The following is a 54,653-nucleotide window of genomic DNA, read 5'->3' on the forward strand; positions in this document are numbered from 1 at the left end:
GCTTGGCCTGGACCTGCCCAGGATCGCAAACGCTGTGGGCCAGGCCCAGAGCGCGTCGCTGACTGACGCTCTGCGAAAGTTACCGTGGAGCCAGCTGAAAGGGCACTACCCCAGGCCGACCGCTGCTGCTGATGCGGCGGAACCGGCAGACCCCTGCGTAGGCGTCAATGGAGCAGAGTCATGAGCAAGGCCTCGCCCTGCTTGCTGAGCGCCGAGCTACTGAGCTGCGAGCGCGGAGGCCGCACCCTGTTCCAAGAGCTCAGCGTGCGGCTGAACGCGGGCGACATCGTCTGGCTCCAGGGCAGCAATGGCAGCGGCAAGAGCACCTTGCTGCGCACGCTTGCGGGCCTGCGGCCGGCTGAGCGGGGCAGCATCCAGCATTCGGCGGCCTTGCGCTTTCTCGGCCACAGCAATGGCTTGAAGCCGGACCTGACCGTGCTGGAGGGCTTGCGCTTTCAGGCCCGCTGGCAAGGCCTGGCCGACGATGAGGCCAGCCTGCTGAAGGCGCTGAAGCATTTCGGGCTGGCGGCCCTGCGCAGCCGCCGCAGCGCTCAGCTCAGCCAAGGCCAGCAACGCCGCGCTGCATTGGCATCGCTGGCCCTGCCGCAGGCGGGTGCTTGCTGGCTGCTGGACGAACCCTTCGATGCGCTGGACGACGACAGCGTGCAGCAGTTGTGCGCTCTGTTGAGCAGCCATGCGGCCGCAGGCGGCGCGGTGCTGTTCACCAGCCACCAGCATTTGCCTGGGCTGGCCAGCCGCCAGCTGCCACTGAGCGGAGGCCGCCCATGACGCCCACGAGCTGGCTGCTGCTGCAGCGCGAGCTGCGCCTGGCGATGCGCCGGCCCGTCGACGCTGGCCTGCCGGTGGCCTTTTTGCTGATGGCGGCCTGCCTGTTTCCCCTCGGCCTGGGGCCCGAACCCGAGCAGCTGCGTCGCATGGCGCCGGGCGTGCTGTGGGTGCTGGCCTTGCTGGCCAGTCTCTTGTCCCTGCACAGCCTGTATGCCGCCGATGCCCAGGACGGCAGCCTGGACCAGTTGCTGCTGCCGCCGCACTCGGCCTGGCGCCTGGCCGCCGTCAAGGCCCTGGCGCACTGGCTGAGCCATGGCCTGCCCCTGCTGCTGGCCACGCCGCTGCTGGGCCTGATGTACGGCATGCACAGCGACAGCCTCGGTCTCTTGATGCTGAGCCTGCTGCTGGGCACGCCGAGCTTGAGCTTGCTGGGCAATCTGGCCGCCGCCCTGACCCTGGGCCTGCGCAATGGCGCCTTGCTCAATCTGCTGATCGTGCTACCGCTGGCTGTGCCGGTTCTGATCTTCGGCAGCGGAGCGGTCGGCGCGCTGGAGGCCGGCCTGCCTGTTGACGGCCATCTGTCCCTGCTGGCCGCCCTGCTGATCGGCGCCCTGCTGGCCCTGCCGGCGGCCACCGCCGCGGCCCTGCGCATTGCCCTGATCTGATGGACATGCTGAGCTCGCCCCCACATCCCATGACACGCACGCACCGCTTCTACACCTATGCCGCGCCCTCGCGTTTCTACGCGCTGGCCGGCCGCCTGTTGCCGGGCCTGTGGCTGCTGGCCGCGGGGCTGGCGGCCCTGGGCCTGTACCTGGCCTTCTTCAAAGCGCCGACCGACGCCACCCAGGGCCAGGCCTATCGCATCCTCTTCATCCACGTGCCGGCGGCCTGGCTGTCCATGCTGCTCTATCTGGCCCTGGCTTTCTGGGCCGCCATCGGCTGGGCCTTCAAGGCCCGCATGGCCTCGCTGCTGGCGCGAGCGATCGCGCCGACCGGCGCCGGCTTCACCGTGATCGCCCTGCTCAGCGGTGCGCTGTGGGGCCAGCCGAGCTGGGGCAGCTGGTGGGTCTGGGACGCGCGCCTGACCTCGGAGCTGATCCTGCTGTTTCTCTATCTCGGCTATCTGGCCTTGTTGCACGCCATCGAGGACCCGCAGCGGGCCGACCCGGCCGGCGCCCTGCTGGCCCTGGTCGGCGTGGTCAATGTGCCCATCATCTATTTCAGCGTGCGCTGGTGGAACACCTTGCACCAGGGCGCCAGCATCAGCCTGACGGCCGCACCGCGCATGGCCGAGACCATGTTGCAGGCCCTGGCCGTGATGAGCCTGGCCTGCTGGGCCTATGCCTTCGCTGTCATCTTCACCCGCGCCCGCGGCCTGATCCTGGAGCGCGAACGCGACAAGGCCTGGGTGCAGGCCCTGAGCAAGAAAGGACAAGCCACATGAACTGGCACAGCGCCGCCGATTTCTTCCATATGGACGGCTACGGCTTTTTTGTCTGGGGCAGCTACGGCTCGGCCCTGCTCTGGATGCTGGTCGAGGTGGGCCTGGCCCGGCGCCGCCACAGCCAAGCCTTGCTGCAGCTGTCCGAGGAGGACGTCGCATGATGATGAAAAAAACCCGCCACCGCCGCCTGCTGCTGATCGCCGCCGGCCTGCTGGCCCTGGGCGCCATCGCGGCCCTGGTCATGAATGCCTTCCGCAGCAATCTGGTCTTCTTCTACACGCCCAGCCAGGTGGCCGCGCAAGAGGCGCCGCAAGGCCGCAGCTTCCGCATCGGCGGCCTGGTGCAGCCGGGCAGCGTCCGGCGCGAAGGCGTGCAGGTGCAGTTCGTGATCAGCGACGGCAGCGAGCACGTACCCGTCAGCTTCAGCGGTGCCCTGCCCGACTTGTTCAAAGAGGGCAAGGGCGTGGTCGCACAAGGCCAGTTGCAGGGCCGGCAGTTCCTGGCCCGCGAGGTGCTGGCCAAGCATGACGAGAACTACATGCCGCCCGAGGCCGCCGACGCGCTGCAGCGCAGCCAGCAGGCCCGCGAGCGCGCCGCCCGGACCCTGAAAGGCAGCACGCCGTGATCCCCGAACTCGGACATCTCGCCCTCTGGCTGGCCCTGGGCGTGGCCCTGCTGCTGGCCGGCCTGCCGGTGCTGGGCGCACAGCGCCAACGCGCCGACTGGATGGCGCTGGACCGGCCCTTGACCCTGGCCTTGGCCGCCCTGGTGGGCCTGGGCTATCTGGCCTTGACCCAGGCTTTTGTGGCCAGCGATTTCTCGGTCGCCTATGTGGCCCAGCACTCCAACCGCGAGCTGCCCCTGGCCTACCGCATCGCCGCGGTCTGGGGCGGGCATGAGGGCTCGATGTTGCTGTGGGTGGCGCTGCTGGTGGCCTGGGCCCTGGCCGTCGCGGCCGCCGGCCGGCGGCTGCCGGCGCCGCTGCGCGCACGGGTGCTGGGCGTGCTGGGCGCGCTGGCGGCCGGCTTCCTGGTCTTTCTGCTCGTCACCTCCAATCCTTTTGCCCGCCTGGTGCCTGGCCTGCCCGAGGGCCGCGACCTGAACCCGCTGCTGCAGGACCCCGGCATGGTGCTGCACCCACCCATGCTGTATATGGGTTATGTCGGCTTCGCCGTGGCCTTCGCCTTCGCCATCGCGGCCTTGGCCGGCGGTGAACTCAACGCCGCCTGGGCGCGCTTCGCCCGGCCCTGGACCAGCGCCGCCTGGGCCTTTCTGACCCTGGGCATTGCCCTGGGCAGCTGGTGGGCTTACTACGAGCTCGGTTGGGGCGGCTGGTGGTTCTGGGACCCGGTCGAGAACGCCAGCTTCATGCCCTGGCTGGCCGGCACCGCCTTGCTGCACTCGCTGACAGTCAGCGAAAAGCGCGGCGTCTTCAAGGCCTGGACGGTGCTGCTGGCCATCGTCACCTTCTCGCTGTCCCTGCTGGGCACCTTTCTGGTCCGCTCGGGCGTGCTCAGCTCGGTCCATGCATTCGCCACCGACCCGCAGCGCGGCCTGGCCATCCTGGTCTTTCTGGTGCTGGTGGTGGGCGGCTCGCTGAGCTTGTATGCGGCACGCGCCGGCGCGGTCGGCCTGGGGGCGCGCTTCCACTGGCGCAGCCGCGAAACCACGCTGCTGGCCAACAATGTGATGCTTCTGGCCGCCTGCGGCGCGGTGCTGCTGGGCACGCTCTATCCGATGGCGCTGGATGCTGTGAGCGGGCAGAAGATCTCGGTCGGCCCGCCCTATTTCGAGGCGGTGTTCGTGCCGCTGATGGCGCCGGTGATCCTGTTGATGGGCCTGGGCCCGCTGCTGCGCTGGAAGGGCATGGACAGCGCCGAGCTGCTGCGCCGCCTGCGTTGGCCGCTGCTGCTGAGCCCGCTGGCCGCCGGCGCCCATGGCTGGGCCACGGCGCAGCTGAGCCTGGCCGCCTGGGGCGGCCTCTTGCTGGCCTGGTGGGTGCTGGTGTCGGTGGCGCTGGAACTGGGCGAACGCCTGTGGCCGAGGACAGGCCAGGGCTGGTGGGCGCGCGCGCGCGCCTTGCCGCGCTCGGCGGCCGCCATGCTGCTGGCTCATGCCGGCGTCGGCGTCTTCATCATCGGCGTCACCCTGGTCGGCAGCCTGGCCCTGAGCCAGGACCTGCCGCTGCAGCGCGGCGAGAGCGCCCGCCTGGGCGAGCACAGCTTCCGCCTGAGTGAGCTGCGGGCCGTGGACGGCCCCAACTACCGCGCCATGCGCGGCACGGTGGAGGTGACACGCGAAGGCCGGCCTGTGGCCACCCTGTACCCCGAGAAGCGGCTCTACCGCAGCCAGGAGATGCCCATGACCGAAGCCGGCATCGCCAGCGGCCTGCTGCGCGACCTTTACGTCTCGCTGAGCGAGCCGATCAATGAGCAGGCCGATGCCTGGATCGTCCACATCACCATCAAGCCCTACGTCAACTGGATCTGGGGCGGCTGCCTGCTGATGGGCCTGGGCGGCCTGCTGGCCGCCAGCGACCGGCGCTACCGCAGCAACAGCCAACGAGCGAGCGCACGCCCATGAAGCTCAAAGCGCTGATCCCCTTGCTGGGCTTTGCCGTGCTGGCCCTGTTCCTGGCGCGCGGCCTGCAGCTGAAGCCGCGCGAGATCCCCTCGCCGCTGATCGGCAAGCCGGTGCCGGCCTTTGTGCTGCCACCCTTGCTGGACGGCGACGCGCCGCTGCGCCAGGCCGACATGACGGGCAAAATCAGCGTGCTCAATGTCTGGGCCTCCTGGTGCGGCCCCTGCCGCGAGGAACACCCGCTGCTGCTGGACCTGGCGCGGCGTCGGCCGGAGTTGCAGCTGCTGGGCCTGAACTACAAGGACGAGCCCGCCCAGGCCACGCGCTGGCTGAAAGAGCTGGGCAACCCCTACCGCGCCATCGGCTCGGACACGCGCGGCCAGGTCGGCATCGACCTGGGCGTCTACGGCGTGCCTGAGACCTTTGTGATCGACCGCCAGGGCCTGATTCGCTACAAGCATGTCGGCCCGCTGACGGCCGAGCTGCTGCGCGACACCCTGGAACCCTTGCTGGACCGACTATGAGACGCCTGCCTGCGTGTCTGCTTGCTTGCCTCATGCTGCTGAGCCTCGGCGCCATGTCCTGCGCCCAGGCCGAGACCAGCGCCGCCGAGCTGGACCGCCGCGCCCAGGCCCTGGCCCAGCAGCTGCGCTGCCTGGTCTGCCAGAACCAGACCATCGCCGACTCCCATGCGCCGCTGGCCATGGACTTGAAGGCCCAGCTGCGCGAGCAGCTGCAGGCCGGCCGCCGGGACGAAGAAATCATCCACTACATGACCGAGCGCTACGGCGACTTTGTGCTTTACAAACCGCCGCTGCAAGCCAACACCTGGCTGCTCTGGGCCGGCCCGGCCCTGCTGATGGCCGCCGCCCTGGCCGGCCTGGTGCTGAACCTGCGCCGCCGGGCACGCGAGCCCGATGAGGCCTTTGAGGCGGCGCCCGAAGAGGAGGGAGACATCCGATGAACTGGCCCACGCAAGAACAGCAGCAGGATCTGCAAGCGCTGCGCCGCCAAGGCCTGGCTCTGCAAGCCCAGCTGAGCGGCAGCGCCACGGCCGGTGAATCTGCAGGCCAGGCCGCGTTGCAAGCCCGCCTGGACCGCCTGCGCCAGGAGATCGCCGACCAGGTGCTGGCGCCGCCGCCCGCGCCGCTGCCGCGTCCTTCCCATCGCCTGATCGCTGCTTGCATGAGCCTGGTGCTGCTGGTCGGCGCGGGTGGCTATGCCTGGAAGGGTCAGCCCGAGGCCATCTCGCCCGAGGCAGCACCGGACCGCACCGAGGCCATGGTCGCGGGCCTGGCTCGACGGCTGCAGCAGCAGCCCGAGGACGCCGCCGGCTGGGCCATGCTGGGCCGCTCCTACCTGGTGCTGGGCCGCAGCGAACCCTCGATCGCCGCCTACCGCCGCGCCCTGGCCCTGCGGCCCGAGGATGCCGACCTGATGGCCGATCTGGCCGATGTCATGGCCAGCGGCCAGCAGGGCTCGCTGGAAGGCGAACCGGCGGCCCTGCTGCAGCGCGCGCTGCAGATCGCGCCAGATCACTTGAAGGCCCTGGCCCTGTCCGGCACCCGCGCCATGCGCCAGGGTGACGCAGCCGGCGCCATCCGCCATTGGCAGCGCCTGCAAGACCTGGCCCCGGCCGAGCACCCCTTGCGCGAGCTGGCGGTGCAAGGCCTGGTCGCCGCACGCGCGCAGGGGCCTCGCGCCCCGGCTGCGCCCAAATCAACCCCGGCCGGTGCAGCTTCGGCGCGCCAGCCATGAACAGGAGTTCCCCATGAGTGTTCTCGGCGTGGTGCTGCGCATGCGGCCCGAGCATGTATCCGATGTGAGCTCTCGGCTCGCGAGCCTGCCAGGCGTGGAACTGACACAAAACCCCGGTGACGGCCGATTGGTCCTGGTGATGGAGGACTGCGAGCAGATCTCCGCCGCGGCCCAGCTCGGCGCCATCGCGCTCTGGCCCGATGTGCTGGGCACCTCCCTGGTGTTCGAGTACAGCGGCCCGGACGCCCCCGCGCCGGCCGGCCACGAGGAGCCGGCACAGGGCTGGCGGACCCGTCTCAGCGAGCTGGACAGCGCAAAAACTTGAAGCAGTTCAAGGCGTAAACGCGCCAATTCCAGGACCATGCTTTTCATCTACATCTTCATTTCACGGGCGCCAGCCAAGACGGCGGGCGGCCACGGGAGCACCTCATGCAAGTCGATCGTCGCGACATCCTGAAACTGCAGGCCGCTGCTGCCGCCGCTGCCGCCGCCGGCATCCCCATCACCGTCCACGGCGCGGCCGCCAAGGCGCCGACCAGCAACAGCGCCGTACGCTGGGACAAAGCACCCTGCCGCTTCTGCGGCACGGGCTGCTCCGTCGTCGTGGGCGTGCAGGACAACAAGGTGGTGGCCACCCAGGGCGATATCGAAAGCCCGGTGAACCGAGGCCTGAATTGCATCAAGGGCTACTTCCTGTCCAAGATCATGTACGGCAAGGACCGCCTGACCACGCCGCTGCTGCGCAAGAAGAACGGCGTCTACGACAAGGAAGGCGAGTTCACGCCGGTCAGCTGGGACGAAGCCCTGGACCTGATGGCCAGCAAGTGGAAAGAGGCGCTGAAGACCGACGGACCGACCGGCATCGCCATGTTCGGCTCCGGCCAGTGGACGATCTGGGAAGGCTATGCCGCCGCCAAGCTCTGGAAGGCGGGCTTCCGCTCCAACAATCTGGACCCCAATGCTCGCCACTGCATGGCCAGCGCGGTCACCGGCTTCATGCGCACCTTCGGCATCGACGAGCCCATGGGCTGCTACGACGACATCGAGCAGGCCGATGCCTTTGTGCTCTGGGGCAGCAATATGGCGGAGATGCACCCCATCCTGTGGAGCCGCATCACCGACCGACGCCTCAGCCACCCGGACACCAAGGTGGCCGTGCTCTCGACCTATGAGCACCGCAGCTTCGACCTGGCCGACCAGCCCATCATCTTCAAGCCGCAGACCGATCTGGCGATCCTGAACTACATCGCCCACTACCTGATCAAGAACAACAAGGTCAACAAAGAGTTCATCAAGAACCACGTCAACTTCAAGAAGGGCGCCGATGACATCGGCTACGGCCTGCGCCCGGCCCATGCGCTGGAAAAAGACGCCAAGAGCAATGGCTACCCGGACGCCGAGGGCAAGCCCAAGGGCAACCCCAACGACGCCACGCCGATCAGCTTCGAGGAGTTCGGCAAGTTCGTCGCCGACTACACGGCCGAAAAAGTCAGCGCGCTGTCGGGCGTGCCGGTCAAGCAGCTGGAAGACCTGGCCAAGCTCTATGCCGACCCCAAGGTCAAGGTGGTGTCCTTCTGGACCATGGGCTTCAACCAGCACACCCGTGGCACCTGGGCCAACAATATGGTCTACAACATCCACTTGCTGACCGGCAAGATCAGCCAGCCCGGCAACAGCCCCTTCAGCCTGACCGGCCAGCCCAGCGCCTGCGGCACGGCGCGCGAGGTCGGCACCTTTGCCCACCGTCTGCCGGCGGACATGGTGGTCACCAACCCCGAGCACCGCAAGCACACAGAGGAAATCTGGCAGCTGCCCGACGGCACCATCCCTGACAAGGTGGGCCTGCACGCGGTGGCGCAGAGCCGCGCGCTCAAGGACGGCAAGCTCAAGTGCTACTGGGTCACGACCAACAACAATATGCAGGCCGGGCCGAACATCAACGGCGAGATCCTGCCCGGCTGGCGCAACCCCAAGGCTTTCGTGGTGGTCAGCGACCCCTACCCCACCGTCAGCGCCATGGCGGCCGACCTGATCCTGCCCGCCGCCATGTGGGTCGAGAAGGAAGGCGCTTTCGGCAACGCCGAGCGACGCACCCAGGTCTGGCGCCAGCAGGTCAGCGCACCGGGCGAGGCCAAGAGCGACCTCTGGCAGTTCATCGAGTTCAGCAAGCGCTTCAAGATGGAAGAGGTCTGGCCGGCCGAGCTGCTGGCCAAGAAGCCCGAGTACAAGGGCAAGACGATGTTCGACGTGCTCTACAAGAACGGCAAGGTCAACAAGTTCCCGCTCGCGGATGTCGGCCGCATCAACGGCAAGTACATCCCCGACTACATGAACAGCGAGTCCAAGGAGCTGGGCTTCTACCTGCAGAAGGGCCTGTTCGAGGAGTACGCCGAATTCGGCCGCGGCCACGGTCATGACCTGGCCCCCTTCGACACCTATCACGAGGTCCGCGGCCTGCGCTGGCCCGTGGTCGACGGCAAGGAAACGCTGTGGCGCTTCCGCGAGGGCTACGACCCCTATGTCAAGAAGGGCGAGGGCGTGAAGTTCTACGGCCACAAGGATGGCAAGGCGGTGATCTTCGCCTTGCCTTACCAGCCGCCGGCCGAGAGCCCGGACAAGGAGTTCGACCTCTGGCTGTGCACCGGCCGGGTGCTCGAGCACTGGCACACCGGCAGCATGACGCGGCGCGTGCCCGAGCTGCACCGTGCCGTGCCCGAGGCCCTGCTCTACATCCACCCCGACGATGCCAAGGACCGCGGCCTGCAGCGCGGCATGAAGGTCAAGGTGGCCTCGCGCCGCGGCGAGATCACTTGCGCCGTCGAGACCAAGGGCCGCAACAAGGTGCCGCGCGGCTTGGTCTTTGTGCCCTTCTTCGACGAGGGCCGCTTGGTCAACAAGCTGACCCTGGACGCCACCTGCCCGATCTCCAAGGAAACCGACTTCAAGAAGTGCGCGGTCAAGGTCGTCAAGGCCTGAACCCGAGCTGAGCCGAGTCGGAGTGGGCACATGAACCTGAGCCGCCGTGCGCTGCTGCAAGGCGCCAGCACCACCGCCAGCGCCGGCCTTCTGGCCGGGGCGGCGGCCGTGCTCTCGCGCCCGACGCAAGCGCACCCGGCCCAGGCCCTGCGGCCGCCGGGCGCGCTGGCTGAGCCCGACTTCCTGGCCGCCTGCGTGCGCTGCGGCCTGTGCGTGCGCGCCTGCCCGCCGCACAACCTCAAGCTCAGCGAATGGGGCGCCGGCCTGGCCGCCGAGGTGGCGATCGGCACGCCTTTCTTCGAAGCGCGCGAGATCCCCTGCGAGATGTGCGAGGACATCCCCTGCGTCAAGGCCTGCCCGACCGGCGCGCTCGACCCCGGCCTGCAGGACATCGCCGAAGCCCGCATGGGCCTGGCCGTGCTGATCGACCATGAGAGCTGCCTGAACTTCCTCGGCCTGCGCTGCGATGTCTGCTACCGCGTCTGCCCGCTGATCGACAGCGCCATTTCGCTGGAGAAACAAAGCAACCCACGCAGCGACCGCCACGCCATGCTGCTGCCCACGGTGCACGCCGATGCTTGCACCGGCTGCGGCAAGTGCGAACGCGCCTGCGTGCTGGAGCAGCCGGCCATCAAGGTGCTGCCGCGCGACTTAGCCCAGGGCGAGCTGGGCCCGCATTACCGCAAGGGCTGGGAAGACCAGAACCGCCAGGGCAAGCCCCGCTTCGCCCAGCCCGAGCAGCGACTGCCCGAAGGCGGCAGCGACATCGGCCCGCTGCGCAGCGGCGTCCAGCCCTATGCCCCAGCCTCATCGGAGCCGCAGCGATGAGCGCGCCGAAGCACGCCACTGGACCGAGCGCTCGCAGCCCCTGGGCCGCCCAGCGCTGGCTGATCCTGCGCCGCAGCAGCCAGCTGGGCGTGATCGGCCTCTTCCTGCTCGGCCCGCTGTTCGGCCTGTGGTGGGTCAAGGGCAATCTGGCCTCCAGCCTGACCCTCGATGTGCTGCCGCTGAGCGACCCCTTTGTGCTGGCCCAGAGCCTGCTTGCGGGCCTGCGGCACGGGCTCTGGCCCGCCGCCAGCGCCCTGATCGGCGCGGCCATCGTCCTGGCTTTCTACGGCTTGTTGGCGGGACGGGCCTACTGCGCTTGGGTTTGCCCGGTCAACGCGGTGACCGATGCCGCCGCCTGGCTGCGCCGGCGCCTGAAGATCAGCAGCGGCCGTGCGCCGAGCCGCCAGCTGCGCCACGCCTTGCTGGCCTGCGTGCTGCTGGCCGCCGCAGTCTTGGGCAGCCCGGTTTGGGAGCAAGTCAACCCGGTCACGCTGACCCAGCGTGCCCTGATCTTCGGCGGCAGCCTGGCCTGGGGCGCGCTGGCCGCCGTCTTCCTGTTCGACCTGCTGGTGGCGCCGCGCGGCTGGTGTGGCCATGTCTGCCCCATGGGCGCGGCCTACGCGCTGATCGGCGCCAAACCGCTGCTGCGCGTCTCGGCCGCCCACAGCAGCCGCTGCAATGACTGCGGCGATTGCTTCGCCGTCTGCCCCGAGCCGCAGATCATCGTCGGCCCACTGAAGGCCAAGCAGGACGCCGGCCCCTTGATCCTGGCGCCCGACTGCACGGCCTGCGGCCGCTGCATCGATGTGTGCGACAGCTCCGTTTTCCGATTCACCCACCGCTTTGACACCCGAAGGGACTGACCATGAAGATCCCCCCCCTGCTTCGCCCCGCCCTGAGCCTGCTGCTGGCGTTTTCCGTGTTTGCCGCCGGGCCGGCGGGAGCTGCCGACAAGGCCGCGCCCGTGAAACTGGAAGGGCTGCGCCAAGGCACACCCCTGAACCAGGACAACCCGCCCGCCAACAACCGCCAGGAGCGCGACCACCCTGTCGGTGAGCGTGACTTCGTGCAGATGCCACCGCTGATTCCACACACCATCAGCGGCTATCAGATCACCAAGAACTTCAACAAATGCATGGACTGCCACGCCTGGCAGAAGACCAAGGAGAGTGGTGCCACCAAGATCAGCGTCACCCACTTCAAGACCCGTGACGGCATTGAGCTCGACTCCGTCAGCCCACGCCGTTACTTCTGCACCCAATGCCATGTGCCGCAGAGTGATGCCAAGCCTTTGGTGGCCAACACCTATGAGCGTGCCAAGGGCATGAAGTGAGGAGCCCGCTGTGAAGAACCTGATCCGACGTGCCTGGGCTTTTGCCCACACCAAGCTGTTCTGGCTGTTGGCGCTCGCCTTCGCCGGCGGCATCATCTTCTGGGGTGGCTTCAACACCGCCATGGAGTGGACCAACCGCGAGGCCTTCTGCATCTCCTGCCATGAGATGGAGAAGAACGTCTACGTGGAGTACCGCAACACCATCCATTACCAGAACCGCACCGGCGTGCGCGCCACCTGCCCGGACTGCCATGTGCCCAAGGAATGGGGGCCCAAGATGATCCGCAAGATCCAGGCCTCCAACGAAGTGCTGCACAAGATCCTGGGTTCCATCGACACACCGGAAAAGTTCAATGCCAAGCGCCCCATCCTGGCCCAGCATGAATGGGACCGCATGAAGGCCAATGACTCGCAGGAGTGCCGCAACTGCCACAACTTCAGCTATATGGACTATGCGGAGCAGAACAGCCGCGCCGCGACCCGGCACCAAGTGGCCTTCTCGGCGGGTCAGACCTGCATCGACTGCCACAAGGGCATCGCGCACACCTTGCCGCCGATTGCCCAGCCGATTGGCGCTCACAAGACCGGTGAAATCACCCTGCCGCCGGCCAGCGCTGCGTCAGGCTCGGCGCATTGAAACCGCGCCCGAGGGGCAGACCCCGACGCAGGCGCCGCAAGCGGTGCAGGCGCTCGGGCTGATCTCGGGCTGGGCCACGCCACCCAGGCGTGGCCTGAAGCGAATCGCAGCGGCGTCACAGGCCTCACCGCAGACCCGGCACTCCACCCCTTGTTGGGCCAGGCATTGCGCGCCGATCTGGGCCTGCCAGTCGCGAAACAGCAGCGGCAGGCGCAGTACTGACGCGGTGCAGGCCGGTATGCAGGCCCCGCAGGCATCGCAGCCGGCGCTCCTGAAGTCCATTTCAGGAAAACCTCCATCGCCGCGCCGGATGACGCCGGCCGGGCAGGCCTTGATGCAGGCGTCGCAGCGTGTACAGCTGGCAAGAAAAGCCGGCTCGGCGACGGCGCCGGGCGGCCTTTGCACGGCGGCGCGTGCCATGGAGGGACGGAACAAAAAACGGCGACCAGGATCCATGCGCGCATTGTGCTGCGCACGCGCTCCCGCCGCCTTATTTGAGATCAAGGCGAGCACATTCCCATGACTCTTTGCAGCGAGCATCTCCCATGAAAGTTTTCGGCATCGCCGGCCGCTCCGGCATGGGCAAGACCACCTTGCTGGAACGCCTGATTCCAGCGCTGCGCGACCGCGGCCTGCGTATTTCGCTGATCAAACACAGCCACAAGGACATCGAAGTCGACCGCCCGGGCAAGGACAGCTATCGCCTGCGCGAGGCCGGCTGCCAAGAGGTGCTGCTGCTCGGCCGCACGCGCTGGGCGCTGATGCATGAGCTGCGAGGCGATGCCGAGCCGGATCTGGACTACCTCCTCAGCCGCATTCAGGACTGCGACCTGGTTCTGGTCGAGGGCTTCAAGGGCGGCGACTTCCCCAAGCTGGAGGTCTGGCGGGCGGCCGTGGGCAAGCCCATGCTCTGGCCCGAGTGGCCGGGCATCGTGGCGATGGTGGGCGATGCGCCAGACCTCGCCGACGCGCCGCCCCACTTCAGCGCGGCTGAGCTGGCGCCTCTGGTGGAGCTGGTCTTGCAAGAGGCGCGGGAGGTCGGCGCCTGAGCCGGCTGGAACCACGAAGAAAAAGGGCGCCCATAGCTGACCATGGGCGCCCATCTGGCTGGCTGAGGTCTTGGTCAGCTCATTGCTTGAGGATCCATCCCACCCCCTCCTTGAGATCAGCATCGCTGATTTTCTCGGGCGGATTGGGCGGCATGGGGATGGGGCCGAAAACGCCCTTGCCGCCGCTGCGCACCTTCTGCGCCAGCGCGGCTGCGGCGTCCTGACCCTTGTACTTGGCGGCAATGTCCTTGAAGGACGGGCCGACCAGCTTCTTGTCCTTGGCATGGCAGGCCATGCAGCCGGCCTTGCTGAGCGTGGCTTCGTCGGCCTGCACGGCCGAGGCACTCAAGAGGACGGCACCTGCCATGGCGATGATGGATGCGATTCGCATGATTCATAACTCCTTGCTTCATGGGCCCCAGCGCCATCAGGCAGCGGGGCCACTTGAGATCAATAGACGTCGTGCTGGGTGTTGTAGACGTTGAACTTGCCGGTCGGCGTGATCAGGCGCGGGTCCTTGATCACGGCCTTGAGCTTGAGCGTCTTGTCGTCCACCACAACGATGGCGCTTTGCTTGTCCTTGGCCGACCAGACCGAGAACCAGACCTCATCACCGGCCTTGTTGTACTCAGGCTGGACCACGCGCTTGGCGCCGTCGTCCTTGATACCCGCCCACTCGGCGATCGGCAGCACCTTGAAGCCCTTGTCGAGCGCATTGATGTCGAACACCGCCACCGACTGCGAGATCGCGGCGTCGGGGTTCAGCGGCGTGTCCGAGTACAGATGCTTGGACTTCGGGTGCGTCTTGATGAACAGCGCGCCGCCGCCCTGACCCTTGATCTGCGCCACCTCCTTGAAGGCGTACTGCTTGTGCTTGACCGGATCGGTGGCGACCAGGGAGATGGCCTCGTCACCCAGGTGGCCGGTGCTCCAGACCGGGCCGAACTTGGGGTGAATGAAGTTGGCGCCGCGGCCCGGGTGCGGGATCTTGCTGACCTCAACCAGCTTCACCAGCTTGTCTTCCTTGGCGTCCACCACGGCGATCTTGTTGCTCTGGTTGGCGGCCACCATGAAGTAGCGCTTGGTGCTGTCCCAACCACCGTCATGCAAGAAGCGAGCAGTGCCGACCTCGATGGTCTTGAGTGCATTCAGATCGGTGTAGTCCACCATCAAGGTCTTGCCGGTTTCCTTGACGTTGACGATGAACTCGGGCCGGTAGTGGCTGGCCACGATGGAGGCCACGCGCGGCTCGGGGTGGTACTCCTGCTTGTCCACGGTGTTGCCGCGGGTGGAGACGATCTTCAGCGGCTCCAGGGTGTCGCCCTTCATGATCACGTACTGGGGCGGCCAGTAGGCACCGGCAATCACCAGCTTGTCCTCATAGCCCTTGTACTTGCTGGCCTCCACCGAACGGGCTTCCAGGCCCATGCGGATCTCGGCCACGTTGTCGGGCTTCTCCATCCACAGATCGATCATATTGATCTTGGCGTCACGGCCGATCACGAACAGATAGCGGCCCGAGGCGGAGGTGCGCGAGATGTGGACCGCGTAGCCGGTCTTGACGATGTTGATGATCTGCTTGCTGTCGCCGTCGATCAGGGCCACTTCGCCGGTGTCGCGCAGCGTGGTCGAGAAGATGTTCTCGATGTTGTAGCTGTTCATCTTCTTGGTCGGCCGCTTCTCGGGCGGCACCACCACCTTCCACGTGGCCTTCATATCGGCCATGCCGAACTCGGGCGGCGTCGGCGCGTCGTGCTGGATGTAGCGCGCCATCAGGTCCACCTGCTGCTCGCTCATCTCGCCCGAGGTCTGCCAGTTCGGCATGCCGGCGGGCGAGCCATAGGCGATGAAGACCTTCAGATAGTCCGTGCCCTTGCCCAGGGTGATGTCGGGCGTCAAGGGCTTGCCGGTGGCGCCCTTGCGCAGGACACCGTGGCAGCCGGCGCAGCGCTCGAAATAGATCTTGCGCGCGACATCGAACTCGGCCTGAGTCATGGGCGGCGCCTTGGGGTTGCTGCTCTGCACCATGGGCACATCGCTGAGTGCCGAGGGCGCAGCGTGGTACTTCACATCGCCCGGGCTGATGTCTTTCTTGCCCTCTTGAGCCTGCACGCCCAGGCTCAGCGGCAAGCAGACCAGCAAGGCCAGCTGACCCAATAGGCTCAGGTGGCTCGGATAGCGTACAGGCCGTGGCATATGGGTTCGGTTCAGCTTCATGTCATACCTCTCTTCTTCGGGATGGAACTTCAGCAAGCCCTGCGCCATGCAGGGGTTTGCCGGCATGGTCACGCCGCGCCCGGCCGCCGTCCTTGAACTGGTTCAAGGTCCGGCGATGAAGCCGCGGGCCAGCGTGGCGCCGCCGCCTCAGCCAAGCGCAAACCCGAACTGGGTCAAGGCGCGCCAGCGCCGCTGCACGCAAGCTGAGCTCATCGCACACCGAGTCACCTTGATATGAAGACCCTCCACGCCCACCCTGCCCGCCCCCGCTTCGCCCCTCTTCTGCCTCCAGCTGGCCCACGAGTACACGGCCGCGCCCTCGCGGCCGCAGCCCTGTGCACCCTGGTCAGCGGCCTGGCCTGCGCCGACACCCCTCCAGGCCCGGCTGGCGGTCTGGAACAACTGCCCCTGGTGGTGGTGTCGGCCACCCGCCATGCCATGGCCTTGGTGGACGCACCGGCCGCCATCAGCGTCGTCACGCAGGAGCAGATCGAGCAGCGCGGCGCCGGCAATGTGCTGGAGGCCCTGCGCGGCGAGCCCGGCGTGGCCGTGTTCGGGCGCACCATCAGCGGCCGCAAAACCCTCAGCCTGCGCGGCATGGACGCACGCCACACCCTGTTCCTGGTCGACGGCCGCCGCATCGGCGCCAGCGACGGCGTGATCGGCCATTCGGACTTCCAGATCGACTGGCTGTCGACCGACGACATCGAGCGCATCGAGGTGGTACGCGGCCCGCTCTCGGTCCTCTACGGCGCCGAAGCCCTGGGTGGGGTGGTCAACATCATCACCCGCGCCCCGGGCCTGGCCTGGCAAGGCGCTGTGCGCCTGGAAGGCAGCCAGGCCGAGGGCGGCCGCGGCGGCGACGGCCACCGCGTCTCGGCACGCCTCAGCGGCGCCCTGGCGCCCGAGCTCAGCGCACGGCTCAGCCTGGCCGACAGTCGCCGTGACGATGTGGCCGCCGCCAGCGATGCGCGCATCTCGGACATCGAAGGCCGGCATCGCCGCGATGCCGCCCTCGCCCTGCGCTGGACACCGCTCGCAGGCCATCAATTCGACCTGGACCTGCGCAGCGGCGACGAAGACCGCCACGGCCTTGCCGTCGAGCGCAGCGGCAAGAAACGCGTCTACGCTTCGGACACCGCGCTGCAACGCCGTCACCGCAGCCTGAGCTGGGAGGCCGACTGGGCTGCTGGCTTAGGTGAAGGGGCAGGAGCAAGCGTGGACGCAGGGCTGCACAGCTTGCTGCGCCTCTACGACAGCCGCATCGCCATGGAAAACACGCGCAGCAACGGGGTCGCCAGCCTGCGCCCGAACACCTTGAAGGACCAGGTGCTCGAAGGACAACTGAGCGGCCGTGTCGGGGCTCAACAGCTGAGTGGCGGCTTCGAGGCCCGCCAGGAGCGGCTGGACAACGAGGGCCTGCCCGGGGGTAGGGCTTCAGCCCGCCACCACGCGCTCTACGTGCAGGACGAGCTCGAGTTCGGCCGTCAGTTCAGTCTGACCGCGGGCCTGCGCCAGGACCAGCACCAGCGCTTCGGCACCGCCTGGAGTCCGCGCCTCTACGGCGTCTGGCATCTCGCACCCGAGTGGACGCTCAAGGGCGGGGCCAGCACCGGCTTCAAGCCGCCCACGATCAAGCAGATCAGCCCCGGCTACCAGGAAGACGAGGGCCCTTACACCTACGTCTCTAACATCGCGCTCAAGCCCGAGAAGAACCGCGGCCTGGAGCTGGGCCTGGGCTGGGACCGCCAGGATGCCGGACTGCAAGCCATGCTGTTCGACAACCGCCTGCGCGACCTGATCGTGCCCGTGCTGGTCAGCAGCAGCGGCCCACGCAGCACCTTCCGCTTCCAGAATGTGGACCGTGCCCGCCTGCGCGGCCTGGAACTCAGCGCCCGCGCACGCCTCGGCAGCGGCTTCAGCGCCGGCCTCAACTACCAATACCTCGATGCCCGTGACGGCCAGGATCAGCGGCTTGAAAAACGCCCGCGCCACACCGTGGCAGCCGAACTGGCTTGGGCGCAAGGGCCCTGGCGTGCCCAGATTCGAACGGAGCGCAGCAGCGGTCAGCTGATGGCGTCCGCCGTTGTTGGCCAGCCCTTGCAGGCCGTGCCGACCCTGACCCTGAGCGGCGCCAGCCTGGGCCGCAGCCTGGGCCCCCAGCTCGACCTGGACCTGGGCGTCAGCAATCTGGGCAACAGCGTGCTGTCGCAGCGCTCACCGCTGTTCACCTGGGCCGAAGCGCCGCGCACCTGGCGCCTGAGCCTGCGCGGGCGCTGGTGAACGATGATGGCGGGCCATGAATCTGCTTGAACAACTGCCAGCCCTGCTGCAGCCCCATTACCCGGTCATCAAGTTGGCCCACATCAGCCTGCTCGCCTGCAGCGCCAGCCTGTTCACAGCGCGTGGCTTGGCCGTGTTGGCCGGTGCAGCCTGGCCCATGCAGAGGGTGGCGCGCCGGCTCAGCGTGCTGGTCGATGTGGCCTTGCTGGCCGCCGGCCTCAGCCTCTGGACCCTGCTGGGCCTGAACCCCGGCCGGGATCCCTGGCTCGCCAGCAAGCTGAGTCTGCTGCTGCTCTACATCGTGCTGGGCAGCATCGCCCTCAAGCGCGGCCGCAGCCGCGGCCAGCGCGCGGCGGGCTTGCTGGCCGCACTGCTGGTGCTGGGCTTGATGGTGACCGTGGCGCGTACGCACCACCCGCTGGGCCTGCTCCACTGATGCAGGCGCTGCGGCCGCTCAGGTCGGCGGAGCAGCGCGCAGCAGGCTGCCGGACAGGGCGGCCACCACATCCGACTGGGTGACCATGCCGAGCGGTCGATGCTGCGCATCGATCACGGGCAGGTGATGGTGGCCGCTGCTGGCGAAGACCGGGATCAGCTCGGCCAGATGGCGATCGGCCGAGACCACCCGCACCGAACGCGTCATGATCTGGCCCACCTGCAGGCCTCCGGGCGCCAGAGCCGCCGCGGCGTCGAAGCCCGGGCTGCGCAGAAAATCGGCCGGCGTGACGATGCCCACGAGCTCGCCTTGGGCGTCCACCACGGGCATGGCCTTGATCTTGTGCTGGCGGAACAGGGGCCAGGCCTGAGCCAGCGGCCAGCTGCGCGCCACGGTGATGATGTGCGTGGACATGATGTCGCGGGCGCGCAGATCGGCCAGGCGCCGCTGATAGCCCTGCAGCTGGGTGTCTTCAATCAGCGCCCGCAACTCGTCGCGGCTGATGTCCAGGACCTGGTTGTAGCGCGCCAGCACCTGGTCGAGATCCAGATCGGCCGCCGGCACGGCCGCGGCCGCACGGTGCGGATAAGGCCGCTTTGTGGCCTGGTTGTAGACCATGCCGCAGAGCACCAGCAAGACCGAGTTGAGCAACACCGGCTGCAAGGCAAAAGCGGGGTCGCTGATGCCGTTCAAAACCACCAGCAAAGCGCAAGCCCCGCCCGGCGGATGCAGGCAGCGCAGCGCCATCATGGCCGCGATAGCCGCCCCCAGCGCAAGCGCTGCGGTCCACACCGGCCCGACTTGGAGCTGCATGCAGAGCACGGCCACCAGGGCTGACACCGTGTTGCCGCCGATCACGGCCCAGGGCTGGGCCAACGGACTGCCAGGCACGGCGAACACCAGCACCGCGCTGGCCCCCAGGGGCGCCACCAGCCAAGGGCTGGGCTGAGCGCCGGCCAGCGCGTGGCACAGCCAGGCCGTCAAGCCAATACCCAGACTGGCCCCAGCCACCACGCGCAAGCGCTCGCGGCCGTCGATGGCCAAGGGGGCCGGCAGGAAGGCGCTCAGCCAGGCCAGGCACGCGGTGCGCCAGCCGGCAAGCCCGGCCGACCCAGGGCCTGGGCGCGGTGAATTGGAGCGATGGGGCACAGCGGCTCCCTCAGACAAGATGGCTAGGGGCGCGGCTCAAAGGCCGCGCTGGCTGGCGAACACCGCCACCTGCACACGCGAGCTCAGGCCGAGCTTGCGCAGGATGTGCTGCACATGGATCTTCACCGTGGTCTCGGCAATGCCCAGGGCGCGCGCGATCTCTTTGTTGCTGGCGCCCTTGGCGATATGGGCCAGGATTTCCTGCTCGCGCGGCGAGACGGCAGGTACGGCCTGGGCCTCGGGCACGACCGGCTCGGCAGCAGCCGGCGCGCCTGCGGCCGCAGCAAGAGGCTGCCGGCCCAGGTTTTGGAACGCGCTGACCAGCTTGCTGGTCATCTCAGGGCTGACGGCCGACTGCCCGGACAGCACCTGCAGCAAGGACTGAATCAGCACATCACTGTCCGTGGTCTTGAGCAGGTAGCCGCAAGCGCCCTGGCGCAAGGCCTGGGCCAGGTCGGCCTCGTCTTCGCTGACGGTCAACATCAAGACCCGTGCAGCCGGCGCCACTTCCAGCAGGCCAGCCACAGCATCGGCGCCGAGCACGCCGGGCAAATGCTGGTCGAGCAGGATGACGTCGGGCTGGCACTCGGCCGCCCGACGCTGCGCTTCTGCCGCGTCACCGGCCTCGGCCACCACCTCAAAGCGGCCGTCACCGGCCAGCAAGGCAATCAGGCCACGGCGAAACAGGCTGTGGTCGTCGACCACCAAGACCCGTGCCTTGGGGCTTTCAGAGTTCATGCATTTCCTTTTTGTATACCGGCGTCAGCCGCCACCATGGGCTCCAGGCTCAGCACCACGCGGCTGCCCTGCCCCGGCACGGAGCTGACCTCGACCCGGCCGCCGATGCGGGCAGCTCGCTCCTGCATGATGCGCAAGCCGACATGGGTCTCGTCCCAGGCCGCCGCATCGGGCTGGAAGCCACAGCCGTCGTCACGCACCTCAACACGCCAGAAGGGCCGCTGCTGCACGCTGACCCAGACCCGCCGCGCCTGCGCATGTTTGCGCACATTGGACAGCGCTTCCTGCACCACATGCAGGACCTGCACCTGCACATCGGCCGCCAGCGGCAGGCCGTCATTGGCCATGGAGAGCTCGCTCTGCAAGCCCGACTGCTGCTCGAACTTGCGCAGGGTGCTCTGCAAAGCGGGAAGGATGTCCTCCCCGTTGGTGCGGGTGCGGAAATGCAGCAACAAGGCGCGCACATCGGCCAGGCTCTCGCGCACGCCGGCGTCGAGCTCGGCCACGGCTTGCGCCGCCGCCTCCGGCTGCTGGCGCTCCTGGGCCTGGCGCAAGAGGCTGACCTGGATCTTCAAGAAGGACAGGCTTTGGGCGATGGAGTCGTGCAGCTCGCGTGCCAGCAGGCCGCGCTCCTCGGCCACAGCAGCCTCGCGCTCCATCGCCGACGCACGCAAGCCCTCGATGGCGCCGGCCAGATGGCTGGCCAAGGTTTCCAGCAGCGCACGTTCGTCCGCCGCCAACTCCTTGGGCTGGCGGTAAAAGAGATTGAGCTCGCCCAGCATGCGCTCATGCAGGCGCACAGGCACGGTGATGACGGCTTGAAAACCGGCGCGCTCGCAATGGCCGAGCATGGCTCGCTCGCCGGCGTCGGGCCCGTCCTGCAGCGGCAGTATGGGAATCACCCGGGTTTCGGCGCTGTCCAGTGTCTGACCACAAAAACAAGTGCCCGTCGGCACACACTGCTCTTCATCCACCAGGGCTTGCGGCAGGCCGTCCGAGGCCAGCAGCAAGTAACGTCGATTGCCCTCGTCAGACCAGCGCACGGCCGAAGCATCGGCCTGAGCCACGGCCCGGAGCTGGGTGGCGAAGCCTTGGGCCAGCATGGGCAGGCTGTCGGCCTTGGACACCCAGTCGGCAGCCCGGTAAAGCGCCGCCAGCCGGGTGTTCTGCAGTGCCAGATCCTGGGTCTTGGCGCTCACCTGGGCCTCCAGGTTTTGATACAGGCCCTGGAGGGTGGCGGCCATGGCGTTGAAGCCTTCCGAAAGCGCGCCGAACTCGTCGTGCGAACTGACCGACACCCGCGCCTCCAGATCGCCGCGGCCGACCTGAGCCAGGCCTGTCTGCAAACGATTCAAAGGCCGCAGGATCAGGCGGTAGCCGGCGTGCAGCAAGGCAGCCGCCGCCGTCAAGGCCAGGCCGACCATGGCGAACTGCAGCCAGTTGAGAAGCGCAGTCAGGCTCGCCAGCTGCGACTCAATCGCCGACACAAAGTCATCGATATGGGCGACAAACTGCGTGGCTCGTTCCGCGACTTGTTCGGCTTGAGGCGCCGGGCCCGAGGTCCAATCTGAGCGCAAGCGCAGCCACTCGTCCTGCACCACGACAAATGCAGCGCGAGTGGCCGGGTCCTTGGGCAGGACCAGCGGCCGCGTGGGGTCGCCGCGACGGAGCAAGAGCAAGCTCTGCTCAAACTGCGCAAGCTGGCCCCCAATCAGCGCTGAGTTGCCGCCCTCCAAAGATTGGGCCAAGCGCCAGGTTTGCATGCGCATGCGGCCGGCTTCGTTGACCGCCGCAGCCCCCCCGTCCAACTGCCGGGTGAAAGACATCATCAAACCAATGCCACTGAGGGCGAGCAAGAGCAGGCAAGCGCCAATCAGATTCAGCTTGGCCCCCAATGACCAGGGCAAACGCGGCGAGGAGAGATTCATGAGCTGTGGCGATGGACTTCGAGTCAGACGGCAGGGTCTAGGTACTTGGGTGTCCGTCGAGGCAGCGGCCCATGCCTGAACGGCGAGGCAGCGGGTCCAAGCAGGATCGCATGAAGGAAAGGTGCTGGAAAGCGCTGCATTCTTGCACCAGTTCAAGGTCGAGCGGGGGCCATCGGTGTTCGACTAGAGCCCTTCACACGCAGGCCCTCACGCAGGCACTCACACAGGCACTCAAGCAGGCCCGCACGCCGCCCCCGTATTGCCCTGCTTTGCCAAAAAGGCCATCATCATGACACCCAGCAGCCATGCATCGCACCCAAGTCAGCCTCGGTCAGGCCCGGTGCTGCTCCCGCCGACAGCGACGGGCACAAGCCTCATGCCAAGCGCGAAGTCAGGATCGGCCCGCCCGTCCCCTGCCCTGCTCCTGGCATTGCAGCAAGCATGGCCGGAACTGGCCGGCCACGATGAAATTCTGATCAGGCTGGCCTCACTGGGATGCGGGCACCGCGCGCGGCAAGGCGCGCGCCTTCTGAGCAATGGCGTGCGCAACCAGGCGGGCGGCTTGTGGCTGCTGGTCCGCGGCAAGCTCAGCCTGGGCAGACAGGACAACAAAGGGGTTTGGCGACAGAGCCGGGCCTTGCACGGGGGGCAATGGGTGGACCTGGTCACAGCCTGGACCCAGGCGCCCTTCCCCGAGTCCGCCCTGGCCCTCAGCCCTGTGGTGGCCCATGAGTTTCCGGCACTGCCTGTGCTGGATCTCTGCCGCCAGCATCCGGCGCTCCTGGCCACCTTGCTGGACAGCCTGAGTCGAAGCGCATGCGACGCCCTGGAGTCTCGCCAGGCCCTGGCCACTCAAGACTTCCCGTCCCGGCTCGCCGAATGGCTGCTTCATGAGTTCATGCTGAAGGGCCAAGGCGACTGCTTAACCCTGAGCCAGTTCAAACGCGACTTGGCTGCGCAACTGGGCGTGACGCCGGAAACCCTGTCCCGCACCCTGCGTCAGTTCCATGAGCAAGGCCTGATCGTGATGAAGCACAGCCAGCTGCGCTTCCCGGATCCCGCGCGCCTCGCCGCCTTGAGCCAGCGTCCCCATGAGCTGAGGTCCGGCCTTTGAGAAGTACTGGGGCACAAGCTCGGGGCAGCCGCATTGCGCTTCATCGTTCACGACCTCTTCCTCTCCCGCTTTGTAGCAGCCACGGCCCATAGCGCAAGCTCCAGGCCAGCGCCAGAACGAGGTAAGCCAGAGCAACAGCAGGCAGCAGGTCTATAAGGCCCGGCCAGACAGGATCCAGCGTGGCAGCCAAACGGCCAGCAGTCAGCAACTGCAGCAGGGCTTGCATCAAGCTCAGGCCTCGGTCGACAGCCACGCTTCGGCCCTGTTGAACGGCGCTGACCCGGCTGGCCATGGCCAGCAAGGTCGTACCCATAAACCCGAGCGTCAGCGCATGCAAGGCCGCCATGGCCAGCGCACGCTGCAGATCCGGGCGGCCCAGTCCGGCGCCCCCTTGCGCCAGCGCGTCCAAGGCCAGGCTCAGACCCAGCCACATATAGCCGGCATGAAGCTGGGCGACCAGAGGCGTGCGCCGGGCGGCGCGCAGCTCACGCCGCTGCGCGTCACGCAAAACGAACACCGCCAGGCACAGCAGGACCGCGGCAGCCGACAGGTGAATCGGGGCCGGCAGTGGCCAGGCCCAGAGCGCGGCCAGGTCCAGGCCAGCGCGCAGCAGCAGGCTGAGCAGCAGACCGATCAAGAGGCCTGGCGCGCGTCGGCCTTGCTGGTGCACAAACGGCGTCAAGCGCTGCAAGGCCAGCACGAAGATGCTGCCAACGCCCAGCCACAAAGCCAGGCGCTGTGCCGCCTGCAACAGCGTCGCCTGCTCGACCAGCACGGCCAGCGCAGCACACAGCTGGCACAGGCCGACCCAGAGCAAGCCGGCGGCGATGCCCCAGGCATGCGCTGAAAAGCGTGCACCGTGCCGGGCGCAGCGGCGCAGCAGGACCACTGCGATGCCGAGCATGAACAGGCCCGGCAGGGCTGCGAACCCGGCGGCCAGGCCGCGCCGCCCCGCAGCATCGGCGAGCAGCAAACCCACCCATGCCAGCCAGGCGGCCACAGCGGGCAGCAGGAGCCGGCTGCCGTCGAGCGGCTCTTGGTCCAGCCAGCGCGGAAAGCTGGTGCCAGCAAAGCCGGCGATGAACAGCGGCATCATGCCCAGACTCATCAGCCAGCCATGCAGGACCGACACCGGCAGCACACCGGCAGGAAGCAGCCCCAACAAGCACGCGCTCCACCAGAGTGCGCTGCTCAGCCACAGCGCAGCGGCAGCCGCGAACAAAGGACGGTGGGGCGACAGCATGTGCAGGCGCCGGCAGAGATCAGCGCGGCAGGTAGAACACGGCCTTGCTGCGGAAGCGGCTGCCGGGGTGGTCGCGATCTTCGGCGACGAAGTAGACGGTATGGGTGCCTGCTGCGAGGCCGGCCTGCTGAGGCAAGCGCAGCTGAACCGGCAAGGCGCCGATGGCGGCCGGCTCCAACAGAAACTGGCGACCCCCTTGGGCTTGCAACTGCAGCCCGAGCAAACCCTCGGCGCTCAGATTCAGGCGCAAAGGCCGCTCGGTGCGGTTGATCAGTTGCAGGCGGTAGGCGTTCTCGACCACGCCGTCCCCGACCTCGCGCGCCATGGTGCTGCGGTCCTTGACCACATCGATCAACAGGTCCTGGCGCTGCTGCAGGCTGAAGGCGAAGGCGCCGCTCAGCAAGAACAGGCCCGCCCCATAAATCAAGACTCGCGGCCGCAGCACGCGGGCCAGCATTTGCGAGCGCGTCCAGTGATTCTTGATGCCGTTCTCAGTGGCATAGCGGATCAGGCCGCGCGGCGCTCCGACCTTGTCCATCACCTGGTCACAGACGTCAATGCAGGCGGCGCAGCCTATGCATTCGTTCTGCAAGCCATTGCGGATGTCAATGCCGGTGGGGCAAACCTGCACGCACAGGGTGCAGTCCACGCAATCGGCGGTCTGGCCAAGCGCGAGCTCTCGCCCTTTGCGCGAACGCGCGCCACGCGGCTCGCCGCGGGCGGCGTCGTAGCTGATGATCAGCGAATCGGCATCGATCAGGGCACTTTGGAAGCGCGCATAGGGGCAGATGTACTTGCACATCTGTTCTCGCAAAAACCCGGCGTTGCCATAGGTGGCGCCCGCGTAGAACAGCACCCAGAAACTCGGCCAGGCCGCGAGCTGCAGGTGCAAGAGCTGCTGGCTGAGCTCGCGGATCGGCACGAAGTAGCCGACGAAGCTGAAGCCGGTCAGCAAGGACAGGGCCAACCAGCCTCCGTGTTTGGCAGTCTTGCGTGCCAGCTTCTCAGCCGACCAGGGCGAGCGGTCCAGGCGCATGCGCGCCTGGCGGTCGCCCTCGGTATGGCGTTCGATCCACAGAAACATCTCGGTGTAGACGGTCTGCGGGCAGCTGTAGCCGCACCAGAGGCGGCCGGCCACGGCGGTGAAGAAGAACAAGGCCAGGGCGCTGAGCACCAGCAAGGCTGCGAGGTAGATGAAGTCCTGCGGCACGAACATCAGGCCCAAGACATAGAAACGCCCGGCCTCCAGATCGAACAACAGGGCCTGGCGTTCATTCCACTGCAGCCAGGGCACGCCGTAGAAGAAGAGCTGGGTCAGGGCGACCATCAGCCAGCGCCAGTTGGCAAAGCGGCCACTGACCGAACGCGGGTAGACCTTGGCCTCGGCCACATACAGCGGAATCACCCGGGGCGACGTCGAACCCAGCGGTGAGCGCGGGGGGTCAGATTGGCTCATGGGGCTTTCGGCTGCGCCGTTTGATGGGGACGGGCTGAATGCTCAAACCGGACAAGCCCACAGGCACGCCGCGCGACGTGGCGCTGGCGGGAGTCTGGGCGGGGCTCAAGAGATCAGCCAGGCTGTGGCGATCCAGCTGCTCCAGGAAGGCTGCGAGCGCCTCGTTGAAGATCCCGGTCAGGCGGCAGCGGCCGGTCAGGCTGCAGGCATTGCCATTGCCGAGACACTCCACCAGGTAGAAGTCGGGCTCCACGGCACGCACCAATTCGCCGAGCATGATGTCTTCCGGCGCCAAAGCCAAGCTCATGCCCCCGCCTTTGCCACGCACCGTACGAATCCAGCCGCCCAGGCCGAGCTGGTGGGTGATCTTGGTCAGATGGGCTTCCGAGATGTCATAGGCCTGAGCGATCTCAGCCGTGGTGCAGAGCCGATCGGGATGCTGACCCAGATAGATCAGCATGCGCAAGGCGTAGTCGGTCATGGTGGTCAAGCGCATGGCTGATCCTTGTTGGTTTTCATGAACGGGGCCATGTTCTCATCCGGGCAGCCCATCAACCCTGGGCCGCAGCAACATGGGACCATAACGCCACAAATACAGGGCGAATGCCAAGGTCCAGCACAGGGCTGACAGCCAGACCGCCCATCGCAAGGCCGCCGGCAGCAGCAGTGGCAGAAACACCCGCAGCACAGCGGCCGCGAGCAAGGCCAGGTAGGCCGCCGTCTCCACCGGCCCAGCTTTCAGCGGCCGACCCGTGTGCCCGAGGGCGGTGCGCGTGATCATGCCCAGGGTCATCAGTCCGATCAGGCCCACCGTCAGGGCATGGGTCGCAGAAGCCGCGGGCAGCCAGTCCAGGGTCGCCGCTGCTCGCAGAGCCAGGTGCAGCAAGAGCCAAGCGTAGGCCGCGTGCAGCACCCAGACCAAAGGGTTGCCCAGGGTCTTCCAAGGCTGCCAGAGCGCGAAGCGCAGGCTGTGCGCCAGCAAAGCCGGCAGCAGCGCCAGAAGCATCACCGGGCCGCTCAAGCCCAGTGCGTCGCAGGCGGCCAGCAGCAGCAGCGCCGCCAATGCGACGCGCTCCAGGCGAGGCTCACGGCGGGCGTTCATGCCGGGCACACCATTGTTGGAGAACATGGGCAGCACACGGCCGGCCATGACGGCAATCATGAACAAGAGCAGATCAAGCGCCAAGGGCAAGCCCAGGCCTTGAAACGGTGCCACCGGCAGCTGAAGCTCGGCCCACAGGACCAACTGCCCGAGATGCAAAGCAGCGGTGGCCAAGCCCAGGGCCAGCAGCAGGCCGACAAAGAAGTAATTCCGCCGGTTGCCGCCTGCGTGCAGGGCGCGCCACAAACCCCAAGCCGCCAGCCAAGGCACGGCCACATTGACCGCCAGCGAGGCCCACAGCCAAGGTGTCAGCACCAGCACGCGGGCGAGCACCCACAGCGCCGCCAGCGCCATCAAGGGGCGGCCCGTCGGCGTGGCGCGCCCCGACCAGTTTCGACCGGCCGTGAACAAAAAACCGATCACGATGGCCAAGGCATAGCCGAACACCATCTCATGGGCATGCCAGGCTGAACCGCGCAGACCTCCACTGGCCAGCAAGCCGCTGAATTGCAGCGCCCACAATGGCACGGACAGCATGGCGAGCAAGGCGGCCAACAGATAAAACGGCCGAAAGCCCAGATCCCAGAGCGCCAACCCCTGGCCGGACCGGTGCCGCCGGGGCGGCTCCTGCAACTGAACGAACACAGTGCCCATCCTGCTCTCCTCCTGCCGCTTCGCTCAGCGGGCGCCGCTGCAGCAGCCGCAGCAACTTTGAGCCGCCGGGCGCCGACCGATACGCAGACGCCATTGCGTCGGACCGGCCTCCAAAACCTCCCAATCGAACTGACCGGGCCACAAGGACAGGAACTGCTGCTTCAAGGGCAGAGGTTCATGGTCGGCGTGCAATTCGAACCAAGCCCCGATCGGCAAGCTTTCGAAGTGCTGAACGATCAGGCCATGGCGCTGCGCGGGGGGAATCAGACGCACATCAATGACGGGGGGCACGGCCGGCACGGCACAGTGGGTGGAGTCGATGTTCATACGGGACCTCCGATAAGTTGCATTCAAAATGGATCTATTGTCCCGCCATCCGCGCTTCAAAGCAATATTTAAAATGCATCTTATAAGCTACCTGCTCTGCCACCGAAGCACCCGACCCAGCAAGCGGCGACGCAGGGTGCCCTGCTTACTCCTGCTTTTGACCGTCCGGCGCGGCACGGCTTGAAGCGCGGCATGCGCGCTGTGTCGGAAGCCCACAGACCCAAAGCCTCAGGACCGAAGGAGATAACTCGGTGCTGCGGCAGCCGCGTCTTCGTAAACCGTTAGTTGGGCGGCAACCCGCAGCCGCAAGGTGGCCGGGCTTTATTGCCCCCATCAAAGCCCGCAGCCATGGCGAGCCCACAAAGCAAAAACCCCTGATCAGCTTTCGCTCATCAGGGGTTTCGCATTTTTGCAGCGTCTGTTTTCGACTTTTCAGTCTGCCAACTTCAGCTGGCGGAGTCGGAGAGATTCGAACTCTCGATGCAGGTTTTGCCCACATACTCCCTTAGCAGGGGAGCACCTTCGGCCACTCGGTCACGACTCCAGCGTAGCCTTGCATTCTATACGAAGAATTTCAGGCTTCGCAAGAACTTCTTCAAGATTTTTCGTCTTGGTCCAGATCGAAAGCCTTGTGCAGCGCGCGCACGGCCAGCTCCATGTACTTCTCGTCGATCACGACCGAAGTCTTGATCTCGCTGGTCGAAATCATCTGGATGTTGATGCCCTCTTCACTCAGCGCGCGGAACATCTTGGACGCCACGCCGACATGCGAACGCATGCCGATGCCGACGATGCTGACCTTGCAAATGCGCGGATCGCCAACCACCTTGGAGGCATTGGTGGCGGGGCCGACCTTGGTCTCCAGCAGTTCCAGCGTGCGGGCGTAATCGTTGCGCGGCACGGTGAAGCTGAAGTCGGTCTTGCCGTCATGCGAGACGTTCTGGATGATGACGTCGATGTCGATATTGGCATCGGCCACCGGGCCCAGGATCTGGAAGGCGATGCCTGGCTTGTCCGGCACGCCCAGCAGGGTCACCTTGGCTTCGTCACGGTTGAAGGCAATGCCCGACACGACGGCTTGTTCCATTTTCTCGTCCTCTTCAAAACTGATCAGGGTGCCGGACTTGGCTTCCTCGTTGATATCGATGTCCCAGGGCGTGAAGCTGGACAGCACGCGCAGCGGCACGCGGTACTTGCCCGCAAACTCGACCGAGCGGATTTGCAAGATCTTGGAGCCCAGCGAGGCCATCTCCAGCATCTCTTCGAAACTGATGGTGTGCAGGCGGCGGGCCTCCGGCACGATGCGCGGGTCGGTGGTGTAGACGCCGTCCACATCGGTGTAGATCAGGCATTCATCGGCCTTCATGGCCGCGGCAATCGCCACCGCCGAAGTGTCCGAACCACCGCGACCCAGGGTCGTGATGTTCTTGTGCTCGTCGATGCCCTGGAAGCCAGCGATCACGACCACCTTGCCGGCGGCCAGGTCGGCGCGCACGCGAGTGTCGTCAATGCTCTCGATGCGGGCCTTGGTGTAGGACGAATCGGTGGCCACGGGCACTTGCCAGCCGGTGTAGCTGACCGACTCCAGGCCTTCGGCCTGCAAGGCGATGGCCAGGAGGCCCACCGAGACTTGTTCGCCGGTCGAGGCAATCATGTCCAGTTCACGGTTCAGCGCGGCGCTGCTGCCGACCGGGGCCAGCTCTTTGGCCAGGCCCAGAAGACGGTTGGTTTCACCGCTCATCGCCGAGGGCACGACCACCATTTGATGCCCGGCGCGGGCCCATTTGGCGACTCGTTTGGCGACATTGCGGATGCGCTCGGTCGACCCCATCGAGGTGCCGCCGTACTTGTGAACAATCAAGGCCATAAGGGTTCGTTCGTCACGCGCGGAAAAGGGAGGTTCCCGGTCGGGTGGGTGCGCCGCGGTCGCAGCCAAAGATTCTAGCTGCTGCATTGCAGCAATATGACGCCCTCCCCCGGGCCTGCGGGAGCCGGCTTACGCATCCGGCGCAGGCTCACTCTCACCCAGACGAAGCCAGCGAACTGCCAGCTGCGTTGCGCCCGGCGGCGCCCAGCTGCGGGCATCCAAACCCAAGCCCGGCGCGAACAGCAATTGCTGGTTTGCAGCTTGCAGCAACAAGGGCCCCTCGCGATGCCAGGCCGGCAGCGCCGCGCTCTGATAAGCCTTCTTGAGGCTGCGCGCCACTGCGCGCGGCTGACGCTGAAACTGCTCGCCGCCCTGCCGGGCCCGCATGCAGACAGCGGCGAGACTTTCCGGCAGCACGCCACCCTCACTCACGGCTACGACCTCCCAGGCGCCGCCCCAATCGGGCTGAGGGTAGACGCCTGGCCGGCTCAAGTCGAGCAGCCGCGCCTCACCATTTGGTGCACCCGCCTCAAGGGCCGCCTGCCAGCTCAGATGCTGGCGGTAGAGATGCAAGACGCCGGAGCCGCAAGGCCAGCTGAGTGTGGATCCCCAGTCCTCGCGCGCCAAGACCTCGGTGACCAGGTGCGCTGAAGCGGCCTGCCCGGTCTGCTGAAGCAGCCAGGCACGCAGGGCATTGCTGGCGCGCGCGGGGCTCAAAGCCTGCAAAGCCGGCAGATGCAGGCCTTGCTGACTCAGCAAAGCCGGCAAGTCTTGTTCGGCCATTTCGCGCTGCAGGGCCAGCGCTTGCTGGGCCCACTGCGCACCCAGGGCCAAGCTGCGCTCCGCCGCCGGGAATGCTTCGGCCAGCGCCGGCCAGACCTGCAAACGCAGGCGGTTGCGGCTGTAGCGCGGATCGCTATTGCTGTCGTCCTCGACATGGGGCAAGCCATAAGCCTCCACATAAGCCTCGATGGCCTCTCGGCCCAACTGCAACCAGGGCCGCGCCCAAACCAGGCCGCTGTGCCCCGCTCGCTGCTGCAAGCGCGGCATGCCAGCCAGCCCGGCCACGCCGCCACCGCGTAGAGCTTGCAGCAGCAGGGTTTCGGCCTGATCACGCCGATGGTGGGCCAAGAGGATGAGCGTCGCGCCTGCCTCGAACGCCATCTCGGCCAAGGCGGCGTAGCGCCCTTCGCGCGCCCAGGCTTCGATGCTCTGCCCCACAGCAGGCTCGCCTGCCAAGCGTCGATGACGAAACTCGACCGGCAGACCTTGAGCTGCCCAAACTCGGCACAGCGTTTGCCCGTGCTGCAGCCAGGCATCGGCTTGTGAGCTCAGGCCGTGGTGGACGTGAAGGGCCAGCACCTGCACAGGCGCATCCACTGTGCGATTCAGCACCTGGGCCTGGCGCGCCACGCAATGGAGCAAGGCGGTCGAATCACGGCCGCCGCTGAAAGCCACGGCCACGCGCCGGGGCTGGCCCAGATCGGCATTCAGCTCGGGATTCAGCACAACCACAGATCGCCCATGAAAAACGGGCCCCTCGGGGCCCGGTATTTGAGATCCGCCGACGAATCAGCGGCTCTTGGTGTCGCCAAAGCGGCCATAGGCCTGCAGACGATCGTAGCGACGATCCAGCAGCTCCTTGGGCTTGAGGTCGCTGACCTGGCGCAGAGCGTCGCTGAGGGCCCGCTTGAGGTTGGACGCCATCTGCTTGTTGTCGCGATGGGCGCCACCGACCGGCTCATTGACGATCTTGTCGATCAAGCCCATGGCCTTGAGGCGGTGAGCGGTGATGCCCAGGGCACTGGCAGCCTCCGGAGCGCGCTCCGAAGACTTCCACAAGATAGAGGCGCAACCTTCCGGCGAGATCACCGAGTAGGCCGAAAACTGCAGCATCAGCACCTGGTCGGCCACGCCGATGGCCAGGGCGCCGCCCGAGCCACCTTCACCGATCACGGTGGCGATGATGGGCACTTCCAGCTGGGCCATCTCGAAGATGTTGCGGCCAATCGCTTCCGATTGACCACGCTCCTCGGCACCGATGCCGGGGTAGGCACCCATGGTGTCGATCATGGTGAAGACCGGCAGGCCGAACTTCTCGGCCAGCTTCATCAGGCGCAAGGCCTTGCGATAGCCCTCGGGGCGCGGCATGCCGAAGTTGCGCAGGGCGCGCTCTTTCGAATCGGCGCCACGCTGATGGCCGATGACCATGCAGGCTTGACCATTGAAGCGGGCCAAGCCGCCGACGATGGCGGCGTCATCGGCGAAATGACGGTCGCCGTGCAGTTCTTGGAACTCGGTGAAGACCTCGGCGCAGTAGTCCAGGGTCTGGGGGCGCTGCGGATGCCGGGCGATCTGGTAGACCTGCCAGGGTTCGACGCTGGCGTAGACGTCCTTGGTCAGCTGCTGACTTTTCTTGGAGAGCCGATCAATCTCTTCGGAGATGTCCACCGCCGATTCGCTTTGCACATAGCGCAGCTCTTCGATCTTGGTTTCCAGCTCAGCGATAGGCTGCTCGAACTCGAGAAAATGTTTTTTGCTCATCCTGCGATTTCGTGTCAGTGAGGAGGGTCCGAAGACGACTCAAGCCACCATTTTAAGGCAGGCCGGAGGGCTGGCGAATCAGGGCTGCACCGGGGCCGGATCGAGGCTGCGCCAAATGTACCATGTGGCTACCGAGCGGTAAGGCGCCCAGGCGTCGCCCAGCTCGCGCGCTTCCGCCCGCGACACCGGCTCGCCGGAAAAGTACAAATCGCTGATGCCCTTGATCAAACGCGGATCGTCCAGCGGCAGCACATTGGGCCGCGTCAGGTGGAAGATCAGGAACATCTCGGCCGTCCAGCGGCCGATGCCACGGATGGCCACCAGCTCGTCGATGATGGCTTCGTCGTCCATCTGCGTCCATTGCTTGACATGGACCTGGCCGTCTTCGAAATGCTGGGCCAGGTCGCGCAGATAGTCGACCTTCCGGGCCGAAAGCCCGGCCACCCTCAGGCCCTCCGGCGCCTGGGCCAACAAGGCGGCAGGCTGGATCTTCGCGGCATTGCCGGGCAGCAGCGCAACAAACTTCTCCCAGGTGGCCTGCGCCGACTTGGCCGAGATCTGCTGGCCAATGATGGAGCGAGCCAGGGTCGTGAACGCATCGGCGCGACTCTGCAGGCGCGCCTCGCCAAACTGAGGGATCAGCTTCTTGAGCACCCGGTCGCGCTTGACCAGATGGCGGCAAGCCTCATCCCAGTAGTCCGGGGTCACCCCGGCCGGATTGGAGCGCACCACGCTCAGGCCCGCGACCAGCTGGTACCGGCAGCGGAATCCTGCAGGACGATGCCTGCAGCCAGGAGCTCAGCGCGGATGCGATCGGCGCCGGCGAAGTCGCGCGCGGCCTTGGCAGCGGCGCGAGCCTCGATCTGAGCCTGGATGGCAGCTTCATCCAGGCCGGCACCGGCCTGCAGATACTGGCGCGGCGGCTGCTGCAAGAAGCCCAGGGTGCTGGCCAGCTTTTTCAGCAAGGCCGCATCAGCCAGCGAGCGCGAGCGGTTGACTTCGCTGACCAACTCAAACAGCACGGCCAGGGCGCCCGGCGTGTTGAAGTCATCGTCCATGGCCGCGCGGAAAGCGGCTGCCTGCGGCTGGCTCCAGTCCAAGTCAGCCAGTTCCGGCACGTCCAAACCGTCGAGCGCGGTGTAGAGACGGCGCAGCGCGGCGCGCGCGTCGTCCAGATTGGCATCGCTGAAATTGAAGGGGCTGCGGTAATGGGTGCGCAGCATGAAGTAGCGCAGGGTTTCGCCGTCGTAGGTCTTCAGCACATCCTGGATGGTGAAGAAGTTGCCCAGGCTCTTGGACATCTTCTCGTTGTCCACGTTCAGGAAGCCGTTGTGCATCCAGACGTTGACGAAAGCATGGCCCAGCGCGCCCTCGCTCTGGGCGATCTCGTTCTCATGGTGCGGGAACTGCAGGTCCATACCGCCGCCGTGGATGTCAAAGCGCTCACCCAGCAAAGCGCAGGCCATGGCCGAGCATTCAATATGCCAGCCCGGGCGACCGGCGCCGTAGCTGCTGGCCCATTTGGCGTCCTCGGGCTCGCTCTCCTTGGCGGACTTCCACAGCACAAAGTCCAGGGCGTCGAGCTTGCCATCGTCCACGGCCACGCGCTCGCCCGCGCGCAAATCGTCCAGCGACTTGCCGCTGAGCTTGCCGTAGCCTGGGAATTTGCGCACGGCGTAGTTCACATCGCCATTGCTGGCGCGGTAGGCCAAGCCCTTGTTCTCAAGCGTGCCGATCAAATCCAGCATCTGGCCGACGTAATCGGTGGCGCGCGGCTCATGTGTGGGTCGCTCGACGCCGAGGGCGCCGATGTCGCGGTGCATGGCGGCGATCATCTCGTCGGTCAGCTCGCGGATGCTGATGCCGCGCTCCACCGCTCGCTTGATGATCTTGTCCTCGATGTCGGTGATGTTGCGCACATAGGTCACGCGGTAGCCCGAGGCCTTGAGCCAGCGCTGCACCACATCGAAGGCCATCATCATGCGAGCGTGGCCGACATGGCAGAGGTCGTAAATCGTCATGCCGCAGACATACATGCGCACATGACCAGGTTCGATAGGGGCGAAAGGCTGGACCGAGCGGGTCAGCGTGTTGTAAATGCGAAGAGACATGGGTGCTTGAACCAGGATGTACGCGCCGAACCGCCGAGAACTTGAATTCGGCTGGCCTGCCCGCGCTGCGCTTGGAGGCATGCGCTGCGAGCCGATTCGGCTCCAAGCGATGCGCACACTGCGTCGAAGGCCGGCCGGACGACTTGAGGCGGGCGCCGTAGAATGAGCTTCAGTATACCGGCAGGGTTTTGCGGCCAGGCCTTGGCACTTACCCCGCAACCAGCCCAAACCCGCCCTCAATGCCCCTCCAACACCCGTCAATTCGTCCGCAACGCAGCGCCAGCCGGCCAGCAAAGGCTCGCTTTCCCGCGACGCTCCGTCTGGCGCTCGCCGCCCTGCTGTTCCATCTGTTCGGCCTGTCCCTGGCCCACGCCAGCGAGCTCGACATTGCCCAAAGGCAGTGGCTGGCCGGCCAGCGGCCGCAGGCGGTGGCCACCTTGGAAGCTGCTCTGAAGCAGACCCCGGATGAGTTGAAGCTGCGTTTTGCCCTGGGGGTGATGCGCATGGAGCTCGGCGAACAAGGCAGCGCGCAGCAGATCTTCATCCAGCTGACCGAAGACTTCCCCGACTTGGCTGACCCCTACAACAACCTGGCCGTCATCCACGCCAGCCAGGGCGATCTCGACCGCGCCCGCAACGAACTGGAACAAGCCCTGCGCCTGCAACCCAACCATGCGCAGGCTCAGGAGAACCTGGGCGACGTCTTGCTGCGCCAGGCCTTGCGGGCTTATCAGCGGGCCCAGCAGGCCCTGGCGGCGCCATCCACCACCCTGGCGCTCAAGCTCAAGCGAACCCATGATTTGCTGCAAGAGGCCTCGCGCCGCCCGCAGTAACAAGCCGGCGGTTGTCACGACGGCGCCGAGCCTCAAGCAAGCACCCCCGAGAATTGCCCCACATCCTGGAGGAATGAAAGTCATGCAAACGAAAACGATTCAATCCCTGGGCCGAAGACTGGCCCTGTTCTCGCTGGCGGCCCTGGCTGTTTGCGGCGCCGAGGCACAGGCACCCCTGGCCGCATCAGCAGCAGCCACTGCGCAGATCAATCCGACCGTGTTCGTGCGCCTGAGCACCAGCGAAGGTGACATCCGCATCGGCCTCGATGCCGACAAGGCGCCCAAGTCGGTGGCCAACTTCGTGCAGTATGTGAAGGCCGGCCACTACAACGGCCTGATCTTCCACCGCGTGATCGAGAACTTCATGATTCAGGGCGGCGGCTTCACCAAGGACATGCAGCAGCGCCCGACCAAGCCGCCGATTCCGCTGGAATCGCGCAACGGCCTGAAGAACCTGCGCGGCACCCTGGCCATGGCCCGCACCAGTGACCCGAATTCGGCCACATCGCAGTTCTTCATCAACACGGTGGACAACGCCTTCCTGGACGCGGACAACTCGCGCGACGGCAATGGTTATGCCGTCTTCGGCCTGGTGCTCGAAGGCATGGACGTGGTTGACAAGATCCGCGCCACGCCGACCACGGCCCAAGGCCCGCACCAAAACCTGCCGCAAAACCCCATCACCATCACCAAAGCCCTTGTGGAGCCCAAGAAATGAGCAAGATCGTTGAACTGCACACCAACCACGGCCTGATCCGCGTCGAACTCGACGACGCCAAGGCGCCGATCTCGGCTGCCAACTTCCTGTCCTATGTGAACAGCGGCCATTACAACGGCACCGTGTTCCACCGCGTGATCAAGGGCTTCATGGTCCAGGGCGGCGGCTTTGAAGTCGGCATGAAGCAAAAGCCGACCACGGGCGAGATCCAAAACGAAGCCAACAACGGCCTCAAGAACGACCACTACACCCTGGCCATGGCACGCACCAATGCGCCGCACTCGGCATCCAGCCAGTTCTTCATCAACACCACCAACAACGGCTTCCTGAACTTCAAGTCCGAGACCCCCTCGGGCTGGGGCTATGCCGTATTCGGCCGCGTGATCGAAGGCAAGGAAATCGTGGACGCCATCGAGAAGGTCAAGACCGGCCGCTCGGGCTTCCATGACGATGTGCCGCTGGAAAACGTGGTGATCGAGCGCGCTGTCGAAGTTGCGGCCTGAGACGAGCACCATGGCAGGAGCAGCCGGTGACACCACCCCTGCCCTGCCCGAGTTTGCCGAGCTGAGCGTGCCCACCGAGTGGCGCCGGCTGGACTTTCTGTCCGACCTGCACCTCTCGCCGGATACGCCGGCCACCCTGGCCGCCCTGGCCGCGCATCTGCAAGAAACCAGCGCTGACGCGGTGTTTCTGCTCGGCGATATCTTTGAAGTCTGGATCGGTGACGACGCCCGACACCAGGACTTCGAAGCCTCTTGCGTGGAACTGCTGCACACCGCCAGCCAGCGCCACGCCCTTTACTTCATGGCCGGCAACCGCGATTTTCTCGTCGGCCCGGACATGCTGGCCGCTTGCGGCATGCAGGGCTTGGCCGACCCCACCGTGCTCAACGCCTTCGGGCAACGCTGGCTGCTCAGCCATGGCGACGCCTTGTGCCTGGATGACAAGCCTTATCAGGCTTTCCGCGCCCAGGTACGCAGCCATTCCTGGCAGGCGGACTTCCTGGCCCGCCCACTCGAGCAGCGCCGCGCCCTGGCCCGCCAGATGCGCGATGCAAGCAAAGCGGGCCAGGCCGGGCAGACCGAATACGCCGACCTCGACCCCGCCGCCTGCCAGAACTGGCTGAAAGCCTCGGGCTGCAGCGACCTGATCCACGGCCACACCCACCGGCCGGCGCGTCATGAATTGGCGCCAGGACTGCGCCGCCATGTGCTGTCGGACTGGGACTTTGAAGACGCACAACAGCCCCGAGGCGATGTGCTGCGCCTGCGCCACGCCGGCCTGCGCCGCATTGACCTGGCCTGATGTTCAGCTGGCTGCGTCGCCTGAAATGGCTCGGCGAAGCCTGGACACGCCGTCGCGACCGGCTCACGGTTCAACGCCTGGCCATCCCCGAGCCCCTGTGGCAGCTGACGCTGCTGCGCTACCCCTTCCTGGCCGAGCGCTCTGAAGAGGACCTGAGCGAGCTGCGCCGTCTGTGCTCGCTGTTCCTGGACCGCAAGGAGTTTCACGGCGCGGGCGGCTTCGAGGTCAGCGACGAGGTCGCCATCGCCGTGGCGGCCCAAGCCTGCTTGCCGGTCTTGCGCCTGGGCCTGGACTGGTACGAGGGCTTCGTCGGCATCGTCATGCACGAGGACGAGGTGCTGGCCAGGCGCGAATTCACGGACGAGGACGGAGTCGTCCACGCCTTTGAAGAAGAGCTGGCCGGCGAAGCCATGGAGGGCGGGCCGCTGATGCTGGTCTGGCAGGCCATGGCCGCCGATACCGACCCGGCGGCCGACAGACCGGACAGCATCTACAACGTCGTCATTCACGAATTCGCCCATGTCATCGACATGCGCGATGGCTGGGCCGACGGCGTCCCGCCCCTGGCCAGCCTGGCCGCACGCGAGCAGTGGTTGGACGTCATCGAGGCCGAATGGCAGGCCTTCTGCCAACGCGTGGATACCGGTGAAGCGACGCTGATCGACCCCTATGGCGCCGAGAGTCTGGAAGAGTTTTTCGCCGTGGCGGTGGAGGCTTTTTTCGTCGCCCCGAAAGCCCTGCGTGCCGAACAAGCGCCGCTGTACCGCCTCCTGGCCCGCTTCTTCCGCCAGGATCCGGCCGCCTGAAACGGAAAAGGAAAAACAAAAGGCCCCGAGACGGTTCGTCCCGGGGCCTTGGCAGCGATCAAAAAAGTGATCAGCTGGCGGTGGCGGGCTCCGCCTTGGGCTTGTTGTCCTTGACCTTGCTGAGCGGCTGGATGTCCAGCTGCACGGCGCCAGCCTCGTCCACATCGACGCCGAGGCGCCCACCGTCCACCAGACGACCGAACAACAGCTCATCGGCCAGAGCGCGGCGGATGGTGTCCTGGATCAGGCGCTGCATGGGGCGGGCACCCATCAAGGGGTCGAAACCCTTCTTGGCCAGTTGCTTGCGCAGTGCATCGCTGAAGGTGACCTCGACCTTCTTCTCCTGCAACTGGCTTTCCAGCTGCAGCAGGAACTTGTCGACCACGCGCATGATGATTTCCTCATCGAGCGCACGGAAGGACACGATGGCATCCAGGCGGTTGCGGAACTCCGGCGTGAACAGGCGCTTGATGTCGGCCATTTCATCGCCCTGCTGGCGCGAATTCATGAAGCCAATGCTGCTCTTGTTCATCACCTCGGCGCCGGCATTGGTCGTCATGATGATGATGATGTTGCGGAAATCGGCCTTGCGCCCGTTGTTGTCGGTCAACGAGCCATGGTCCATGACCTGCAGCAGGACATTGAAGACATCGGGGTGCGCCTTCTCGATTTCGTCGAGCAGCAGCACCGCATGCGGCTTCTTGGTCACGGCCTCGGTCAGCAGACCGCCTTGGTCGAAACCAACATAACCCGGAGGCGCGCCGATCAAGCGGCTGACCGCATGCCGCTCCATGTACTCGGACATATCAAAGCGGATCAGCTCGATGCCCAAGATGTAGGCGAGCTGCTTGGCCACTTCGGTCTTGCCCACGCCGGTGGGGCCGCTGAACAGGAAGGAACCGATCGGCTTGTCCGGCTTGCCCAAGCCCGAGCGTGCCATCTTGATGGCGGCAGCCAAGGCATCGATGGCCGGCTCCTGGCCGAACACCACGCTGTTGAGATCTCGATCCAGGCTCTTGAGCTTGCTGCGGTCATCGCTGGACACGGACGCGGGCGGGATGCGCGCGATCTTGGCCACGATGTCCTCCACCTCGCTGCGCGTGATGGTCTTCTTCTGCTTGCTCTTGGGCAAGATGCGCTGGGCAGCGCCGGCCTCATCGATCACATCGATGGCCTTGTCCGGCAGATGGCGGTCGTTGATGTACTTGGCCGACAGTTCAGCCGCCGCCTGCAGCGCGCCCAGGGCGTACTTGACGTTGTGGTGCTCTTCGAAGCGAGACTTCAGACCCTTGAGGATCTCGATGGTCTGCTCGACCGAAGGCTCGGCCACATCGACCTTCTGGAAGCGACGGCTGAGGGCCGCGTCTTTTTCGAAGATGCCACGGTACTCGCTGAAGGTGGTGGCGCCAATGCACTTCATCGCGCCGGAGCTGAGCGCCGGCTTGAGCAGATTGCTGGCGTCCAGCGTGCCGCCCGAGGCCGCGCCGGCACCGATCAAGGTGTGGATTTCATCAATGAAGAGCACGGCATGGGGCTGGTCCTTGAGCTGCTTGAGCACGGCCTTGAGGCGTTGCTCAAAGTCGCCGCGGTACTTGGTACCGGCCAGCAAGGCACCCATGTCCAGGGAATAGACCACGGCCTCAGCCAGCACCTCGGGCACATCGCCTTCGGTGATGCGCCAGGCCAGGCCCTCGGCGATGGCGGTCTTGCCCACACCGGCCTCACCCACCAGCAACGGGTTGTTCTTGCGGCGGCGGCACAGGATCTGCACCACACGCTCCACTTCGTGCTCGCGGCCGATCAGGGGATCAATCTTGCCGTCCTTGGCCAGCTGGTTCAGGTTTTGGGTGAACTGCTCCAGCGGTGAGCCCTTGCCCTGGCCCTCGCCTTCCTCGCGCTCGGCCTCGGCGCCAGCACTGCCTTCCTGGCCCTTGCCCGACCCCGGCGCTTCCGGCGGATCTGACTTCTTGATGCCGTGGGCAATGAAATTGACCACGTCCAGGCGGGTCACGCCCTGCTGGTGCAGGTAGTAGACGGCGTGCGAATCCTTCTCGCCAAAGATCGCCACCAGCACATTGGCGCCGGTCACTTCCTTCTTGCCGCTGCCGGTGGACTGCACATGCATGATGGCGCGCTGGATGACGCGCTGGAAACCCAGCGTCGGCTGGGTGTCCACCTCGTCGGAGCCGCCCACCGTGGGCGTGTTCTCCTTGATGAACTGCGTCAGGCTCTTGCGCAGATCGTCCAGATTGGCCGAGCAGGCGCGCAGCACTTCGGCGGCGGAGGGGTTGTCCAACAGGGCCATCAGCAAGTGCTCGACGGTGATGAACTCATGGCGCTGCTGGCGTGCTTCGACAAACGCCATGTGCAGGCTAACTTCAAGCTCTTGCGCAATCATGCGGCCTCCATAATGCACTGCAAAGGATGGCCGGCGCGCCTTGCGGCTGCCAGCACCAATTCGACCTTGGTCGCTGCAACGTCCTTGCTGAAGACGCCGCAGACCCCACGCCCATCGTGGTGGATTTTGAGCATGATCTGGGTGGCCGTATCCAGGTCATGCCGGAAATATTCCTGCAAAACCATGACCACGAATTCCATGGGCGTGAAATCGTCGTTGAGCAGCAGCACCTGGTACAGGCGCGGCGGCTCGGTTTTCTGGGTCAGGCGTTCAACGGTGGTCGTGCCGTCAGCGTCCTCGCGCCCTGGAGGCAGACCGGGAGGCATCGGCGGTTGACTGGGGAAATCTGGCATGGGCTGATTCTATCGAGTGCCACCGAGAGCCGCTGGCACACAGGAATTCATCTTGCGCCTGCGGCCGGAATTACAAGACTGGAATTGGCTGCGCACAGGCAGCTTTTTTGAGGCGCTGCCGTCATCTCCGGGTCTGCCCCATAAGGGCAGGCCCTGAATTGACAGGCAGCCACCTGCCCCCAAGAATCCGCCGCGGTGCATCAGACACCGGGACGGAGGCGTTATGACGATAGGAACGGTGAAGTGGTTCAACGATGCCAAGGGTTTTGGCTTCATTGAACCGGAAGCGGGCGGCGAGGATGTGTTCGCCCATTTTTCGGCCATCCAGATGGAGGGTTTTCGAACCCTGCAACAAGGCGGCAAGGTGAGTTATGAGCTGGTGCAGGGCCCCAAGGGTCAGCTGGCGCAGAACATCACCCCGCTGGACAAGGGCGCAGCACAGCCCGCCATGGAGTTCAGCGAAGCGGCCTGAGTGCGGTCGAAAACAGACCGGCCACGAACATGGCCGGCCTTCAAGCAAAAAGGCCCGCATTTGCGGGCCTTTTTTTCTTGGCGAGGGCGAGCTGGTTAGCGCGCTGCCAGATTTACATCTGATCGATCATGACCTGCCCGAAGCCAGAGCATGACACTTGAACCGCGCCGTCCATCAGGCGCGCGAAGTCATAGGTGACCTTCTTGCTGGCGATGGCCGCTTCCAGCGAACGGATGATCACGTCGGCGGCTTCAGTCCAGCCCATATGGCGCAACATCATTTCGGCCGAGAGGATCTCGCTGCCCGGATTGACATAGTCCTTGCCGGCGTACTTGGGCGCCGTGCCGTGGGTGGCTTCGAAGCAGGCCACCGAATCCGACATATTGGCGCCGGGCGCAATGCCGATGCCGCCCACTTGAGCAGCCAGGGCGTCAGAGATGTAGTCGCCATTGAGGTTCAGCGTGGCCACCACCGAATACTCAGCAGGGCGCAGCAAGATCTGCTGCAAGAAAGCGTCGGCGATCGAATCCTTGATGGTGATGGGCTTGCCGCTCTTCGGGCTGATGAAACGGCACCAGGGGCCGCCGTCGATCAACTCGGCGCCGAACTCCTTCTGCGCCAGGGCATAGGCCCAGTCACGGAAGCCACCTTCGGTGTACTTCATGATGTTGCCCTTGTGCACGATGGTGACACTGGGCTTGTCGTTGTCGATCGCGTACTGGATGGCCTTGCGCACCAGACGCTCGGTGCCTTCGCGTGACACGGGCTTGATGCCGATGCCCGAGGTGTTCGGGAACCGGATCTTGGTGACACCCATCTCATCCTGCAAGAACTTGATCAGCTTCTTGGCCTTGTCGCTCTCGGCCTCGTACTCGATGCCTGCGTAGATGTCTTCGGAGTTCTCGCGGAAGATCACCATATTGGTTTTCTCCGGCTCCTTCAGCGGCGAAGGCACGCCCTTGAAGTACTGCACTGGGCGCAGACAGACGTAGAGATCGAGCTCTTGGCGCAGGGCCACATTGAGCGAGCGGATGCCGCCGCCCACGGGCGTGGTCAAGGGTCCCTTGATCGACACCACGTACTCGCGCAAGACATCCAGGGTTTCCGCCGGCAGCCAGACGTCGGGGCCGTAGACGCGGGTGGCCTTCTCACCGGCAAAGACCTCCATCCAGTGGATCTTCTTCTTGCCGCCATAAGCCTTGGCCACCGCCGCGTCCACCACCTTGAGCATGACCGGCGTGATGTCCAAACCGGTGCCATCCCCCTCGATATACGGAACCACGGGCTCGTCCGGCACATTGAGCGACATGTCGGCGTTGACCGTGATTTTGGAACCCTGCTCAGGGATCTGGATGTGCTGGTACATGGGGGAATGTCTCCGAATTGGACGGGATGCCGTCGCGCTGAAAGCAGCCAAAAATTCTAGCGGCAATCGCGCGCCGGACCGGGATGAAAGACAAAGCCGGCGTCAAGGCGCCGGCTTTGTCAGGGGACCCTCGAAGGATCAGGCCGTGATGGCCGCAAGCGCCGCATTGAGGGTCGCGCTCGGGCGCATCACCTCGGCCAGCTTGGCCATATCAGGCATGTAGTAGCCACCGATATCCGCCGGCTTGCCCTGCACCGCCGCCAGCTCGGCCACGATGGTGCCTTCTTGTTCGGTCAGCGCCTTGGCCAGCGGAGCAAACTTGGCTGCCAATTCGGCATCCTCGGTCTGTGCAACCAAAGCCTGGGCCCAGTACAAGGCCAGGTAAAACTGGCTGCCGCGGTTGTCCAGCTGACCGGTCTTGGGGCTGGGGTTCTTGTTGTTGTCCAGCAGTTGGCCCGTGGCGGCGTCCAGCGTCTTGGCCAGCAGCTTGGCCTTGGCGTTGCCGTTCTTCAGGCCCAGGTCCTCCAGGCTCACGGCCAGGGCCAGGAACTCGCCGAGCGAATCCCAGCGCAGATGGTTTTCTTCCACCAGCTGCTGCACATGCTTGGGCGCCGAGCCGCCGGCACCGGTTTCATACATGCCGCCGCCTGCCATCAAAGGCACGATGGACAGCATCTTGGCCGAGGTGCCCAGCTCCATGATGGGGAACAAATCGGTCAGGTAGTCGCGCAGGATGTTGCCGGTGGCGCTGATGGTGTCCAGGCCGCGGATCACACGCTCCAGGGTGTAACGCATGGCGCGCACCTGGCTCATGATCTGGATGTCCAGGCCGGCCGTGTTGTGCTCGTGCAGATACATCTTGACCTTGGTGATCAGCTGAGCCTCATGCGGGCGGTACTGATCCAGCCAGAACACCACGGGCATGCCTGAGTTGCGCGCGCGGTTGACGGCCAGCTTGACCCAGTCACGGATGGCGGCGTCCTTGCACTGGCACATGCGCCAGATGTCGCCCTGCTCCACGTTCTGGCTCATCAGCACTTCGCCCGTATCCAGGTCAGTGATGTTGGCAACGCCGTCTTCGGCGATCTCAAAGGTCTTGTCGTGCGAGCCGTATTCCTCGGCCTGCTGGGCCATCAGGCCGACATTGGGCACGGTGCCCATGGTCTTGGGGTCGAAGGCGCCATGCCATTTGCAGAAGTTGATGATCTCCTGGTAAATGCGGGCGAAAGTCGACTCCGGCATCACGGCCTTGACGTCCTTCAGGCGGCCGTCAGCGCCCCACATCTTGCCGCCATTGCGGATCATGGCCGGCATGGAAGCGTCAACGATGATGTCGTTGGGCGAGTGGAAGTTGGTGATGCCCTTGGCCGAATCCACCATGGCCAGCTCAGGCCGGTGCTCGTGGCAGGCGTGCAAGTCGCGCTTGATCTCGTCCTGCTTGCTTTGCGGCAGAGAGGTGATCTTGCTGTACAGGTCCACCATGCCGTTGTTGACATTGATGCCCAGCTCATCGAACAGCTTGCCGTGCTTCTCGAACGCTTCGCGATAGAAGATGCGCACGCAGTGGCCGAAAACGATGGGGTGCGAGACCTTCATCATCGTCGCCTTGACGTGCAGCGAGAACATCACGCCGGTCTTGTGCGCGTCTTCGATCTCGCGCTCGTAGAAGGCCAGCAGTTCCTTCTTGCTCATGAACATGCTGTCGACCACTTCGCGGTCCAGCAGCGCCACCTTGGGCTTCAAGACGATGGTCTTGCCGCTCTTGGTGATCAGCTCCATCTTGACATTGCGGGCGCGGTCCAGGGTCATGGACTTCTCGCCATGATAGAAGTCGCCGTTGTGCATGTGCGAGACATGCGAACGCGAGGCCTGGCTCCAGTCGGCCATGCTGTGCGGGTTCTTGCGGGCGTATTCCTTGACGGCCTTGGGCGCGCGACGGTCCGAGTTGCCCTCACGCAGCACCGGGTTCACGGCACTGCCGGTGCACTTGCCGTAGCGTGCGCGGATGTCCTTCTCTTCGTCGGTCTTGGGGCTTTCCGGGTAGTCCGGAATCGCATAACCCTTGCCCTGCAGTTCCTTGATGGCGGCCTTCAGCTGCGCCACCGACGCGCTGATATTGGGCAGCTTGATGATGTTGGCTTCGGGCTTCAGGGTCAACTTGCCCAGCGCGGCCAGATGGTCAGGCACACGCTGTGCCTCGCTCAGGAACTCCGGAAACTGGCCCAGGATGCGGCCCGCCACGGAGATGTCGCTGGTCTCGACGTTCACGCCTGCCGGCGCCGTGAAGGCGCGCACGATGGGCAAGAAGGACGCGGTCGCCAATAGCGGCGCCTCGTCGGTCAAGGTGTAGATGATGGTGGGGTGCGAAGCGGTCATATGCTATCCAGATCGGCCCAGCAATCAGGCCCAAGGGTTGGAACGATTAGGGCGCCGATTCTAAGTCAGCGGCGCCCGCTGCGGACTCAAGTCTTATATAAGTCTTGGCATTTCGGCGCCTGCTTCAGGCCAGCCGGTTCAGGCCGGCACGCTGCATGCTGCAGCAATCTGCGCCCAGAGCCCATGGCCCAGGGCCCAGCCCGACGCGGCCGCCAGACCGAAGCCACCCAGACGCACCGAAAGCCGCAGACCGTCGACACCAAGCGGCGTGCTGCCCATCCGGCTCAGTAGCCAAGGCCCCAGGGCCAGGCCCGCACCCGAGGTCAGCGCGAAACTGGCCATGATCGCCCCGCCCTGAGCCGGCCCAGAGGCCAGCGCCGCCAACAAGAGCGCCGATTGCAGCAGACCACATGGCCAGGCCACCCAGACCAAGCCGGCCAAGCCTGCGCGCGCCGGCGCCGCCAAAGCCTGGCCACCGCGACGCAGGCCGGCGACAGGGATTTCGACCTGGCGCCCCATATCCTGCCCCACCCGCTCCAGCCAGGCCGGCTGGCGGCCACGCCACAGCAGGGACAGACCCAAGAGAAAAGCAGCCACATGGACGAGCACCCAGAGCGGCCGCAACAGGGCGGTGGTTTGCCCCATCTGGTCCAGCAACTGCATGCTGGCCGCGGCCACGGCACCTGCGAGCACATAACCCAGCAAGCGGCCGATTTGAAACGACAAGGGCGAACGGCCGCCGGCCGCAGCGCAGGTGGCGCCGCACATGGCCAAGCAATGCGGCGTGCCCGCCAGGCCCATCAGAGCGGCTGATGCCGCCAGGCTGGCGTCAAGCATGGGGGTCAGATGATGCGGGAGAAGCGCTCACGGCTGCGGTCGGCTTGCAGGTATCGGTCAAACACCATAGCAACAGCGCGCACGAAATACCAGCCCATGGCGGTCACCTGAATCGCCCCGGGCTCCAGCGTCACCAGACCCTGCTCGGCCAGGCCGCGCATGCGCTCCAGCTCAGGCCGGAAATAGCTCTCGAAATCGACAAGATGCGCCAGCTCGATCGACTCGAACTCCAGCCGCCCCTGGCACATCAGCGCCATGATCGCCGCGCGGCGAACAATGTCGTCGCGCGTCAATGCCAGGCCGCGTTGAATCGGTAACTGCCCTTGGCGCAGCGAGTCGTAGTACTCGTCCAAGGTCTTGGCGTTCTGGCTGTAGCTGGCACCGACGCGGCCAATGGCGGACACACCGAGGGCAATCAAATCGCAATCGGGCTGGGTGCTGTAGCCCTGGAAATTGCGGTGCAGCCGCCCCTGGCGCTTTGCGACGGCCAGGGAATCCGTGGCCAAGGCAAAGTGATCCATGCCGATATAGCTGTAGCCATGCTGCTCGAATCCGCTGATGGCCGCGGCCAGCATGGTCACCTTGTCGCCCGCCACCGGCAGCTCAGCCTCGTTGATCCTCCGCTGCGGCTTGAAGCGCTGCGGCAGGTGGGCGTAGCCGTACAGGGCGATGCGATCCGGCTTGAGCGCGCCAACCTGAGCGATGGTGCGAGCAAAAGACTCGGGCGTCTGCAGCGGCAGGCCGTAGATCAGATCCACATTGGTGGATTCGAAACCCAGCGTGCGCGCAGCCGTCATCAGCGCTTCCACACTTTCATAGCTCTGCTGGCGATGTACCGCCTTCTGAACCTCGGGGTCGAAATCCTGCACGCCAAAGCTCAGGCGGTTGAAGCCAAGCTGACGCAAATGGGCCAGACGCTCGTTCGTCACGGTGCGCGGATCGACCTCGATGGACACCTCGGCACCGGGCGCCAGGCGGAAACGCTCGAGCAATGCAACCATCAGCTGGCTCAGCTCAGCATCGCTGAGAAAGGTCGGTGAACCGCCGCCCAGGTGCAACTGCGAGACTGCGGCGCCGCGACCGAGATGCTCCAGGGTCAGGTCCATTTCCGTGACCAGGGCCTGCAGGTACTCGGTGGCACGGTCATGGTGCTTGGTGATGACCTTGTTGCAAGCGCAGTAATAACAGACCGATTCGCAGAACGGAATGTGGATGTACAGCGACAGCGGCGTGTTGCCTCCAACTTGGGAGCCACCCGCTCGCTGCGTCAGGGCCTGCTGGTATTGCTCCAGCGTGAAGGCCTCGACAAAGCGGTCCGCCGTCGGATACGAGGTGTAGCGCGGGCCGGACACATCGAAGCGACGCAGCAGCTCTTCACTGATGAAAGCAGTGCCGGAGTTGCTTGTCTCGGGGGCCGGGCGCGCGCGGCCTTGAATGTTCTGTACCATGGCCAGCACTTTGCCAAGGCTTTGGCGGCGCGACTTGACTAGGATCAAGCTCGACGCGCTTTGCCGCCACAACAATGCACCAAGTTTTGAGGTGCATCATGCTCATGTCCGTCAAGAATCCGGAAGTCCTACAAGCGCGAGCCAGCTCACCCGAGCTGGCTGAACCCCTGAAGAAGCACACGATGAACGCCACCGTCCCGATCAAGTTTGAGCCCCTGAAAGTCGCCTGCTCCAGCTGCAATCTGCGCGAGCTGTGCCTGCCTGTGGGCTTGTCCTCCGGTGACTTGGACCAGCTCGACCAATTGGTGGCCACTCGCCGTACTGTGGCGCGCGGCGACACCTTGTTCCGCAGCGGCGATGAATTCCAGTCGCTTTACGCCGTGCGCACCGGCTTCTTCAAAACCTGCGTGTCCTCGGAAGACGGACGCGACCAAGTCACCGGCTTCCAGATGGCCGGCGAGTTGTTGGGCCTGGACGGTATCAGCACCGACCGCCACAGCTGTGACGCTGTCGCGCTGGAAGACTCGCAAGTCTGCGTGATCCCCTTCGAGCAGCTTGAAGAACTGTCCCGCGAGTTCACCGACCTGCAGCGTCAGTTCCACAAGATCATGAGCCGCGAGATCGTGCGCGATCACGGCGTGATGCTGCTGCTGGGCAGCATGCGTGCGGAAGAGCGCCTGGCCGCATTCCTGCTCAACCTGACCCAGCGCCTGCAGGCGCGCGGATTCTCCGCCGCCGCCCTGGTGCTGCGTATGACGCGCGAGGAAATTGGCAGTTATCTCGGCCTGAAGCTGGAAACCGTCAGCCGCACTTTCTCCAAATTCCAGGAAGAGGGCCTGCTCGAAGTGAAGCAGCGCCATCTGCGCATCCTCGACCAAGCAGGCCTACAGAAGCTGGTCAATAACAGCACTTGTTGAGACGAAACGCCTCCAAGCAAAAGGCCTTCGGAATTCCGAAGGCCTTTTTGTTTCATGCACGCCCTGGCGCCTGGGTCTGCTGCGGCGCTCAGCGCGGCCAGCCGCGCGGATGGGCGTCTTCGGGCAGATCCGGCAAGGTCGCCAGCATCACACTGACGCTGGCCGAGAGGCTGATCACCAGCCATAAGATCATGAAACTGACGGTGTAGACCGCCTGGCGCGACCAGTCCAGCCGCTCAGCGCCGAACCAAGTCAGATCACTGGGATCGATGACGGCAAACACCAGCGCCTCCATCACCCCGGCCATGAAGAACGATGGCCAGGCCACCGCCATGGCCCAGCGGCTGCTGAGCTTGGGGACGGCCGACGCGGAGCGATCAGCGCTGTCCATTTCACTGTCCGCCGGTGGCGGCGTGGTTGCGTGCCTCCCGAGCCGGCAGCAAGGCCTTGGCGCCACTGGCTTTGTTGGCCACCACCTTCTCTTCCAGCACCGGATCGGGGTGACTGATGGCCAGGCTCAAGGTCACAAAGCTGGCGACGATCACCAGCGCGGGCCCGCCAACGACCAGCCACATCATGGGGGTACGCCACCAGCCGGCCGGCTTGTCCTGCGGGGCTTGGGCATCGAGATTCAGGTTCTGGCTCATGGGTATGTCTCCTGACTGTGCTTGTGCGAGCCGGCGTTCAGCGCGGCACGATAAAGGTTGATTTTTCGTGCACCACGGTGGCTCCGGCTTGGCCGCCATCCTGGCTGCGCAACTGGAACTCGATGCCATGCGAGCCCTTGTGATCCTGGGCAGCACGTGCCGCCGTCTCGGGCGGCACTCGCACCGACAGCGTCAGCCAGCGCGCCTCGGCCGGCGCCACGCTCAGCTCGACCGCCTTCTCCAACTTGATGCCCTCCAGACCACTGACCGTGACACGGTAGCGATGGGTCTGCTCGGTCGCGTTCATGACCTGCAGACGGTAGAGGTTCTCGACATAACCGTCTTCCACCACGCGTGCCAGCACACCGCGGTCGCGCACCACATCGAGCTTGACGGGGCTGCGCAAGAACAGCAGGCTGGCCAGCAAGGCCGTGCACAAGACAAACAGCACCACGGTGTAGATCACCACGCGCGGGCGGAACATACGGCGCAGTTTTTGCGCCGGGCTCAGATGCTGCTGCAGGCCGTTCTGGGTGTCGTAGCGGATCAGGCCACGCGGGTAGTTCATCTTGTCCATCACGCCGTCGCAGACGTCGATGCAAGCGGCGCAGCCGATGCATTCGTACTGCAAGCCTTGGCGGATGTCGATGCCAGTGGGGCACACCTGCACACACAAGGTGCAGTCGATGCATGAACCCAGTCCGGCGGCCTTGACCTCGTCCACGCTGGCTTTCTTGCTGCGCGAACCGCGCGGCTCGCCGCGCTCGGTGTCGTAGCTAATGATCAGCGTGTCCTTGTCGAACATGGCGCTCTGGAAGCGCGCATAGGGACACATGTACTTGCAGACCTGCTCGCGCATGAAGCCGGCGAAGCCGTAGGTGGCAAAAGCGTAGAACAGCACCCAGAACCATTCCCAGGGACCGAAGCTGAGCGTGAAGGCCTCGGCCCACAGCGATTTAATGGGCGTGAAATAGCCGACGAAGGTGAAGCCGGTCCACAAAGCGACGGTGATCCACACCGCCTGCTTGCCACCCTTGCGCCAGAGCTTATTCAAGCCCCAGGGTGAAGCATCAAGCTTCATGCGCGCCTGGCGGTCACCCTCGAACTGGCGTTCGATCCAGAGAAAGATCTCGGTGTAGACCGTCTGCGGGCAGGCATAGCCGCACCACAAGCGCCCAGCCACGGCCGTGAACAGGAACAAGGCATAGGCCGAGATCAAGAGCAGGCCGGTCAAGTAGATGAAATCCTGCGGGTACAGGACCAGGCCAAAAATGTAAAAACGCCGGCTGGCGAGCTCGAAGAGCACAGCCTGCCGGTCGTTCCAGAGCAGCCAGGGCAGACCATAGAACAAGATCTGCGTGAACCAGACCAAGCCCCAACGCCAGCTGGCGAAGAGGCCGGACACGGCGCGAGGGTAGATCTTCTTCTGCGCTGCGTAGAGCGAGACGATTTCCACCACCGCATCCTCGCCCGCCGCCTGGGCGGCAGACGCGGAGGGAGAAATGGCCGGTCCGACACGCGGCGCCGGCGGGACTGCCCGGGCTTCAGTCATGGTCAGGGGGCGACTGCCGTCTTGCTGGACAGACTCCAGACATAGGCACCCAGAACCTGGATCTGCTCCGGAGTCAGGCGTGTGGATTGGGCCGGCATCATATTGTTCTTGCCATTGTTGATCATGGCCATCACCGCATCCTCACCCCAGCCGTGCAACCAGATCTTGTCGGTCAGATTGGGCGCACCCAGAGCCTGATTGCCCTTGCCGTCGGCACCATGGCAGGCGGCACAGGCCATGAACTTCTCCTTGCCCTTCTGCGCGGCGATCGAGTTATGGGCGCTGCCCGACAGGCTCAGCACATAGTTGGCCAGATTGCGCACATCTTCGGCAGTACCGACGGCGGCGGCCATGGGAGGCATGACGCCGTTGCGGCCATTGGTGATGGTCTGCACGATGACTTCATGCGAACCGCCGTAGAGCCAGTCGCTGTCAGTCAGGTTGGGGAAACCCTTGCTGCCCTTGGCGTCCGAGCCATGGCAACTGGCGCAGTTGTTGGCGAACAGACGCTCACCAATGGCCATGGCCTCACTGTTCTGAGCCAGCTGTTCAACCGGCTTGCCGGTGAACTTGGCGTAGAGCGCACTCATGGCCTTGTGCGCGTCATCCTGCTCCTTCTGGTACTGCCCGGCGCTGGACCAACCCAGCGAACCCTTGCTGCTACCCAGACCCGGATAGGCGGCTAGGTAGATACCGGCGAACACCACGGTCAGCACGAACAGGATGGCCCACCAGCGCGGCAGCGGGTTGTTCATCTCGCGCAGGTCTTCGTCCCAGACATGGCCGGTGCTGTTGTCGCTGGCCATGACGCGATGGCGAGCGGCGATCAGCAGCAGAACGATGCAGAACACCAGGCCTGCGATCGTCGTGCCAGCCACGAACATGGACCAACCATCAGAGAAAAAATCACTCATTGAGGCCTCCCATCGGCTTCGTCTTGCAAGGCCATGCCGGCCAGATCATCAAAGTGCGCCTTGTTGCGGCTGGAATAGGCCCAGACCACGATCACCAGGAACACCAGCAGTGACAGCAGGGTCACCGCCGTTCTCAAGCTATTGATATCCATTGCGGATCTCCTTCTTGCCTATTACTTCAGCGAAGTGCCGAGCACTTGCAGATAAGCAATCACAGCTTCCATTTCGGTCTTGCCCTTGACCTCGTCGGCCGCAGCGCTGATTTCAGCGTCGGTGTAGGGCACGCCCACGGTGCGCAGGGCCTTCATCTTGGGCGCCATGTCGGCCGGATTCAGGGCAGCCGTGGCCAACCAGGGGTAGGCCGGCATGTTCGATTCGGGCACCAGATCACGCGGGTTGATCAAGTGAATGCGGTGCCATTCATCGCTGTACTTGCCACCCACACGGTGCAGGTCAGGGCCGGTTCGCTTGCTGCCCCACTGGAAGGGGTGGTCGTAGACGAATTCACCGGCGGTTGAGTAGTGGCCGTAGCGCAGCGTCTCCGAGCGGAAGGGGCGGATCATCTGCGAGTGGCAGTTGTAGCAACCCTCGCGGATGTAGACGTCCCGGCCGGCCAGCTGCAGCGGCGTGTAGGGCTTGAGGCCCGGGGTGGCTTCGGTGGTCGAGCGCTGGAAGAACAGCGGCACGATTTCCACCGCGCCACCGGCGATCACCGTCAGCAGCACCAGCACGATCATCAAGAAATTGCTGGTCTCGATGCGTTGGTGGCCACTGGACTTGTGTTCTGTGGATGCCATTTTGTATTTCTCCTAGGTTCTAGCGTTCAGCGCTTCAGGCGGCCACCAAGGTGGGGATCGGTGCCTTGACGGCACGGCCCACTTGCACCGTCTTCACCACGTTCCAGGCCATCACCAACATGCCGCCCAGGTAGAGCACGCCACCCAGCAAACGGATCACATAGAAGGGATAGGTGGCCTTGACGCTTTCGACAAAGGTGTAGACCAGGCTGCCGTCCGGGTTGACTGCACGCCACATCAGGCCTTGCATCACACCGGCAATCCACATCGCGGCGATGTAGAGCACGATGCCCAGGGTGGCGATCCAGAAGTGCAGCTCGATGGCCTTCTTCGAGTACATCTCGGTGCGGCCGAACATGCGCGGGATCAGGTGATAGAGCGAACCCATGGAGATCAGACCCACCCAGCCCAAGGCGCCGGAGTGCACGTGGCCAATGGTCCAGTCGGTGTAGTGGCTCAGGGCGTTCACTGTCTTGATGGACATCATCGGACCTTCGAAGGTCGACATGCCGTAGAAGGACAGGGACACGATCAGGAACTTCAGGATCGGGTCGTCACGCAGCTTGTGCCAGGCACCGCTCAGGGTCATGATGCCGTTGATCATGCCGCCCCAGCTGGGAGCCAGCAGCACCAGGGAGAACACCATGCCCACCGATTGCGCCCAGTCCGGCAGCGCGGTGTAGTGCAGATGGTGCGGGCCCGCCCACATATAGGTGAAGATCAGCGCCCAGAAGTGGACGATGGACAGGCGGTAGCTGTAGACCGGGCGGCCGGCTTGCTTGGGGATGTAGTAGTACATCATGCCCAGGAAACCTGCAGTCAGGAAGAAGCCCACGGCATTGTGGCCGTACCACCATTGCACCATCGCGTCCTGCACGCCGGCATAGGCCGAGTAGCTCTTGAACAGCGAGACCGGGATGGCGGCACTGTTGACCAGATGCAGCAGGGCCACGGCGATGATGAAGGCGCCGAAGAACCAGTTGGCCACATAGATGTGCTTGACCTTGCGGGTACCGACGGTGCCGAAGAACACCACCGCATACGAGACCCAGACCAGGGTGATCAAGATGTCGATCGGCCACTCCAGCTCGGCATACTCTTTGCCGCTGGTGATACCCAGGGGCAAGGTGATCGCAGCCGAGAGGATGACCAACTGCCAGCCCCAGAAAGTGAACCAGGCCAGGCCGGGCGCGAACAGGCGCGTCTGTCCGGTGCGCTGCACCACGTGGTAGGCAGTGGCGAACAGCGTGCAACCGCCGAACGCAAAGATCACCGCATTGGTGTGCAGCGGTCGCAGGCGGCCATAGCTCAGCCATGGAATGCCCAGATTGAGTTCGGGCCAGGTCAGCTGGGCGGCAATGATCACCCCCACCAACATGCCCACAACACCCCATAGGACGGCGGCGAGTGCAAAGGCACGCACTACACCATCCTCATATACGCCTCCGGAAGCGATGTCCGGCGCAGCAGTCTTTGCCATTGTTTTGGCTCCTTGCAGCTTTTAGTTTGACGAGGGCGATTCTTTGCCAGCGCCCGACGACGGAGATTGACCTTCATCAACCCCCGCAACTTCTTCAAGAATACGAACGCCTTCGCGCTCCAGATCATCGAGCTGGCCGTTGTTAATTGCCCACCCGAACACACCGACGATCACCAGCACCAGCAGCACCGACACCGGGATCAAGAGATACAGAACTTCCATGCTCAGCGTCCGCTCAGATTGCGCGCCAGACGCTGCGCGTTCAAGACCACCCAGACCGAGCTGCCGGCCATGCCCAGGCCCGCGGCCCAGGGAGGCAGATAGCCGGTCAAGGCCAAAGGAATGCAGGCCGCGTTGTAGGCGGCGGCCCAGGCCAGGTTCTGCCGGATGATGCGGCGCGTGCGCAAGGCCAAGCGCCGCAGCAGCACCAGATCCATCAAGCGGCCGGACAGCAGCAAGGCATCGGCGCTGGCGCGGGCCAACATGGCGCCCTGCCCCATCACCACACTGGCATCGGCCCGCGCCAGCACGGGCGCATCGTTGATGCCGTCCCCCACCATCAGCACGCAATGCCCAGCCTCCTGCAGACCTTGCACTTCAGCGAGCTTGCGCTCAGGGCTGGCGCCGCCCACGGCCCGCTGCAGGCCGGCTTGGCGGGCCAACGCCTCGGCGCGCTCGGGCGCGTCGCCCGACAGCAGGCAAGTGTTCAAACCCAGGGCATGGAGCTGCTGCACCGCCTCGCAGGCATCAGCACGCAAGACTTCCCCGAACTGCATCAGCAAGACCTGACCCTCGGGCTGGCCAAAAGCCAGCTGAGCCTCGGCACGCAAGCGCTCGGGCAAGGCCGCGAGCGCCTCCGCGGAAGCCA

The 54,653-nt window shown here is 65.4% G+C and carries 58 protein-coding genes and 1 tRNA gene (2 of these 59 cut by a window edge); 27 read left to right on the forward strand and 32 right to left on the reverse strand.

Going from position 1 to position 54,653, the window contains the following annotated elements:
* The 16 genes from LNV28_RS18085 to LNV28_RS18160 form a co-directional block, all read left to right on the forward strand.
* Positions 1–184, forward strand: the 3' portion of a protein-coding gene (locus tag LNV28_RS18085) for a cytochrome D1 domain-containing protein (protein ID WP_263519323.1). 878 nt of this gene lie to the left of the window's left edge; the window shows 184 of its 1,062 coding nt (coding positions 879–1,062); its start codon lies beyond the left edge, outside the window; it ends in the stop codon at positions 182–184.
* Positions 181–789, forward strand: a complete 609-nt coding sequence (ccmA, locus tag LNV28_RS18090) for a heme ABC exporter ATP-binding protein CcmA (protein WP_263519322.1) — start codon at positions 181–183, stop codon at positions 787–789. The genes LNV28_RS18085 and ccmA overlap by 4 nt, the downstream gene beginning before the upstream one ends.
* Complete coding sequence (ccmB, locus tag LNV28_RS18095) at positions 786–1,454, forward strand: heme exporter protein CcmB (protein ID WP_263519321.1); 669 nt, start codon at positions 786–788, stop codon at positions 1,452–1,454. Before ccmA ends, ccmB begins: the two co-directional genes overlap by 4 nt.
* A gap of 29 nt (positions 1,455–1,483) precedes the next feature.
* Positions 1,484–2,236: a heme ABC transporter permease CcmC gene (ccmC, locus tag LNV28_RS18100; RefSeq protein WP_263519320.1), complete on the forward strand. Its 753-nt coding sequence runs from the start codon at positions 1,484–1,486 to the stop codon at positions 2,234–2,236.
* Positions 2,233–2,397, forward strand: coding sequence for a heme exporter protein CcmD (ccmD, locus tag LNV28_RS18105; protein ID WP_263519319.1), 165 nt, complete (start codon positions 2,233–2,235; stop codon positions 2,395–2,397). The genes ccmC and ccmD overlap by 4 nt, the downstream gene beginning before the upstream one ends.
* A 2-nt stretch (positions 2,398–2,399) precedes the next feature.
* Positions 2,400–2,861 carry a cytochrome c maturation protein CcmE gene (gene ccmE, locus LNV28_RS18110; RefSeq protein ID WP_263519420.1) on the forward strand — a complete coding sequence of 154 codons (462 nt, stop codon included), beginning with the start codon at positions 2,400–2,402 and terminating at the stop codon, positions 2,859–2,861.
* Positions 2,858–4,819 (forward strand): heme lyase CcmF/NrfE family subunit, encoded by a 1,962-nt coding sequence (locus LNV28_RS18115; RefSeq protein ID WP_263519318.1) that lies wholly within the window; start codon positions 2,858–2,860, stop codon positions 4,817–4,819. The genes ccmE and LNV28_RS18115 overlap by 4 nt, the downstream gene beginning before the upstream one ends.
* Complete coding sequence (locus LNV28_RS18120; protein WP_263519317.1) at positions 4,816–5,340, forward strand: DsbE family thiol:disulfide interchange protein; 525 nt, start codon at positions 4,816–4,818, stop codon at positions 5,338–5,340. The genes LNV28_RS18115 and LNV28_RS18120 overlap by 4 nt, the downstream gene beginning before the upstream one ends.
* 32 nt (positions 5,341–5,372) lie before the next feature.
* Positions 5,373–5,780 (forward strand): cytochrome c-type biogenesis protein, encoded by a 408-nt coding sequence (locus LNV28_RS18125; RefSeq protein WP_263519316.1) that lies wholly within the window; start codon positions 5,373–5,375, stop codon positions 5,778–5,780.
* On the forward strand, positions 5,777–6,574 hold the full coding sequence (locus LNV28_RS18130) for a tetratricopeptide repeat protein (protein ID WP_263519315.1): 798 nt from the start codon (positions 5,777–5,779) through the stop codon (positions 6,572–6,574). Before LNV28_RS18125 ends, LNV28_RS18130 begins: the two co-directional genes overlap by 4 nt.
* 13 nt (positions 6,575–6,587) lie before the next feature.
* Positions 6,588–6,899, forward strand: coding sequence for a chaperone NapD (locus LNV28_RS18135; protein WP_263519314.1), 312 nt, complete (start codon positions 6,588–6,590; stop codon positions 6,897–6,899).
* Positions 6,900–7,003: 104 nt separating this feature from the next.
* Positions 7,004–9,550, forward strand: coding sequence for a nitrate reductase catalytic subunit NapA (gene napA, locus LNV28_RS18140; protein WP_263519313.1), 2,547 nt, complete (start codon positions 7,004–7,006; stop codon positions 9,548–9,550).
* Between the two features lie 30 nt (positions 9,551–9,580).
* Positions 9,581–10,378: a ferredoxin-type protein NapG gene (gene napG / locus LNV28_RS18145; protein ID WP_263519312.1), complete on the forward strand. Its 798-nt coding sequence runs from the start codon at positions 9,581–9,583 to the stop codon at positions 10,376–10,378.
* Complete coding sequence (napH, locus tag LNV28_RS18150) at positions 10,375–11,241, forward strand: quinol dehydrogenase ferredoxin subunit NapH (protein ID WP_263519311.1); 867 nt, start codon at positions 10,375–10,377, stop codon at positions 11,239–11,241. Before napG ends, napH begins: the two co-directional genes overlap by 4 nt.
* A gap of 2 nt (positions 11,242–11,243) precedes the next feature.
* Positions 11,244–11,711 carry a nitrate reductase cytochrome c-type subunit gene (locus LNV28_RS18155; RefSeq protein ID WP_263519310.1) on the forward strand — a complete coding sequence of 156 codons (468 nt, stop codon included), beginning with the start codon at positions 11,244–11,246 and terminating at the stop codon, positions 11,709–11,711.
* 10 nt (positions 11,712–11,721) lie between these two features.
* Positions 11,722–12,348, forward strand: a complete 627-nt coding sequence (locus tag LNV28_RS18160) for a NapC/NirT family cytochrome c (RefSeq protein WP_411969991.1) — start codon at positions 11,722–11,724, stop codon at positions 12,346–12,348.
* Here LNV28_RS18160 and napF read toward each other — a convergent pair.
* The gene (napF, locus tag LNV28_RS18165) at positions 12,331–12,804 is read right to left on the reverse strand and encodes a ferredoxin-type protein NapF (RefSeq protein ID WP_263519309.1); all 474 of its coding nucleotides are present in this window, start codon (positions 12,802–12,804) and stop codon (positions 12,331–12,333) included. The genes LNV28_RS18160 and napF overlap by 18 nt on opposite strands.
* A gap of 89 nt (positions 12,805–12,893) precedes the next feature.
* Between napF and mobB the strand changes: the two genes are divergently transcribed.
* Positions 12,894–13,397 (forward strand): molybdopterin-guanine dinucleotide biosynthesis protein B, encoded by a 504-nt coding sequence (gene mobB / locus LNV28_RS18170; RefSeq protein WP_263519308.1) that lies wholly within the window; start codon positions 12,894–12,896, stop codon positions 13,395–13,397.
* 79 nt (positions 13,398–13,476) lie between these two features.
* Here the strand turns inward: mobB and LNV28_RS18175 are convergent, their stop codons facing one another.
* Entirely contained in the window at positions 13,477–13,788 is a 312-nt protein-coding gene (locus LNV28_RS18175; RefSeq protein WP_263519307.1) for a c-type cytochrome, read from the reverse strand.
* A gap of 59 nt (positions 13,789–13,847) precedes the next feature.
* Entirely contained in the window at positions 13,848–15,593 is a 1,746-nt protein-coding gene (locus LNV28_RS18180) for a cytochrome D1 domain-containing protein (RefSeq protein WP_505190964.1), read from the reverse strand.
* Between the two features lie 255 nt (positions 15,594–15,848).
* On the opposite strand from LNV28_RS18180, the gene LNV28_RS18185 reads away from it, so the two are divergent.
* Both LNV28_RS18185 and LNV28_RS18190 read left to right on the forward strand, forming a co-directional pair.
* Positions 15,849–17,897 carry a TonB-dependent receptor plug domain-containing protein gene (locus tag LNV28_RS18185; protein ID WP_263519305.1) on the forward strand — a complete coding sequence of 683 codons (2,049 nt, stop codon included), beginning with the start codon at positions 15,849–15,851 and terminating at the stop codon, positions 17,895–17,897.
* A gap of 16 nt (positions 17,898–17,913) precedes the next feature.
* Positions 17,914–18,333 (forward strand): SirB2 family protein, encoded by a 420-nt coding sequence (locus tag LNV28_RS18190; RefSeq protein WP_263519304.1) that lies wholly within the window; start codon positions 17,914–17,916, stop codon positions 18,331–18,333.
* Between the two features lie 18 nt (positions 18,334–18,351).
* On the opposite strand, the gene LNV28_RS18195 is transcribed toward LNV28_RS18190, so the two are convergent.
* Genes LNV28_RS18195 through LNV28_RS18205 form a run of 3 tightly spaced genes read right to left on the reverse strand, consistent with a single transcriptional unit; the run spans position 18,352 to position 22,148 of the window.
* Positions 18,352–19,482 (reverse strand): HPP family protein, encoded by a 1,131-nt coding sequence (locus tag LNV28_RS18195; protein ID WP_263519303.1) that lies wholly within the window; start codon positions 19,480–19,482, stop codon positions 18,352–18,354.
* A 36-nt stretch (positions 19,483–19,518) separates the two neighbouring features.
* Positions 19,519–20,220: a response regulator gene (locus tag LNV28_RS18200; RefSeq protein ID WP_263519302.1), complete on the reverse strand. Its 702-nt coding sequence runs from the start codon at positions 20,218–20,220 to the stop codon at positions 19,519–19,521.
* Positions 20,217–22,148, reverse strand: a complete 1,932-nt coding sequence (locus LNV28_RS18205) for a type IV pili methyl-accepting chemotaxis transducer N-terminal domain-containing protein (RefSeq protein ID WP_263519301.1) — start codon at positions 22,146–22,148, stop codon at positions 20,217–20,219. Before LNV28_RS18205 ends, LNV28_RS18200 begins: the two co-directional genes overlap by 4 nt.
* 541 nt (positions 22,149–22,689) lie before the next feature.
* On the opposite strand from LNV28_RS18205, the gene LNV28_RS18210 reads away from it, so the two are divergent.
* Positions 22,690–23,262, forward strand: coding sequence for a Crp/Fnr family transcriptional regulator (locus LNV28_RS18210; RefSeq protein ID WP_263519300.1), 573 nt, complete (start codon positions 22,690–22,692; stop codon positions 23,260–23,262).
* Positions 23,263–23,302: 40 nt separating this feature from the next.
* On the opposite strand, the gene LNV28_RS18215 is transcribed toward LNV28_RS18210, so the two are convergent.
* The 11 genes from LNV28_RS18215 to cysS all read right to left on the reverse strand — a co-directional run bounded on the left by LNV28_RS18215 (position 23,303) and on the right by cysS (position 34,566).
* Entirely contained in the window at positions 23,303–24,505 is a 1,203-nt protein-coding gene (locus LNV28_RS18215; RefSeq protein ID WP_263519299.1) for an NnrS family protein, read from the reverse strand.
* Positions 24,506–24,524: 19 nt separating this feature from the next.
* Positions 24,525–25,961 (reverse strand): cytochrome c oxidase accessory protein CcoG, encoded by a 1,437-nt coding sequence (ccoG, locus tag LNV28_RS18220; protein WP_263519298.1) that lies wholly within the window; start codon positions 25,959–25,961, stop codon positions 24,525–24,527.
* Positions 25,948–26,457, reverse strand: coding sequence for an RrF2 family transcriptional regulator (locus LNV28_RS18225; protein WP_263519297.1), 510 nt, complete (start codon positions 26,455–26,457; stop codon positions 25,948–25,950). The genes ccoG (LNV28_RS18220) and LNV28_RS18225 overlap by 14 nt, the downstream gene beginning before the upstream one ends.
* Before the next feature lie 39 nt (positions 26,458–26,496).
* Positions 26,497–27,717 carry an NnrS family protein gene (locus LNV28_RS18230; protein WP_263519296.1) on the reverse strand — a complete coding sequence of 407 codons (1,221 nt, stop codon included), beginning with the start codon at positions 27,715–27,717 and terminating at the stop codon, positions 26,497–26,499.
* A gap of 24 nt (positions 27,718–27,741) precedes the next feature.
* A complete protein-coding gene (locus LNV28_RS18235; RefSeq protein ID WP_263519295.1) occupies positions 27,742–28,044 on the reverse strand; it encodes a DUF2249 domain-containing protein in 303 nt (100 codons plus the stop codon).
* A 451-nt stretch (positions 28,045–28,495) separates the two neighbouring features.
* A tRNA-Ser gene (locus LNV28_RS18240) sits at positions 28,496–28,588 on the reverse strand.
* A 51-nt stretch (positions 28,589–28,639) separates the two neighbouring features.
* A complete protein-coding gene (locus LNV28_RS18245) occupies positions 28,640–29,911 on the reverse strand; it encodes an aspartate kinase (protein ID WP_263519294.1) in 1,272 nt (423 codons plus the stop codon).
* Positions 29,912–30,040: 129 nt separating this feature from the next.
* The gene (gene tilS, locus LNV28_RS18250; RefSeq protein WP_263519293.1) at positions 30,041–31,426 is read right to left on the reverse strand and encodes a tRNA lysidine(34) synthetase TilS; all 1,386 of its coding nucleotides are present in this window, start codon (positions 31,424–31,426) and stop codon (positions 30,041–30,043) included.
* A 57-nt stretch (positions 31,427–31,483) separates the two neighbouring features.
* A complete protein-coding gene (locus tag LNV28_RS18255; RefSeq protein WP_263519292.1) occupies positions 31,484–32,455 on the reverse strand; it encodes an acetyl-CoA carboxylase carboxyltransferase subunit alpha in 972 nt (323 codons plus the stop codon).
* Between the two features lie 78 nt (positions 32,456–32,533).
* A complete protein-coding gene (locus LNV28_RS18260) occupies positions 32,534–33,187 on the reverse strand; it encodes a DNA-3-methyladenine glycosylase family protein (RefSeq protein ID WP_263519291.1) in 654 nt (217 codons plus the stop codon).
* Positions 33,188–33,189: 2 nt separating this feature from the next.
* Positions 33,190–34,566, reverse strand: a complete 1,377-nt coding sequence (gene cysS, locus LNV28_RS18265) for a cysteine--tRNA ligase (RefSeq protein WP_263519290.1) — start codon at positions 34,564–34,566, stop codon at positions 33,190–33,192.
* A gap of 239 nt (positions 34,567–34,805) precedes the next feature.
* Here cysS and LNV28_RS18270 point away from each other — a divergent pair, with 239 nt between their 5' ends.
* The 5 genes from LNV28_RS18270 to LNV28_RS18290 all read left to right on the forward strand — a co-directional run bounded on the left by LNV28_RS18270 (position 34,806) and on the right by LNV28_RS18290 (position 38,228).
* On the forward strand, positions 34,806–35,399 hold the full coding sequence (locus LNV28_RS18270) for a tetratricopeptide repeat protein (protein ID WP_263519289.1): 594 nt from the start codon (positions 34,806–34,808) through the stop codon (positions 35,397–35,399).
* An 82-nt stretch (positions 35,400–35,481) separates the two neighbouring features.
* Complete coding sequence (locus LNV28_RS18275) at positions 35,482–36,117, forward strand: peptidylprolyl isomerase (RefSeq protein WP_263519288.1); 636 nt, start codon at positions 35,482–35,484, stop codon at positions 36,115–36,117.
* Positions 36,118–36,122: 5 nt separating this feature from the next.
* A complete protein-coding gene (locus LNV28_RS18280; protein WP_263519418.1) occupies positions 36,123–36,620 on the forward strand; it encodes a peptidylprolyl isomerase in 498 nt (165 codons plus the stop codon).
* A gap of 10 nt (positions 36,621–36,630) precedes the next feature.
* Positions 36,631–37,422 (forward strand): UDP-2,3-diacylglucosamine diphosphatase, encoded by a 792-nt coding sequence (locus LNV28_RS18285; RefSeq protein WP_263519286.1) that lies wholly within the window; start codon positions 36,631–36,633, stop codon positions 37,420–37,422.
* Complete coding sequence (locus LNV28_RS18290) at positions 37,422–38,228, forward strand: M90 family metallopeptidase (protein ID WP_263519284.1); 807 nt, start codon at positions 37,422–37,424, stop codon at positions 38,226–38,228. Before LNV28_RS18285 ends, LNV28_RS18290 begins: the two co-directional genes overlap by 1 nt.
* Positions 38,229–38,298: 70 nt before the next feature.
* Here the strand turns inward: LNV28_RS18290 and clpA are convergent, their stop codons facing one another.
* Together clpA and clpS are read right to left on the reverse strand one after the other, a co-directional pair.
* Positions 38,299–40,626: an ATP-dependent Clp protease ATP-binding subunit ClpA gene (gene clpA / locus LNV28_RS18295; protein ID WP_263519283.1), complete on the reverse strand. Its 2,328-nt coding sequence runs from the start codon at positions 40,624–40,626 to the stop codon at positions 38,299–38,301.
* Positions 40,623–40,979 (reverse strand): ATP-dependent Clp protease adapter ClpS, encoded by a 357-nt coding sequence (gene clpS, locus LNV28_RS18300; protein WP_171825978.1) that lies wholly within the window; start codon positions 40,977–40,979, stop codon positions 40,623–40,625. Before clpS ends, clpA begins: the two co-directional genes overlap by 4 nt.
* 223 nt (positions 40,980–41,202) lie before the next feature.
* Here clpS and LNV28_RS18305 point away from each other — a divergent pair, with 223 nt between their 5' ends.
* A complete protein-coding gene (locus LNV28_RS18305) occupies positions 41,203–41,451 on the forward strand; it encodes a cold-shock protein (protein ID WP_263519282.1) in 249 nt (82 codons plus the stop codon).
* 112 nt (positions 41,452–41,563) lie between these two features.
* Here the strand turns inward: LNV28_RS18305 and icd are convergent, their stop codons facing one another.
* The 4 genes from icd to hemN form a co-directional block, all read right to left on the reverse strand.
* A complete protein-coding gene (gene icd, locus LNV28_RS18310; RefSeq protein WP_263519281.1) occupies positions 41,564–42,817 on the reverse strand; it encodes an NADP-dependent isocitrate dehydrogenase in 1,254 nt (417 codons plus the stop codon).
* A gap of 138 nt (positions 42,818–42,955) precedes the next feature.
* Positions 42,956–45,193, reverse strand: coding sequence for an NADP-dependent isocitrate dehydrogenase (locus LNV28_RS18315; RefSeq protein WP_263519280.1), 2,238 nt, complete (start codon positions 45,191–45,193; stop codon positions 42,956–42,958).
* A gap of 138 nt (positions 45,194–45,331) precedes the next feature.
* Complete coding sequence (locus tag LNV28_RS18320) at positions 45,332–46,030, reverse strand: sulfite exporter TauE/SafE family protein (RefSeq protein ID WP_263519279.1); 699 nt, start codon at positions 46,028–46,030, stop codon at positions 45,332–45,334.
* A 5-nt stretch (positions 46,031–46,035) separates the two neighbouring features.
* Complete coding sequence (gene hemN, locus LNV28_RS18325) at positions 46,036–47,478, reverse strand: oxygen-independent coproporphyrinogen III oxidase (RefSeq protein WP_263519278.1); 1,443 nt, start codon at positions 47,476–47,478, stop codon at positions 46,036–46,038.
* Between the two features lie 182 nt (positions 47,479–47,660).
* Here hemN and fnr point away from each other — a divergent pair, with 182 nt between their 5' ends.
* Complete coding sequence (fnr, locus tag LNV28_RS18330) at positions 47,661–48,395, forward strand: fumarate/nitrate reduction transcriptional regulator Fnr (RefSeq protein ID WP_263519277.1); 735 nt, start codon at positions 47,661–47,663, stop codon at positions 48,393–48,395.
* Between the two features lie 88 nt (positions 48,396–48,483).
* On the opposite strand, the gene LNV28_RS18335 is transcribed toward fnr, so the two are convergent.
* The 9 genes in view from LNV28_RS18335 to LNV28_RS18375 are tightly spaced (at most 37 nt apart) and all read right to left on the reverse strand, a layout consistent with a single transcriptional unit that may run on beyond the window.
* A complete protein-coding gene (locus LNV28_RS18335; protein WP_263519276.1) occupies positions 48,484–48,786 on the reverse strand; it encodes a hypothetical protein in 303 nt (100 codons plus the stop codon).
* A gap of 1 nt (position 48,787) precedes the next feature.
* Positions 48,788–49,042: a hypothetical protein gene (locus LNV28_RS18340; RefSeq protein ID WP_263519275.1), complete on the reverse strand. Its 255-nt coding sequence runs from the start codon at positions 49,040–49,042 to the stop codon at positions 48,788–48,790.
* A 37-nt stretch (positions 49,043–49,079) separates the two neighbouring features.
* On the reverse strand, positions 49,080–50,594 hold the full coding sequence (gene ccoG, locus LNV28_RS18345; protein WP_263519274.1) for a cytochrome c oxidase accessory protein CcoG: 1,515 nt from the start codon (positions 50,592–50,594) through the stop codon (positions 49,080–49,082).
* A gap of 2 nt (positions 50,595–50,596) precedes the next feature.
* Positions 50,597–51,508, reverse strand: a complete 912-nt coding sequence (gene ccoP, locus LNV28_RS18350; protein ID WP_263519273.1) for a cytochrome-c oxidase, cbb3-type subunit III — start codon at positions 51,506–51,508, stop codon at positions 50,597–50,599.
* Complete coding sequence (locus tag LNV28_RS18355; protein ID WP_263519272.1) at positions 51,505–51,660, reverse strand: cbb3-type cytochrome oxidase subunit 3; 156 nt, start codon at positions 51,658–51,660, stop codon at positions 51,505–51,507. Before LNV28_RS18355 ends, ccoP begins: the two co-directional genes overlap by 4 nt.
* A 21-nt stretch (positions 51,661–51,681) precedes the next feature.
* Positions 51,682–52,305, reverse strand: coding sequence for a cytochrome-c oxidase, cbb3-type subunit II (gene ccoO / locus LNV28_RS18360; RefSeq protein ID WP_263519271.1), 624 nt, complete (start codon positions 52,303–52,305; stop codon positions 51,682–51,684).
* Between the two features lie 34 nt (positions 52,306–52,339).
* Positions 52,340–53,785 (reverse strand): cytochrome-c oxidase, cbb3-type subunit I, encoded by a 1,446-nt coding sequence (gene ccoN / locus LNV28_RS18365; protein WP_263519270.1) that lies wholly within the window; start codon positions 53,783–53,785, stop codon positions 52,340–52,342.
* Positions 53,786–53,806: 21 nt separating this feature from the next.
* A complete protein-coding gene (gene ccoS, locus LNV28_RS18370; protein ID WP_263519269.1) occupies positions 53,807–54,007 on the reverse strand; it encodes a cbb3-type cytochrome oxidase assembly protein CcoS in 201 nt (66 codons plus the stop codon).
* A gap of 2 nt (positions 54,008–54,009) precedes the next feature.
* Positions 54,010–54,653 carry the 3' portion of a heavy metal translocating P-type ATPase gene (locus tag LNV28_RS18375; RefSeq protein ID WP_263519268.1) on the reverse strand. Its footprint extends 1,675 nt past the window's final position, so only the last 644 of its 2,319 coding nucleotides appear in the window; its start codon lies beyond the right edge, outside the window — the gene reads right to left on this strand; its stop codon occupies positions 54,010–54,012.

The sequence above is a fragment of the Paucibacter sp. DJ2R-2 genome (assembly GCF_025717675.1).
GTDB lineage: Bacteria > Pseudomonadota > Gammaproteobacteria > Burkholderiales > Burkholderiaceae_C > Paucibacter_A.

Excerpts from the sequence above, each read along its gene's own strand:
- ccmA (WP_263519322.1), top strand. The coding sequence starts at position 181 with ATGAGCAAGGCCTCGCCCTGCTTGCTGAGCGCCGAGCTACTGAGCTGC.
- ccmB (WP_263519321.1), top strand. The coding sequence starts at position 786 with ATGACGCCCACGAGCTGGCTGCTGCTGCAGCGCGAGCTGCGCCTGGCG.
- ccmC (WP_263519320.1), top strand. The coding sequence starts at position 1,484 with ATGACACGCACGCACCGCTTCTACACCTATGCCGCGCCCTCGCGTTTC.
- ccmD (WP_263519319.1), top strand. The coding sequence starts at position 2,233 with ATGAACTGGCACAGCGCCGCCGATTTCTTCCATATGGACGGCTACGGC.
- ccmE (WP_263519420.1), top strand. The coding sequence starts at position 2,400 with ATGAAAAAAACCCGCCACCGCCGCCTGCTGCTGATCGCCGCCGGCCTG.
- LNV28_RS18120 (WP_263519317.1), top strand. The coding sequence starts at position 4,816 with ATGAAGCTCAAAGCGCTGATCCCCTTGCTGGGCTTTGCCGTGCTGGCC.
- LNV28_RS18125 (WP_263519316.1), top strand. The coding sequence starts at position 5,373 with ATGCTGCTGAGCCTCGGCGCCATGTCCTGCGCCCAGGCCGAGACCAGC.
- LNV28_RS18130 (WP_263519315.1), top strand. The coding sequence starts at position 5,777 with ATGAACTGGCCCACGCAAGAACAGCAGCAGGATCTGCAAGCGCTGCGC.
- LNV28_RS18135 (WP_263519314.1), top strand. The coding sequence starts at position 6,588 with ATGAGTGTTCTCGGCGTGGTGCTGCGCATGCGGCCCGAGCATGTATCC.
- napA (WP_263519313.1), top strand. The coding sequence starts at position 7,004 with ATGCAAGTCGATCGTCGCGACATCCTGAAACTGCAGGCCGCTGCTGCC.
- napG (WP_263519312.1), top strand. The coding sequence starts at position 9,581 with ATGAACCTGAGCCGCCGTGCGCTGCTGCAAGGCGCCAGCACCACCGCC.
- napH (WP_263519311.1), top strand. The coding sequence starts at position 10,375 with ATGAGCGCGCCGAAGCACGCCACTGGACCGAGCGCTCGCAGCCCCTGG.
- LNV28_RS18155 (WP_263519310.1), top strand. The coding sequence starts at position 11,244 with ATGAAGATCCCCCCCCTGCTTCGCCCCGCCCTGAGCCTGCTGCTGGCG.
- napF (WP_263519309.1), bottom strand. The coding sequence starts at position 12,804 with ATGGATCCTGGTCGCCGTTTTTTGTTCCGTCCCTCCATGGCACGCGCC.
- mobB (WP_263519308.1), top strand. The coding sequence starts at position 12,894 with ATGAAAGTTTTCGGCATCGCCGGCCGCTCCGGCATGGGCAAGACCACC.
- LNV28_RS18175 (WP_263519307.1), bottom strand. The coding sequence starts at position 13,788 with ATGCGAATCGCATCCATCATCGCCATGGCAGGTGCCGTCCTCTTGAGT.
- LNV28_RS18180 (WP_505190964.1), bottom strand. The coding sequence starts at position 15,593 with ATGCCACGGCCTGTACGCTATCCGAGCCACCTGAGCCTATTGGGTCAG.
- LNV28_RS18185 (WP_263519305.1), top strand. The coding sequence starts at position 15,849 with ATGAAGACCCTCCACGCCCACCCTGCCCGCCCCCGCTTCGCCCCTCTT.
- LNV28_RS18190 (WP_263519304.1), top strand. The coding sequence starts at position 17,914 with ATGAATCTGCTTGAACAACTGCCAGCCCTGCTGCAGCCCCATTACCCG.
- LNV28_RS18200 (WP_263519302.1), bottom strand. The coding sequence starts at position 20,220 with ATGAACTCTGAAAGCCCCAAGGCACGGGTCTTGGTGGTCGACGACCAC.
- LNV28_RS18205 (WP_263519301.1), bottom strand. The coding sequence starts at position 22,148 with ATGAATCTCTCCTCGCCGCGTTTGCCCTGGTCATTGGGGGCCAAGCTG.
- LNV28_RS18215 (WP_263519299.1), bottom strand. The coding sequence starts at position 24,505 with ATGCTGTCGCCCCACCGTCCTTTGTTCGCGGCTGCCGCTGCGCTGTGG.
- ccoG (WP_263519298.1), bottom strand. The coding sequence starts at position 25,961 with ATGAGCCAATCTGACCCCCCGCGCTCACCGCTGGGTTCGACGTCGCCC.
- LNV28_RS18225 (WP_263519297.1), bottom strand. The coding sequence starts at position 26,457 with ATGCGCTTGACCACCATGACCGACTACGCCTTGCGCATGCTGATCTAT.
- LNV28_RS18230 (WP_263519296.1), bottom strand. The coding sequence starts at position 27,717 with ATGGGCACTGTGTTCGTTCAGTTGCAGGAGCCGCCCCGGCGGCACCGG.
- LNV28_RS18235 (WP_263519295.1), bottom strand. The coding sequence starts at position 28,044 with ATGAACATCGACTCCACCCACTGTGCCGTGCCGGCCGTGCCCCCCGTC.
- LNV28_RS18245 (WP_263519294.1), bottom strand. The coding sequence starts at position 29,911 with ATGGCCTTGATTGTTCACAAGTACGGCGGCACCTCGATGGGGTCGACC.
- LNV28_RS18255 (WP_263519292.1), bottom strand. The coding sequence starts at position 32,455 with ATGAGCAAAAAACATTTTCTCGAGTTCGAGCAGCCTATCGCTGAGCTG.
- cysS (WP_263519290.1), bottom strand. The coding sequence starts at position 34,566 with ATGTCTCTTCGCATTTACAACACGCTGACCCGCTCGGTCCAGCCTTTC.
- LNV28_RS18270 (WP_263519289.1), top strand. The coding sequence starts at position 34,806 with ATGCCCCTCCAACACCCGTCAATTCGTCCGCAACGCAGCGCCAGCCGG.
- LNV28_RS18275 (WP_263519288.1), top strand. The coding sequence starts at position 35,482 with ATGCAAACGAAAACGATTCAATCCCTGGGCCGAAGACTGGCCCTGTTC.
- LNV28_RS18285 (WP_263519286.1), top strand. The coding sequence starts at position 36,631 with ATGGCAGGAGCAGCCGGTGACACCACCCCTGCCCTGCCCGAGTTTGCC.
- LNV28_RS18290 (WP_263519284.1), top strand. The coding sequence starts at position 37,422 with ATGTTCAGCTGGCTGCGTCGCCTGAAATGGCTCGGCGAAGCCTGGACA.
- clpA (WP_263519283.1), bottom strand. The coding sequence starts at position 40,626 with ATGATTGCGCAAGAGCTTGAAGTTAGCCTGCACATGGCGTTTGTCGAA.
- clpS (WP_171825978.1), bottom strand. The coding sequence starts at position 40,979 with ATGCCAGATTTCCCCAGTCAACCGCCGATGCCTCCCGGTCTGCCTCCA.
- LNV28_RS18305 (WP_263519282.1), top strand. The coding sequence starts at position 41,203 with ATGACGATAGGAACGGTGAAGTGGTTCAACGATGCCAAGGGTTTTGGC.
- icd (WP_263519281.1), bottom strand. The coding sequence starts at position 42,817 with ATGTACCAGCACATCCAGATCCCTGAGCAGGGTTCCAAAATCACGGTC.
- LNV28_RS18315 (WP_263519280.1), bottom strand. The coding sequence starts at position 45,193 with ATGACCGCTTCGCACCCCACCATCATCTACACCTTGACCGACGAGGCG.
- LNV28_RS18320 (WP_263519279.1), bottom strand. The coding sequence starts at position 46,030 with ATGCTTGACGCCAGCCTGGCGGCATCAGCCGCTCTGATGGGCCTGGCG.
- hemN (WP_263519278.1), bottom strand. The coding sequence starts at position 47,478 with ATGGTACAGAACATTCAAGGCCGCGCGCGCCCGGCCCCCGAGACAAGC.
- fnr (WP_263519277.1), top strand. The coding sequence starts at position 47,661 with ATGAACGCCACCGTCCCGATCAAGTTTGAGCCCCTGAAAGTCGCCTGC.
- LNV28_RS18335 (WP_263519276.1), bottom strand. The coding sequence starts at position 48,786 with ATGGACAGCGCTGATCGCTCCGCGTCGGCCGTCCCCAAGCTCAGCAGC.
- LNV28_RS18340 (WP_263519275.1), bottom strand. The coding sequence starts at position 49,042 with ATGAGCCAGAACCTGAATCTCGATGCCCAAGCCCCGCAGGACAAGCCG.
- ccoG (WP_263519274.1), bottom strand. The coding sequence starts at position 50,594 with ATGACTGAAGCCCGGGCAGTCCCGCCGGCGCCGCGTGTCGGACCGGCC.
- ccoP (WP_263519273.1), bottom strand. The coding sequence starts at position 51,508 with ATGAGTGATTTTTTCTCTGATGGTTGGTCCATGTTCGTGGCTGGCACG.
- LNV28_RS18355 (WP_263519272.1), bottom strand. The coding sequence starts at position 51,660 with ATGGATATCAATAGCTTGAGAACGGCGGTGACCCTGCTGTCACTGCTG.
- ccoO (WP_263519271.1), bottom strand. The coding sequence starts at position 52,305 with ATGGCATCCACAGAACACAAGTCCAGTGGCCACCAACGCATCGAGACC.
- ccoN (WP_263519270.1), bottom strand. The coding sequence starts at position 53,785 with ATGGCAAAGACTGCTGCGCCGGACATCGCTTCCGGAGGCGTATATGAG.
- ccoS (WP_263519269.1), bottom strand. The coding sequence starts at position 54,007 with ATGGAAGTTCTGTATCTCTTGATCCCGGTGTCGGTGCTGCTGGTGCTG.